The organism is Dyadobacter luteus (assembly GCF_003383615.1).
In the GTDB taxonomy this organism is placed as follows: Bacteria; Bacteroidota; Bacteroidia; order Cytophagales; family Spirosomataceae; genus Dyadobacter; species Dyadobacter luteus.
The window spans coordinates 1-52,181 of record NZ_QNUL01000036.1; the positions used below are offsets into that span (position 1 = coordinate 1).

At 42.7% G+C, this 52,181-nt stretch carries 43 protein-coding genes; 25 read left to right on the plus strand and 18 right to left on the minus strand.

Going from position 1 to position 52,181, the window contains the following annotated elements:
• Nucleotides 1-127 precede the first annotated feature (127 nt).
• The gene (locus tag DSL64_RS26155) at nucleotides 128-370 is read left to right on the plus strand and encodes a transcriptional regulator (RefSeq protein WP_115833919.1); all 243 of its coding nucleotides are present in this window, start codon (nucleotides 128-130) and stop codon (nucleotides 368-370) included.
• Between the two features lie 9 nt (nucleotides 371-379).
• Here DSL64_RS26155 and DSL64_RS26160 read toward each other — a convergent pair whose 3' ends face one another.
• The gene (locus tag DSL64_RS26160) at nucleotides 380-2,500 is read right to left on the minus strand and encodes a type IA DNA topoisomerase (RefSeq protein ID WP_115833920.1); all 2,121 of its coding nucleotides are present in this window, start codon (nucleotides 2,498-2,500) and stop codon (nucleotides 380-382) included.
• Nucleotides 2,501-3,069: 569 nt separating this feature from the next.
• Between DSL64_RS26160 and DSL64_RS26165 the strand changes: the two genes are divergently transcribed.
• Nucleotides 3,070-3,303: a hypothetical protein gene (locus DSL64_RS26165; protein ID WP_115833921.1), complete on the plus strand. Its 234-nt coding sequence runs from the start codon at nucleotides 3,070-3,072 to the stop codon at nucleotides 3,301-3,303.
• 79 nt (nucleotides 3,304-3,382) lie between these two features.
• On the opposite strand, the gene DSL64_RS26170 is transcribed toward DSL64_RS26165, so the two are convergent.
• Nucleotides 3,383-4,252, minus strand: coding sequence for a hypothetical protein (locus DSL64_RS26170; RefSeq protein ID WP_115833922.1), 870 nt, complete (start codon nucleotides 4,250-4,252; stop codon nucleotides 3,383-3,385).
• Between the two features lie 210 nt (nucleotides 4,253-4,462).
• On the opposite strand from DSL64_RS26170, the gene DSL64_RS26175 reads away from it, so the two are divergent.
• From DSL64_RS26175 to DSL64_RS26210, 8 genes are all read left to right on the plus strand, one after another.
• Complete coding sequence (locus tag DSL64_RS26175) at nucleotides 4,463-6,175, plus strand: tetratricopeptide repeat protein (protein WP_115833958.1); 1,713 nt, start codon at nucleotides 4,463-4,465, stop codon at nucleotides 6,173-6,175.
• Between the two features lie 37 nt (nucleotides 6,176-6,212).
• Complete coding sequence (locus DSL64_RS26180) at nucleotides 6,213-7,211, plus strand: YhdH/YhfP family quinone oxidoreductase (protein ID WP_115833923.1); 999 nt, start codon at nucleotides 6,213-6,215, stop codon at nucleotides 7,209-7,211.
• Nucleotides 7,212-7,414: 203 nt separating this feature from the next.
• The gene (locus DSL64_RS26185) at nucleotides 7,415-7,777 is read left to right on the plus strand and encodes a BlaI/MecI/CopY family transcriptional regulator (RefSeq protein ID WP_115833924.1); all 363 of its coding nucleotides are present in this window, start codon (nucleotides 7,415-7,417) and stop codon (nucleotides 7,775-7,777) included.
• 32 nt (nucleotides 7,778-7,809) lie between these two features.
• Nucleotides 7,810-9,807, plus strand: a complete 1,998-nt coding sequence (locus tag DSL64_RS26190; RefSeq protein ID WP_158547982.1) for a M56 family metallopeptidase — start codon at nucleotides 7,810-7,812, stop codon at nucleotides 9,805-9,807.
• A 173-nt stretch (nucleotides 9,808-9,980) separates the two neighbouring features.
• A complete protein-coding gene (locus DSL64_RS26195) occupies nucleotides 9,981-11,936 on the plus strand; it encodes a sialate O-acetylesterase (RefSeq protein ID WP_115833926.1) in 1,956 nt (651 codons plus the stop codon).
• A gap of 3 nt (nucleotides 11,937-11,939) precedes the next feature.
• Nucleotides 11,940-14,060, plus strand: coding sequence for an outer membrane protein assembly factor BamB family protein (locus tag DSL64_RS26200; protein WP_115833927.1), 2,121 nt, complete (start codon nucleotides 11,940-11,942; stop codon nucleotides 14,058-14,060).
• Between the two features lie 157 nt (nucleotides 14,061-14,217).
• Nucleotides 14,218-15,324: an AI-2E family transporter gene (locus tag DSL64_RS26205; RefSeq protein ID WP_115833928.1), complete on the plus strand. Its 1,107-nt coding sequence runs from the start codon at nucleotides 14,218-14,220 to the stop codon at nucleotides 15,322-15,324.
• 137 nt (nucleotides 15,325-15,461) lie between these two features.
• Nucleotides 15,462-15,767, plus strand: a complete 306-nt coding sequence (locus DSL64_RS26210; protein ID WP_115833929.1) for a hypothetical protein — start codon at nucleotides 15,462-15,464, stop codon at nucleotides 15,765-15,767.
• A 60-nt stretch (nucleotides 15,768-15,827) separates the two neighbouring features.
• Here the strand turns inward: DSL64_RS26210 and DSL64_RS26215 are convergent, their stop codons facing one another.
• Nucleotides 15,828-17,441: a L,D-transpeptidase family protein gene (locus DSL64_RS26215; protein WP_115833930.1), complete on the minus strand. Its 1,614-nt coding sequence runs from the start codon at nucleotides 17,439-17,441 to the stop codon at nucleotides 15,828-15,830.
• Nucleotides 17,442-17,601: 160 nt separating this feature from the next.
• On the opposite strand from DSL64_RS26215, the gene DSL64_RS26220 reads away from it, so the two are divergent.
• Nucleotides 17,602-17,916: a hypothetical protein gene (locus DSL64_RS26220; protein WP_115833931.1), complete on the plus strand. Its 315-nt coding sequence runs from the start codon at nucleotides 17,602-17,604 to the stop codon at nucleotides 17,914-17,916.
• 41 nt (nucleotides 17,917-17,957) lie between these two features.
• Here the strand turns inward: DSL64_RS26220 and DSL64_RS26225 are convergent, their stop codons facing one another.
• A complete protein-coding gene (locus DSL64_RS26225) occupies nucleotides 17,958-18,587 on the minus strand; it encodes a pyridoxamine 5'-phosphate oxidase family protein (protein ID WP_115833932.1) in 630 nt (209 codons plus the stop codon).
• A gap of 80 nt (nucleotides 18,588-18,667) precedes the next feature.
• On the opposite strand from DSL64_RS26225, the gene DSL64_RS26230 reads away from it, so the two are divergent.
• Entirely contained in the window at nucleotides 18,668-20,122 is a 1,455-nt protein-coding gene (locus DSL64_RS26230) for an aminotransferase-like domain-containing protein (RefSeq protein WP_115833933.1), read from the plus strand.
• Nucleotides 20,123-20,140: 18 nt separating this feature from the next.
• On the opposite strand, the gene DSL64_RS26235 is transcribed toward DSL64_RS26230, so the two are convergent.
• Nucleotides 20,141-20,413, minus strand: coding sequence for a hypothetical protein (locus DSL64_RS26235; protein ID WP_115833934.1), 273 nt, complete (start codon nucleotides 20,411-20,413; stop codon nucleotides 20,141-20,143).
• Between the two features lie 220 nt (nucleotides 20,414-20,633).
• On the opposite strand from DSL64_RS26235, the gene DSL64_RS26240 reads away from it, so the two are divergent.
• On the plus strand, nucleotides 20,634-21,962 hold the full coding sequence (locus DSL64_RS26240; protein WP_115833935.1) for an acetyl-CoA hydrolase/transferase family protein: 1,329 nt from the start codon (nucleotides 20,634-20,636) through the stop codon (nucleotides 21,960-21,962).
• A 54-nt stretch (nucleotides 21,963-22,016) separates the two neighbouring features.
• On the opposite strand, the gene DSL64_RS26245 is transcribed toward DSL64_RS26240, so the two are convergent.
• Together DSL64_RS26245 and DSL64_RS26250 are read right to left on the minus strand one after the other, a co-directional pair.
• The gene (locus tag DSL64_RS26245; RefSeq protein WP_229217235.1) at nucleotides 22,017-22,250 is read right to left on the minus strand and encodes a hypothetical protein; all 234 of its coding nucleotides are present in this window, start codon (nucleotides 22,248-22,250) and stop codon (nucleotides 22,017-22,019) included.
• A 96-nt stretch (nucleotides 22,251-22,346) separates the two neighbouring features.
• Nucleotides 22,347-22,775, minus strand: coding sequence for a hypothetical protein (locus tag DSL64_RS26250; protein ID WP_115833937.1), 429 nt, complete (start codon nucleotides 22,773-22,775; stop codon nucleotides 22,347-22,349).
• A gap of 292 nt (nucleotides 22,776-23,067) precedes the next feature.
• On the opposite strand from DSL64_RS26250, the gene DSL64_RS26255 reads away from it, so the two are divergent.
• Complete coding sequence (locus DSL64_RS26255; RefSeq protein WP_115833938.1) at nucleotides 23,068-24,282, plus strand: MFS transporter; 1,215 nt, start codon at nucleotides 23,068-23,070, stop codon at nucleotides 24,280-24,282.
• A 46-nt stretch (nucleotides 24,283-24,328) separates the two neighbouring features.
• On the opposite strand, the gene DSL64_RS26260 is transcribed toward DSL64_RS26255, so the two are convergent.
• Nucleotides 24,329-25,195: a CE1 family esterase gene (locus tag DSL64_RS26260; RefSeq protein WP_115833939.1), complete on the minus strand. Its 867-nt coding sequence runs from the start codon at nucleotides 25,193-25,195 to the stop codon at nucleotides 24,329-24,331.
• Between the two features lie 119 nt (nucleotides 25,196-25,314).
• On the opposite strand from DSL64_RS26260, the gene DSL64_RS26265 reads away from it, so the two are divergent.
• Nucleotides 25,315-25,605, plus strand: a complete 291-nt coding sequence (locus DSL64_RS26265; protein WP_115833940.1) for a GNAT family N-acetyltransferase — start codon at nucleotides 25,315-25,317, stop codon at nucleotides 25,603-25,605.
• A 14-nt stretch (nucleotides 25,606-25,619) separates the two neighbouring features.
• On the opposite strand, the gene DSL64_RS26270 is transcribed toward DSL64_RS26265, so the two are convergent.
• Nucleotides 25,620-28,013, minus strand: coding sequence for a PAS domain-containing protein (locus tag DSL64_RS26270; protein ID WP_115833941.1), 2,394 nt, complete (start codon nucleotides 28,011-28,013; stop codon nucleotides 25,620-25,622).
• A gap of 159 nt (nucleotides 28,014-28,172) precedes the next feature.
• Here DSL64_RS26270 and DSL64_RS26275 point away from each other — a divergent pair, with 159 nt between their 5' ends.
• Together DSL64_RS26275 and DSL64_RS26280 are read left to right on the plus strand one after the other, a co-directional pair.
• On the plus strand, nucleotides 28,173-28,847 hold the full coding sequence (locus DSL64_RS26275; RefSeq protein ID WP_229217236.1) for a 3-keto-disaccharide hydrolase: 675 nt from the start codon (nucleotides 28,173-28,175) through the stop codon (nucleotides 28,845-28,847).
• Between the two features lie 42 nt (nucleotides 28,848-28,889).
• On the plus strand, nucleotides 28,890-30,266 hold the full coding sequence (locus tag DSL64_RS26280) for a Gfo/Idh/MocA family protein (protein ID WP_115833942.1): 1,377 nt from the start codon (nucleotides 28,890-28,892) through the stop codon (nucleotides 30,264-30,266).
• Between the two features lie 45 nt (nucleotides 30,267-30,311).
• Here the strand turns inward: DSL64_RS26280 and DSL64_RS26285 are convergent, their stop codons facing one another.
• A complete protein-coding gene (locus DSL64_RS26285; protein ID WP_115833943.1) occupies nucleotides 30,312-30,686 on the minus strand; it encodes a hypothetical protein in 375 nt (124 codons plus the stop codon).
• A gap of 190 nt (nucleotides 30,687-30,876) precedes the next feature.
• Between DSL64_RS26285 and DSL64_RS26290 the strand changes: the two genes are divergently transcribed.
• A complete protein-coding gene (locus DSL64_RS26290) occupies nucleotides 30,877-31,191 on the plus strand; it encodes a hypothetical protein (RefSeq protein ID WP_147300423.1) in 315 nt (104 codons plus the stop codon).
• A gap of 184 nt (nucleotides 31,192-31,375) precedes the next feature.
• On the plus strand, nucleotides 31,376-31,690 hold the full coding sequence (locus DSL64_RS26295) for a hypothetical protein (RefSeq protein WP_115833960.1): 315 nt from the start codon (nucleotides 31,376-31,378) through the stop codon (nucleotides 31,688-31,690).
• A gap of 83 nt (nucleotides 31,691-31,773) precedes the next feature.
• On the opposite strand, the gene DSL64_RS26300 is transcribed toward DSL64_RS26295, so the two are convergent.
• Nucleotides 31,774-33,030, minus strand: a complete 1,257-nt coding sequence (locus tag DSL64_RS26300; RefSeq protein ID WP_115833945.1) for an Hsp70 family protein — start codon at nucleotides 33,028-33,030, stop codon at nucleotides 31,774-31,776.
• A 230-nt stretch (nucleotides 33,031-33,260) separates the two neighbouring features.
• Between DSL64_RS26300 and DSL64_RS26305 the strand changes: the two genes are divergently transcribed.
• The gene (locus tag DSL64_RS26305) at nucleotides 33,261-34,193 is read left to right on the plus strand and encodes a glycosyltransferase (protein WP_115833946.1); all 933 of its coding nucleotides are present in this window, start codon (nucleotides 33,261-33,263) and stop codon (nucleotides 34,191-34,193) included.
• Nucleotides 34,190-35,077, plus strand: coding sequence for a glycosyltransferase (locus DSL64_RS26310; protein WP_115833947.1), 888 nt, complete (start codon nucleotides 34,190-34,192; stop codon nucleotides 35,075-35,077). Before DSL64_RS26305 ends, DSL64_RS26310 begins: the two co-directional genes overlap by 4 nt.
• On the opposite strand, the gene DSL64_RS26315 is transcribed toward DSL64_RS26310, so the two are convergent.
• The 5 genes from DSL64_RS26315 to DSL64_RS26335 form a co-directional block, all read right to left on the minus strand.
• Nucleotides 35,072-36,046 carry a glycosyltransferase gene (locus tag DSL64_RS26315; RefSeq protein ID WP_115833948.1) on the minus strand — a complete coding sequence of 325 codons (975 nt, stop codon included), beginning with the start codon at nucleotides 36,044-36,046 and terminating at the stop codon, nucleotides 35,072-35,074. The two genes, DSL64_RS26310 and DSL64_RS26315, sit on opposite strands and share 6 nt — an antisense overlap.
• Before the next feature lie 10 nt (nucleotides 36,047-36,056).
• Nucleotides 36,057-36,881 carry a DUF5672 family protein gene (locus DSL64_RS26320; protein WP_115833949.1) on the minus strand — a complete coding sequence of 275 codons (825 nt, stop codon included), beginning with the start codon at nucleotides 36,879-36,881 and terminating at the stop codon, nucleotides 36,057-36,059.
• Nucleotides 36,882-36,884: 3 nt separating this feature from the next.
• Nucleotides 36,885-37,838: a hypothetical protein gene (locus DSL64_RS26325; RefSeq protein WP_115833950.1), complete on the minus strand. Its 954-nt coding sequence runs from the start codon at nucleotides 37,836-37,838 to the stop codon at nucleotides 36,885-36,887.
• A gap of 18 nt (nucleotides 37,839-37,856) precedes the next feature.
• Nucleotides 37,857-39,680, minus strand: a complete 1,824-nt coding sequence (locus DSL64_RS26330; protein WP_115833951.1) for an ABC transporter ATP-binding protein — start codon at nucleotides 39,678-39,680, stop codon at nucleotides 37,857-37,859.
• A gap of 114 nt (nucleotides 39,681-39,794) precedes the next feature.
• Nucleotides 39,795-40,778 (minus strand): glycosyltransferase family 2 protein, encoded by a 984-nt coding sequence (locus DSL64_RS26335; protein ID WP_115833952.1) that lies wholly within the window; start codon nucleotides 40,776-40,778, stop codon nucleotides 39,795-39,797.
• A gap of 740 nt (nucleotides 40,779-41,518) precedes the next feature.
• Here DSL64_RS26335 and DSL64_RS26340 point away from each other — a divergent pair.
• Complete coding sequence (locus tag DSL64_RS26340; protein ID WP_115833953.1) at nucleotides 41,519-42,697, plus strand: putative sensor domain DACNV-containing protein; 1,179 nt, start codon at nucleotides 41,519-41,521, stop codon at nucleotides 42,695-42,697.
• A 7-nt stretch (nucleotides 42,698-42,704) separates the two neighbouring features.
• Here the strand turns inward: DSL64_RS26340 and dinB are convergent, their stop codons facing one another.
• Entirely contained in the window at nucleotides 42,705-43,817 is a 1,113-nt protein-coding gene (dinB, locus tag DSL64_RS26345) for a DNA polymerase IV (protein WP_115833954.1), read from the minus strand.
• Between the two features lie 233 nt (nucleotides 43,818-44,050).
• Between dinB and DSL64_RS26350 the strand changes: the two genes are divergently transcribed.
• Nucleotides 44,051-46,210: a M43 family zinc metalloprotease gene (locus DSL64_RS26350; protein WP_229217238.1), complete on the plus strand. Its 2,160-nt coding sequence runs from the start codon at nucleotides 44,051-44,053 to the stop codon at nucleotides 46,208-46,210.
• Between the two features lie 48 nt (nucleotides 46,211-46,258).
• Here DSL64_RS26350 and DSL64_RS26355 read toward each other — a convergent pair whose 3' ends face one another.
• Complete coding sequence (locus DSL64_RS26355) at nucleotides 46,259-46,654, minus strand: hypothetical protein (protein WP_115833955.1); 396 nt, start codon at nucleotides 46,652-46,654, stop codon at nucleotides 46,259-46,261.
• Nucleotides 46,655-46,967: 313 nt separating this feature from the next.
• On the opposite strand from DSL64_RS26355, the gene DSL64_RS26360 reads away from it, so the two are divergent.
• The gene (locus DSL64_RS26360; RefSeq protein WP_115833956.1) at nucleotides 46,968-50,489 is read left to right on the plus strand and encodes a SusC/RagA family TonB-linked outer membrane protein; all 3,522 of its coding nucleotides are present in this window, start codon (nucleotides 46,968-46,970) and stop codon (nucleotides 50,487-50,489) included.
• Nucleotides 50,490-50,499: 10 nt separating this feature from the next.
• Nucleotides 50,500-52,083: a RagB/SusD family nutrient uptake outer membrane protein gene (locus DSL64_RS26365; RefSeq protein ID WP_115833957.1), complete on the plus strand. Its 1,584-nt coding sequence runs from the start codon at nucleotides 50,500-50,502 to the stop codon at nucleotides 52,081-52,083.
• The last annotated feature ends 98 nt before the right edge of the window (nucleotides 52,084-52,181 follow it).

The following is a 52,181-nucleotide window of genomic DNA, read 5'->3' on the forward strand; positions in this document are numbered from 1 at the left end:
TACGAGGCCCGTACGCACGGTGGTGTGAGAGGACGGAAAATGAAAGGAGGAAAACTTTCATTTTCCTCCTACTCGATTTTGTTGGCATGATTTTCTGTTCAACCGAATAAAACAAAAAGGAATACATATGGAAACGCAGGTATATCAGCAAAAGGCTCAAAAGCTTGTAGCTGACATGAAAGAAATAATAGATGTAAAAGGTATTGATCTGTCATCTGCCTTAAAAAATTCCGGAGTATCTGAGGCTGATGCTAAGAAGATCCTGGAAGGTAAAAAGCTGCCGGCATTGGAAGAGTTTTTAGCGCTTTGCGAGATATCGGGAATTACATTTAGCATTCCCTCAGTTGAAACTCCGCCAAATCCGATGTAATCGCGAAGACTATTCCACTTCAAAGTTGAAGTCTCCATTCATCACCAGCCGGGCACTCACAGGTTCAGGATTGCCCGGCATTTGTAATCCTTTTATTTTTGCCGTTTTACCTTTGCTTAGCAGTTCATACACGTGTTTATCTGTTAGCTTTTTACCCAGAAATTCAAACGGAATTTTAAAGCCGCATTCCTGAAAATTAGCACAGCCATAGGCGGTACGGCCTTTTTTCAGAAGATGCTGTTTACATTTCGGGCAGGTGAGTGTTTCTATGGAAATATCTCCCTTGGGCTCTTTGGGTTTAGCAATCCGTTTCGGTTTCTCTGCAGGCTCCTCTGGTTTGTCTTCTGTTATGGCTATAGATTTGCCGGTGTTCATTTTCACTTCCCTTGTCAGGTCGACCACCATTTGAATCAATTCCTGTTTGAAGGTTTCCATCTGGTATTCACCTTTCTCAATAAGTCTCAGCTTCCTTTCCCACACACCGGTAAGCTCCGCGCTTTTGAGTAATTCATTGCTGATGGTATCAATAAGATCCATTCCCGTTTGGGTAGCGAAAATGTTCTTTTTCTTCTTCTCTATATATTTCCTCTTGAAGAGTGTTTCAATAATATTGGCACGTGTTGAAGGTCTGCCAATACCATTGTCTTTCAGTAACTCTCTAACTTCTTCATCCTCTACCTGCTTTCCGGCCGTTTCCATTGCCCTGAGCAAAGTAGCTTCTGTATAAGGTTTGGGAGGCGACGTTTTTCCCTGATGTACCCACGGCTCATGCGGACCACTTTCCCCGACTTCAAAGTTGGGCATTACCTTTTCCTCGTCAGCACCTTCTTTCTTTTCAGTCTTATCATTGGCATATACGATACGCCAACCAGGATCCAGGATTTGTTTCCCTGTTGCTTTAAATTCCACCTTTCCTACCATTCCCAACACGGTTGTGTTTGAGACACGACATTCAGGATAAAATACAGCAAGAAATCTTCTGACAATCATATCATAGATCCGTTTTTCATCCTGACTTACATGAACCGGCAACACACCAGTAGGTATAATCGCATGGTGATCTGTTACTTTTTTGTCATCAAATACCGTCTTTAGTTTCGGTATCGGATTGGCAAGTAATACTTCTGTATACTCTTTATAATAGGTCAGGTCTCTCATGATACCTTCAATCTTGGGATGAAGATCCTCCGAAAGATAGGTGGTATCTACTCTGGGGTAGGTCACAAACTTCTTCTCATACAGGTTCTGAATATGCTTCAGCGTTTCTTCCGCAGAATATCCGTACTTTTTGTTGGATTCCACCTGCAACGATGTAAGGTCGAATAGCTTGGGATTTCCTTCTTTACCTTCCTTTTTCTCAAATGAGGTTACTTCAAACGGAAATTCCAGAAGATAAGCCAGGCCTTTATTTGCCTTCTCCTGAAGTTTGATTCTATCAATGGTTGCGGTAAATTCTGTTTCCCGGTAAAGGGTTTTAAGCTCAAAATATTCCTCGACAACGAAAGCATTAATCTCTTTCTGTCGCTGGACGATCAGTGCAAGGGTAGGGGTTTGCACGCGACCGATAGACAGTACAACTTTTCCCTGCCCGAATTTTTTGGTGAACAGCCGGGTTGCATTCATGCCCAGCAGCCAATCACCTATTGCTCGCGCGCTACCGGCAGCATATAAATTATCGTATTGCTCACTTTCGCGCAACTTGTTAAATCCTTCTTTGATTGCCTGTTCAGTAAGAGAAGAAATCCATAGTCTTTTGACGGGAGCCTTGTTTTTGGCTTTTAGCAAAACCCAACGCTGAATCAGTTCACCTTCCTGGCCGGCATCACCACAATTAATCACCTGCTCAGAGTCGCGCACCAGATTTTCAATTACACCGAATTGTTTGAGGGCGCCTGCATTGTCAATCAGCTTAATACCGAAGCTGGACGGAATCATGGGCAGATCTTCCAGTCGCCAGGACTTCCACCTGTCGGTATAGTCATGAGGCTCCTTCAGCGTACAAAAGTGCCCGAAGGTCCAGGTAACCTGGTACCCATTACCCTCGAAGTATCCGTCCTTCCTCTGGCTGGCTCCCAGCACGGCAGCTATATCTTTGGCTACACTGGGTTTTTCAGCTATACAAACTTTCATGTGCGTGAACTCAGGACTATCTGATGTCCTATTGGTAAAATGGGAAGCAAAGTTTAACAATTAAATTGATTTTCTCGCCTCGCACGATAGAGAGTATAGCCTTTTTAATCATAGAAATAAGATTCACAATCCTTGAAATACAGAGCTATGGTGAGGTTTTAGAAAAAAAATAAAAAATAATTTAAATTTTTTTTCGGCTGTAATAATGTCAGGCAACCAAATTCTGGAGAAATCTGCCATTGGTAAAATCCACTCCGAATAATATTTGGTTTTAGGCTGACTGTAGCACATTTTCAATATGCAGTTACATACGCTGAAATACAAGTAAAATCGTATTAGGCAAGGTTCAAAATAAGCTTAGGCTTAAAAGTACCGGAATTTTCAGATTTTAACTTTCTGATATTTGAATAGTTATATTTTTTAAAACACTCACATCTGGTATAATGATGTAAAGTTCAGAATATAATTCTGTTTCTTCCATTGTATTATGCTTTCATTCAAAATATTGTATTATCTTTGTATCACAATTAGAAAGAAAGACAACGAGATACACAACAATTATAGGAACGATGAAAAATACAAAAAATATATTCGCGGCTGCCCTAATGGCAATGACAGTAGTTACTTTTGCTAATGCTGCTGATGAAAAAGCAAAAACAGCTGTAGTAGTTAACACACTACCTGCAAACGTACCAGCTCTTGAAACACCTGCACCACAGGTTGCAAAAAATACAACTGAGATCAACAACAAATACAATGCAAATCAGAAAGCAGCTATCGTAGAGCTTACTTTCAAAAAGTAAGTTTGAGAAGCAAGAAATTAAACCCCAGGTTAGGCGGGGTTTTGGATTGAGAATGAGATTGGTTAAAGAGAGCGGATATTTATCTGCTCTCTTTTTTTGTACCCGTTTTTATAGAAGCCAGATTTCTGGTTTTTAATCTTTCATAAGTACTTATCAGGATATCGTAATCGTCTTTAACCCAATTGCCCGTAGCCTCACCTTTGTAAGTGGTTGTCATGAAGAAGTCTTCCAGAATTGTATGTGCAAGTAATGCATCTTCTTCGGAATGGAAGTAGCTTATCCATTCTCCGGGAACGGACTTCTGTTTTACCACACCTATTCCGCTCCGGTATATTTTCAGTATGCCTTTGGAGAATTCCCAGGAAATAATGGATTGCTTACGTGTATCGGCAGCTTTGAATAAATAAGCGCTGTGCAATAGATATCCCCGTAGCCGGCTCAGAACTTCCTGTTTGCATTCCGCTTTGGCAGGCCTGTTTCTCCAGGTGTTGTTTGCAGGGTAAAATGGATCTTCTTTGTATACATCCAGTTTCTTTCCAAAAGCTCCAAGCTCCAGCGAACTGTTATCTGGTTGGGTTAACATCAGTACTTTAACACCATCACCATCACGACCTGCCCACACATGATAAGTAAGGGTTATTTTTTCTTTTTTAATGGTCAGACTGCTATCGACCTTGTTATAGCTCCATGCGCCGGCTGCAAACTCCCCACTACTCTTTACTTCCGAAAAAGTACTGTCGGGGAAGAAAGAGTATAGCGTTGCAGCGCTTAATGGATTTTCTTCGGGTAATTCACCATTCATATCGCTGAGCCGCCAGGTACCTTCCGGATTTATCTCAGGAGCCTTATACACAACTTCCTTCTCTGGTAAAGGGGCAGGTCGCCTGATAATGCCGCAACGGTCGAGTAATGCAATGATCAGTACAAAAATGATCTTAATATAGGTCATGGGACTAGAGAATATTGATGAACGTAACAATAAAAAAAGAAAGAAAATTTGTAAGATTCAATTGATAGCAGATAACATAACAGTGATTTGATCCTACAGGCATTAAATAATGGCAAAATGGATGTGATATAACTGCACCATTTGTTAACTTGAAATCGGGTCATGCTCTGCGTTGCAAATGACTTAGGCACATTTGAAACTTTCAACTCTATGAAATACCTCTTACTAACTGCTTCTCTTAGCTTAACTGCTTCGGGATTTTATATTTTTTCAAACAAGATTGCCAAATCAAATGCTAATGATGTAGCAACGGCTATCACGATGTGCGGTCCTGCGGCAGCGGGAGAAGTGGTTCCTGCTTTTAATGGTAAATATATCGGCGTGCTGCCGGGATGGGGAAATTATGAGTATGCAGTTTCAACTCAGGTGGATAGCGCACAATACTATTTCAATCAGGGGCTGAGTATGTATTACAGCTACCATATGAAAGAGGCGACTGCTTCATTCAAAGAAGCTGCGCGGCTGGATCCGTCACTTGCAATGGCATACTGGGGAGAAGCGCTGACGCTCGGCCCTTACTACAATGCGGCGCATACCTACACCAAACCTGCTTCTATAGGTGAAGTTTTGGCACGCATGAATCAATACAGCACCGGCGCATCTGAAAAGGAAAAACATCTGATTGCGGCCATGAATATCAGATACAATCCTGAACTGGGCGGCGGAGAGTTGAAAACGTCAGAAGACGCTTACGCAAAAAAACTAAAAGAGCTGATTGAATTGTATCCGGGCGATCAGGACATACGAATTTTATATGTTGATGCAATTATGCTCATGCATGCCTGGGATTTTTGGGATCAATCCGGAAATGCCAAAGCCTGGACGCCGGAAGTCGTCGCCATTTGCGAACAGGTTTTGAAAGAGAACCCCGAACATCCTGCCGCCCTGCACTATCACATTCACCTCACTGAGGCATCGGATCATCCTCAGGTAGCACTACCCAATGCCGATGCGCTCGCGAAATTACTTCCAGGCGTGCCGCATATGGTTCATATGGCTAGTCATGAATACCAACGCAACGGTCTGTATACAAAGGGAGTAAGGGTCAATAACCTGGCGGATGATAATCTGTTGGTCTATAAGAACCTGGCCGAAAATCTGAATCTCAACAGGCATTCGTCACATTACTTTGCCGTACAAACCTACTGCGCGCTAAGTGGAGGCATGTATACGACTGCGATGAACAGCGCATTGAAGGCACGTCAGAGTGTTGCCCCATCTGCACAGGCTACGTATGACCAATATCTTTTTATGTTGCCCGTTCTTACAAATGTCCGCCTTGGAAAGTGGGATGAGATTTTGAATGATACTACTGTGATTGAGAAAGATTGGATCTATGCAGGACTGATTCAGAATTTTGCTAAAGGTATGGCTCATGTCAACAAAGGCAATTCTAGAGCAGCAAAGGAGCAATTAAGCCAATTGAGATCAAAAATGAACGATAAAAGTTTAATTAAAAGTCGCGTTCCATTTAACGCACCAGTTGATATAGTAGAAATACCGGAACAAATACTCAATTCAGCAATTTTGTTTAATGGTAAAAAATACTTTGAAAGTAACCTGGCTCTGGGAAAAGCCATTGTTACTGAAGATAAGCTGATCTACACCGAGCCAAACGACTGGCCTCTTCCAGTACGACAATATTTGGGTGCTCAGTTACTTAAATTAAAGGAGTATGAAACGGCTGAAGCAGTGTTTCGGCAGGATCTTGCCAAAAATCCGGGTAACGGATGGTCTAACCTGGGATTGTATAAGAGCCTGCAGGCACAAAAAAAGGAGGCCGACTCCTATAAACAGGAATATTTAAGAGCATTTTCTGATGCGGAATCAATTCCCTCTGGTTCTGTTGTTATGAATTGGTAAGTAAGATTTTGTGATTTTCAACAAACCGTGTCTGGCTATGAATAAAAGTTTCAATGCATTGTATGTGACAAACACAGATCAGGGTTTTAAATCAGAAATTAAAACTCTGTTTTTAAATAATCTACCTGAAAATGAGGTTCTGATCAGGGTTCAATATTCGTCGTTGAATTACAAGGATGCCTTGTCCGCATCCGGGAATAAAGGTGTGACACGGAAATTTCCCCATGTTCCTGGCATTGATGCTGCAGGAATCGTCGAGAGCTCAACAAATATATCCTTCAAAAACGGAGACAAGGTGCTGGTCACAGGCTACGACCTTGGCATGAATACCTGGGGTGGTTTTGGTGAATACATCAGCGTGCCTGCGTCATGGATAGTACCTTTGCCCGAAAACCTAACGCTGTTAGAAGCTATGAGTTTTGGCACTGCCGGATTTACCGCCGGTCTTTCTATAGAGAAGATTGTGAATGCAGGTATTCTGCCCGGGTCCGGAACGGTTGTGGTGAGTGGAGCTACCGGAGGTGTGGGGAGCACGGCCATTGCAATATTAAGTACAATCGGTTATCAGGTTGCGGCGGTTTCAGGCAAAACGTCAAATTCCTTTCTTACAGATGTGGCTGGCGCTACCCGAATCATTGACAGGAACCATTTTGTAGATCAATACGATACTAAACCGCTGTCAGGAGCGGATTTTTCCGCAGGTATAGACAATGTCGGAGGGGCGATCCTTTCCGGTATATTAAAGTCAGTAATGCCTGGTGGCGTAGTGACGAGCTGTGGCAATGTGGCATCGGCTTCATTAAATACTTCTGTTTTTCCATTCATTCTGAGAGGGATAACTCTTCATGGTATAGACTCGGCGGAGGTTGCCATGTCTTTACGGTTAAAGGTTTGGGAGCAATTGGCCAACAACTGGAAACCTCAACAACTCAGCGATCTTGTTAAAGTTATTCATCCTGAAGATTTGCAGGATAAATTGCAGGAGTTGCTGGACGGCAAAGCACAGGGGAGATATGTATTGAAACACAGGGATTAATTTAATTAAACAACTTTAACGAAACTGTTGCGTGGTGGATAAACCAGACATGCAGCAGTTTTTTTTGTTTATAATCAGTCGTTTACCAAAATGAGGTGTGGTTACTCAAAGATTATTTTAAATAATTTATACTAAAATAAATCCTAAATATTTGTTCGTACGAAATATTTCCTACCTTTGGATCGATATCAGAATACATACGTATGGAACCTACAAAATCAGAACTGGAAATATTACAGGTGCTTTGGCAAAACGGGCCGTCGACAGTCCGGTTTGTAAATGACAAATTGAACGAAGAAAAAAGGGCGGTGCAGTATTCGTCAACTTTGAAGCTGATGCAGATTATGGCCGAGAAGGGAATTGTTACAAGGGATGAAAGCAGCATGAAGCATGTGTATAGTCCTGCGGAAGCTGAGCAAAAGACCAAAACGAAATTACTGGAACGTTTCGTAGATTCGATGTACAACGGATCGGCGAGCAGTCTTGTGATGCAACTTTTTGGTAATAAGAAAACCAGCAGAGAAGAGCTGGATGAAATAAAGGAATTTCTGAATAAGCTGGATTGATTAAAGTACTTTAAGATCTATTAGCCATGATTATGAAAAATATCAATCTGTTTGCATGGAATTCTGACTTCATTCAGGCCTTCAGCTGGACGCTCATTCACTCGTTATGGCAAGGAATTATTCTGGCAGTTTTGGCTGGGATCTTACTGCTTTCTACACGAAATGTGAGGCCAGCCATTCGCTATAACATCCTTTCAGGGCTGATGCTTTGCTTTGTTCTCGCTAACTGTGTTACGTTTTTTATGCAGTACAACGGTGGAAAGGTAATCCATTCAAGTGCAACGATTTCAGCAGGCATCCCGCAACAAATTCGATTCCATCAGGTTGGTGTTGAGAATATCTCCACGGGTTTTCTGACAAAGGTCCTTGCCGTTGCTTCGGAAAATGCGACGATCATTGTGGGCATCTGGTTTTTGATTTTTCTGGGTAAAAGTTTAAAAACATGCACAGGTCTCGCTCGTATACATCGTCTGCGCACATCGCATTCAACACCGGTAGACAGACAATGGGAAAACAGGGTCGTACAGCTGGCTTCTTTGTTGAAATTCAAAGGAGCGGTGATGCTTCGGCAATCAGAGCGGATTGTAACTCCTATAGTTACGGGCGTACTGAAGCCCATGATTATTGTACCCGCCGGATTCTTCATTCAATTACCACAGGCTGAGATTGAAGCTATTCTGCTTCACGAGCTGGCACATGCCAGACGGCAGGATTTTCTGGTCAATCTGATCCAGAATTTTGCAGAAAGTATATATTTCTTCAATCCCGGTCTTTTGTGGGTTTCTTATCTGATCCGCCAGGAAAGGGAACACTGTTGTGACGACCTCGCCATATCAGCAGTTTCGGATAAGAAAGTTTTTGTCAATGCACTTGTAGTTTACCAGGAATACAAATTAAATGATTCTGTTCAGTTGGTTGCGTTTGCAGGCAAGCGTAATCATTTGCTGTCCCGAATCAAACGTATCATTCATAACTACAATAAACCTTTAGATGCCATGGAAAAATTATTTGTAACGGTTAGTCTTTTAAGCGGAGCTGCGCTTTTGGCAGCATTTCAAAAACAGGAAATTCCAGCTCCTCCTCCGCCGCCGCCTGTGAATGTAGTTGCTCCCATAGCTCCACCTGCGCCACCAACCCCACCGGCACCGTTTTCTGATACTTTACCAGTACCGCCAGCACCTGGTGTTGCTGGTTCTGGGGAAGATATATCCACTTATCATATTACAAGAGATAAAAAAAGGTATGAGATTACAGAAATTGATGGCGAAATCACCGGACTTACAATCAATGGAAAGGTCATTACGTCAGATCAAATCCCGTCGTATCAGGCTGAGCTTGAACCTGTATTGAAGGAGCTCAGGGAACAAGAAGAACAGGCACAGGAACTTAGAGAGCAATCTGACGAACTGAGACTGGAAGCTGAGCAACTAAGAAAAGAAGCTATTGAACTTAAAAAAGAGGCTGAATTAATGCGGGTCCATTCTTTGAATGCAAAGGAAATGGCTTACCTCGATAAAAACGAGATGAAGGCACTGGCGCGTGAAGCACAAATTATTGCTGCCGAAGCGAAAGAACTGGCAGGTATTCATGGTGAGACAACAAAAGCTCTTGTACGTGAATCACAAGTACTGGCGGCAGAAGCAAAAGAACTGGCCCGAATAGACACCGAGGAATTGCGGAAGAACAGCGAAGAGCTGAGAAAGCAGTCGCTTGTGTTAAAGAGGGAAGCAGAAGTGCTCAGAGCACATGCTGAGGTGGAACGCGTACGTTCAGAAGAACTCAGGACAAAGTTTGAAAAACTTCAGCAGGAGTTTATTTCAGAACTGAAAAAAGATGGAATCATCACTGGCAAGGACGGGCTTAGCTACAGACTTACCGATTCGGAATTTGAAGTTAACGGCGTTAAGCAATCTTCCTTTGTTCATTCGAAATACAGAAAGCGATTTTTACAGACCAAAGGTTCAGAAATGGTTTATAACTGGAAGGATGTATCCGGGCATACTATTACGGGTTCGATTCAGAGAAAATGATTTAAAACGGTATGGATTTGGAAATGCTCCGGTGACTTGTCGCCGGAGCATCTTTCTTTGTAGGGGTAGCTATTTTTTATGATCAGTTGTACCTTAAGTCACATAATTTGTCTGTTCGTATAGTAGAAACGTGCGTGTCATGTCTATATAAAGGAATACATAAAATATTCACGATGGTTCGTACTCTTCTCCTTCTATTTTTTTTTATTCCGGGTGCATCGTTTGCACAGGTCAGTCTGGCCCGTATTTTTTCTGATCATGTGGTTTTACAGAGAGAAAAACCCATTCCGGTGTGGGGCTGGGCCAAGCCTGGCGAAAAGGTAACAATTACACTGGCAGGCCAAAATCAGACTGTTAAAGCAGCTGGTGACGGGAAATGGGTAGTACGATTTAAACCGTTGAAAGCAGGTGGTCCACATACCATTTCGGTCAACGCAAAATCGGGAATTGCTAAGGTTCAGGATGTATTAATCGGTGAAGTATGGTTATGCTCAGGGCAGTCTAACATGGAATGGCCGGTTTCCAGAGCCGATAATTATGAGACTGAACGTAAAAACGCAGATTTTCCTCAAATAAGACATTTTAAGGTGGAGCACGTTGTGACTCTGGCAACCGAAAAGGACCTCAAATCAGGAAAATGGAAGCAGGCATCTTCTGAAACAGTTGGTGACTTTACAGCCGTGGGATTCTTTTTTGCCCGTGAATTATATCAAAAATTGAAGGTACCAATCGGGATACTACACTCTTCGTGGGGAGGATCTCAGATTGAGGGCTGGATCAGCAAAGAAGCGATGGCCGGAAGTGATGAATTCAGAGATTACGCACAAAACTTGCCTCAGACGTGGGAGCAGGCAGACCTGATTATGGACCGGAAGTTGCGAACGCAACTTTTCAAAAGTTCAGATTACACTCCTTTAGAATCAGATGAAAGCAAATACATCAGTGGATCTGCTGATTTCAGTAAATGGCAATCTGCTCCGGATCCCGTTGGACAATGGGACTGGAAAGGGCTCATGGGATTTCGTGGTGATGGATTCATGGCCAAAACAGTAGTATTACCGGATGAAATGAATGAAAAACCTACCACACTTTCGCTCGCCGAAAATGATAATAAGGTAGAAGTTTACATTAATGGCAGGTTAGTAAGCTCGGATGCTGTTAAAGGTTCCCGTAAAATAGCTCTGCCTGTAAATACCTGGAAAGTAGGAGATAATCAGCTTGTCATTAAAGTGGGTAAAGTTCTTAGCACGTCCTGGTTCGGTCCGGGACTTATGGGCAGCAATTCGGATATGTATGTAGAAGCGGGTCAACAAAAGGTGAGTCTCGCAAGCGATTGGAAACTTATGCCATCATTTGCAGGTAAGCATGAATATGCGCATCTGATGAATAATGTGGGCACTACCATTTACAACGCAATGATAGCACCGCTTGTGCCGTTTGCCATCCGGGGTACGCTATGGTACCAGGGTGAGAGCAATGCCGGAAGAGCTTATCAATACCGGAGAGCGTTCCCGTTGCTGATTGATAACTGGAGAAAGTTGTGGCAAGATCCGTTTTCCTTTTACTGGGTGCAGCTATCAAGTTTTGGCAGGGATGTCAACAGTAACGAAGGAAGTACATGGGCGGAACTGCGTGAAGCACAAAACATGACGTTAGCATTGCCGGGCACCGGAATGGTGGTTACCACGGATATAGGTAATCCAAAAGACATTCATCCGACTAATAAACAAGATGTTGGCAAACGGCTTGCAGCCAAGGCATTGAATAAGGATTATGGTATGCCCAACATGCCGGAATCTCCGGTCTTCGATAAAATGGAAACTGAAGGGAGTAAAGCCATTATTTCAGTGAAATATGCGGATGACGGTTTACAGGTGAAAAATCGTTATGGCTATGTGACCGGCTTTGAGATAGCTGGAGAAGACAAGGTTTTTCATTATGCACAAGCGCTGATCCATAATGGTAAAATCGAGATATCTAACACTAAGATCAATAAGCCTGTCGCAGTAAGATATAACTGGAGCGACGCTACCGAGGATGGGCAAATTTTTAATCTTGCAGGTTTCCCGCTGGCACCTTTCCGTACAGATTCATGGACCGGACTTACTGAAGAAAACAAGTTTAACTAATCGATGAAATTACGATTTGCTTTGATAGTTGCCGCAGCCGGAGTGTTTCTGATCGCTGCAAGGAAACTTACGATGTTGGCAGGTAATGCAGTACATGCGGACTGGACTGAATATCTGGGAGGCCCCGACCGTAATCATTATTCTGCATTGACCCAGATTAATCCTGACAATGTAACTAAACTCCAGCCAGTCTGGTCTTACAGTGCACCAGATTCGGGCCAGATGCAGATGAACCCGATCATTGTGAATGAGGTATTGTACGGAGTAACCGCTGGTGTGCGGGCATTTGCACTGGATGCCGCCACCGGTAAGGAAATCTGGACGTTTGGAAGTAAATCTACTGTTGGGTCAAACACAAGCAGGGGTGTTGCCTATTGGGAAAAGGGAAGTGATAAACGTATTCTTCATTCGATAGGATCTTACCTGTATGCCTTGAATGCTGAGAATGGTAAACCGATTGAAAGTTTCGGAGATAAAGGACGTATTGACCTTCACGACGGACTTCCGGAAACTGCCAGGGATAAATATCTTGTTTCCAATACACCGGGAACTATTTTCAACGATTTGATCATCATGCCGGTTCGTCTATCGGAAGACACCGACGCAGCACCGGGAGATATCAGAGCCTTTAATGTGCTTACAGGAAAAGTAGCCTGGACTTTTCATACCATTCCGTATCCTGGTGAATACGGCTATGAGACTTTCCCTAAAGATGCCTATAAAAACACCTATACCGGAGGAGGAAATAACTGGGCAGGTATGGCAATTGACCGTAAGCGGGGTATCATCTATATACCCACTGGCTCTGCAGGATATGATTTTTTTGGTGGATTGAGAAAGGGGAAAAATTTGTTTGCCAACTGTTTGCTTGCGTTGGATGCACGTACGGGTAAACGTATCTGGCACTTCCAGACAATGCATCACGATCTTTGGGACAGAGACTTACCTGCTCCTCCTAACCTCATCACTGTTACACATAACGGTCGCAGGGTAGATGCAGTAGCGCAAGTAAGCAAGCAGGGGTATGTTTTCATTTTTGATCGTACCAACGGTACTCCGCTCTTCCCGATTCATGAGGTAAGTGCCCCGACCAATACTTTATCCGGTGAGTTTCCTTGGCCTACACAGCCGGTGCCCCAAAAGCCTGAACCGTTTGCAAGAGAATCTTATAAACTCACAGAACAAGATATTAGTATTCATGCGCCGGACCGGGATACGCTGGTGGCACGCTTCAGAACTTACCGGAAGGATCGTTTCTCGACGCCTTCAAAAGAGGGGACGATTATTCTTCCGGGATTTGACGGAGGAGCCGAATGGGGCGGAGCGGCGGCGGACCCCACAAAAGGAATACTTTATGTGAATAGTAATGAAATGCCATGGATACTAACCATGAAGGAGACACCGAAGGAAAGTGAGATGTCGGCGATGAGCCAGGGAGAAAAGGTCTATACCACCTACTGTTCAGCCTGTCATGGGCAGAACAGGGCCGGCAATGCCAAGAGCGGATATCCATCACTAGTGAACATAGGAGTACGTCGTGATAAGGCTTTTGTGAGCACGATTATTACTTCCGGCAAAGGGATGATGCCCGGATTTACAATGATTAGTTCAGACGAGAAACAGGCTTTGGTTTCCTTCCTTTTTGGTGATGAGAAAAAGGAGGCGGGAGAAGTTGCGATATCGTCCAAAAAAGTAAGAGTACCTTTCCAGAGTACAGGCTACAACAAGTTTCTGGATGCAAACGGTCACCCTGCTATTCAGCCTCCATGGGGGACGTTAAATGCAATTGATATGAATACGGGGGAATATCTCTGGAAAATTCCTTTGGGCGAAGAACAATCTTTGAAAGCGAAGGGAGTTCACAATACCGGAATAGAAAATTACGGCGGACCCGTAGTAACAGCCAGCGGGCTTCTGTTTATAGCTGCTACAAAGGATGGGAAGTTCAGGGCATTTGATAAAGCTTCGGGAAAACTATTGTGGGAGACCACATTACCCGCTGCCGGATTTGCAACTCCATCAACCTATCAAATCAATGGAAAGCAATATATCGTTATAGCTTGCGGGGGTACAAAATTAGGAACCGCCAAGGGAAATCAGATCGTTGCATTTGCTCTTCCATAAATTACAAAGTGTTTCTAAAAGTATATACAGAATCGTAAAAGTTCACCGATTTTTCAGAAGGACAGATTTTTTCTGTCCTTCGCTATTTAAATTGAACATCTGGCACAATTTTATCGTATATAACCATATCTAAACAAATATTTCAGCGGGTTATCCCATGATTCGAGTAACACCATTTTATACCAGGCTTGCACACATTCTGATCAGCCTGATATGCCTTTGCTACATTGCCATCGTCGGGCGCACGCTGCTGGCTCCGCTTATCTTTGCATTATTATTTTCCATGCTACTATTGCCTTTTGCCGGCTACATGGAAAGGAAGTTCCGGTTTCCAAGATCGGTTTCGTCCATGATTGCGCTTCTTTCTCTTGTATTAGGAATTGTGGCGATCATTACTATTTTGGGTACACAAATAACCCAATTAGCTCAGGACTGGCCTGCTTTTAAGCAACAGGTAATTACTGCAACGGCGGATCTCCAAAAATGGATTGCACTCACCTTTCATGTGAATGCTGACGAACAGATTAACTATCTGAGTGATTCTGCAACGAAAGCATTGGATACCGGAACTTCTCTGATTGGACACACACTGTTATCCGTTTCGTCTGTATTGCTGTTTCTGCTTTTTATATTTCTGTATACATTTTTCATATTGCTTCATAGAAGGTTACTGCTACGATTTATCGTTTCCCTGTTCAGTGAGCAGCACGCAGTTATAGTTTATGATATTGTAGCTCAGGTTCAGTATATCGTTAAAAAATATATTGTTGGATTGTTTCTTCAAATGCTGATTGTAACGTTGTTATCCTGTATAGCCTTTTGGATTATCGGAGTAAAATACGCGTTTCTGTTAGGACTGATTACGGGGATTTTTAATCTCATTCCATACATCGGAATCGTAACGGCATTACTTTTAACTGTCCTGATTACCTTCGCAACAGCCTCCACAACTAAAATTCTGATGGTATTAATCGCGGTGATTGCGATACATCTCGTGGATAGTAATTACGTTATGCCGAAAATTGTAGGTTCCAAAGTGAAGATCAACACGTTGGTAGCTCTGCTCGGACTGGTGTTAGGTGAGATGATCTGGGGAATTACCGGTATGTTTCTTTCGATTCCGGTTATAGCTGTTATTAAAGTTATTTTTGATCGTGTGGATGGACTGAAGCCTTGGGGAATGGTGCTCGGCGACGACGACAGCAGCCCGGAAAGTAAAACAGCCGTTTCAGAAGTTTTAGAGGATCAGTCAAGATTAGAATAGTTATTCCTTATAGCTATATATCCCAACCGCACCAATCTGTGCGGTTTTTTTTGTCGTAGGTTAAACTGTAAATCAGTTGTTAACCAATAGAGTGAAGAATGACAAATTATGGGTGTGAGAGCCTTTTTTTGACAGCTATGGATGAAAAAAGGATTGTATGCTATGAGAACAGGGGGAGCAAGGATCATTACCATATCCATGCATACAGGCGAACGGGAGACAGCGTCAGATTCTTTTGCCTTGTTGAATCATTTTTTCGGTCACAGGATGATTCCAGATGGCTCGAAGGATCCATCAGGGCGTTTCATGAATTCAGTGAAGTATTGGGAGCAACCGCAGCATCGCTGGTATTGACAGACGAAAGTTTTGAGGTTGAAACAGATTACCGGCTACAATTGCCAATCCTGTCGGAAGCTGATGAGAAGTGGATTACGGTTGATTAAACCATGTTGTTATCTCGCAGTTTCAGTTGGTGTTAAACTGAAACTACGAGTTTTTATAAATTATTCTACGCTGGCCAGATCCTGTTCTCCAAATAACCGTCTCGCCATTTTTTTATCGTGTCCGTATACATCTTTACGGAAATTGAGCTTTCCTTCCGAATCAACCCATGCAGTGAAGTAACCGATGTACACGGGGATTTCATTTTCACCACGCAGACGCACATACTTTTCTTTTCCGGCATTCATCGCCTGACCAATCTTTTCGCTTGTCCATGTACTATCTCTTCTCAACAGGAATTCAGCCAGTTTTTTTGGCTCGGATAAACGAATACATCCATGGCTGAAAGCCCTTTGTGATTCCCCAAACAAACTTTTGGACGGAGTGTCGTGGAGGTAAATGTTATAGCTGTTTGGAAATAGAAACTTAACAAGTCCCAGTGAATTGGATTTACCCGGTTTTTGTCTCACTGAACCGCCGTTCCATTCCATATTATGTCTGGCCAGATAATTAGGGTTTCGTTTGATGCCTGGCAGAATTTCCTTCTTAAGAATACTTGCCGGTACATTCCAATAGGGACTAAAAACAACCTGATTGAGCGTTCCTGAGAATATGACAGTGCTATTCGCTTCAGAGCCGACAACCACATTCATCTCAAAAGACAGTTTTCCTTTTTCATAAACGTGAAGCATAAACTCGGGGATGTTCACAAGAAGGTAATCCGTTGTCGGGGAGGCTGGCATCCATCTGATCCGTTCCATGTTAATCAGCATCTGATGAATACGGTCAGTGGGGGATACACTCAATTCCCTGAAAAATGCCGGTCCTGTTTCTCCCGAAGGTTTTAAGCCGACACGACGCTGAAACTGCTTTACTGCAGTGGTTAAAGTAGAGTCAAATACATTTGTGCTGTCTGTTTCCTGCAAGTCGCCTAGTAAAACCAGACGTTCCTTCAAAAGTCCGACGAGCGTATCAGAACTTCCTTTTTTGAGTTTTTTCGAAGATTCAATCGCAGTCCACGGATAATCCTTCTGAATCTGATAATACTGCAGCAGGTATTTTTTAAGCAAATTATACTGACGATTTACTGGCTCGTAAGAAGCCAGATTCTGCCCCTTGTTCTTCACCAATGAGTCAAGAAATGATACAGCGTCCAGTTTGCGTCTCGGAATAAACCAATCCAGTTCCTGTGTATTCAATTTGCTGTCGCCGGAATAGGCCAGGTTAGAATAAAGAAGAAATTGTCTGGTCAACTGTAATTCAGTTTTAATAACCAGCGGGTCATTGGGATTAATCTTTTTCACCTTCGCGAGGGAATCAACCGCTGAGATAAGTGGAGCGTTATACAGCGAACTGTCGCCGGCGTAATGTATATAGTCGTTTTGTAAACTCAGGAAAGTGGGAACAAATTCTGCCATGCCATCAGGAAAAAACCAGGCAAACTGGAAGTTTCGCTGGTTATAGAAACTTCGCATGCGGTTGGCTGTACTGTCGTCGTGGGGAACCGTCTCCAGAAATTTCAGCAACGCAGAAGAATCAACAAACAATTCAGTAAAAGAATTTTCAACAGTTATGGTCGTGTCGCGTACAGCAATTTCTTTAGTTTTTTCTGTTTTGTCCCGGCAACTGAAGAAAGCTAAAGACAGGAGGAGAGCAATGCATATTTTGTGTGTCATAGATGTAGTTGAATTAGGTTATTGCTGCTAATATTACATCATTTTTGCTAAACATCATGAAACGGTTACAATAAGATTTATGCACCTATGATTCCCACTCTATACTTTTTTGGGATGGTATAGTATTTTTTCTAATGATACTGATCATCAGACTAAAGCCATGAAAAAGTACATCATATGCCATTACAAAAATGGATCTCTCATTTTCTCAACCATATCAGCCTATGAAAAGACATCGGCTGATCAGATTGTAGATATATTTCGAAAGTATAAGCTCACCACCGCTTCCAGACCGTTCCAAAATGATCAGTTTAAGGTAACAGGTCGCATCAATCTGCATTACGATCCTTTCAGCAGCAGCGAACTGCAATGGGATGAAGTTGTAAAGCAAATGACGCTCACGCTCAATGTGCTTGAAAGTGAACTCCAAAAGATGTTCCCTGTGAGTAACAATTTACCCACAGGTTCAGGTTAAATCAGTGTAATTAAGACCGTCATATAAATATTTCAAAATATCTAAGCCAAATGCGGCGGCAGGGGCAATTCCTTACTCGACTCGTCGGGAATGGGAGCCAGCCTTCCGCCGGGCAGCGGTATAAGTCCGGACCAAATTGGAAGCTCTTTGTCTTCCAATTCGTCATTGGGCATACCTGTGCGTATTTTAGCTGAAGCCTTATCAAGAGAAAAAGCAAGCGCCGTAGTCTTACGAACTTCTTTTTCTGTCATAGGTCTCAGGTAATCCCAACTATTCGGGACAATTTTTTCCGTAAGCCATTTGAATGCCTCATATTTGGTTTCATAATCTTCGATTTTCTCTGCTTCTGCAAAAATGACTACGGATCTGTAGTTGACAGAATGACTAAATGCAGATTTGGCCACTACAAGATCATCAACAAGCATGACGGTGATACAAACCGGAATACCTTTTTCAATTTCCCTGATAAAATGGCTCCCAACTGATCCGTGAATGTAAATTTTGTCGGCATAGCGGACGAACGAAGTCGGTATAGAAAATGGTTGGTTGTTGACCGAATAGCTGATCGTACAGAACAATGCTTCATCCAATATCGGATAAATTTCGTCTGGTTGGTAGTGAGCCCGCTTGGCCGCACGGCTGGGTGTGAGATGATCTTCTGGCTTTTTCATGATACTTGTTTTTTTAACAAATATCCCTTAAGATTGGATTGTGGTAACCGTCCAATTTTCAAAATTGCAATAGTCCAATTATGCTTTCCGTAACATCATTCATTACCGTTGACCGTACACACTCAGAAGCTATCTACATACAAATTGCCAATCAACTGGCACAGCTTATCCGAAAAGGGGTAATGTCGGCAGGTTTTCAGTTACCAAGTTCCAGGGTGATGGCCAAAGAGCTTGGCGTTCACCGGAAGACGGTAACCGAAGCATATGATGAGTTACTCTCACAGGGATGGCTGGAAGGCCGGCAGGGAAGCGGGACTTTTGTTGCGCAAAACATTCCCGTTATTAAGCCGGTTTCCATTGGCAGGGAAGAAGGATTAATCTCCCGAAAAGTGAGTGGCTTTACTTTGAAAGAACTAAACTACCCAAACAGACCTGTTACCAAATATCCCGAACCACTACACCTTGATGATGGATTTCCGGATGTCCGATTGGCACCACTGGGGGATTTGGCGAAAGCATATCGTAATCAGCTTATCAACGGAAACGGCTACAGCAGACTCGGCTATTCTGATCCGGAAGGGTCGCTCTGGTTACGGCAGGAGCTGGCTATATATCTGAATCAAACCCGCGGAATGGGTGTGTCTGTAGAGAACATCATGATCACTCGTGGCACAACAATGGGCTTACACCTGGCAGCATCTTCAATAATTTCAGACGGAGATATCGTAGTGACGGGCAATACTTGTTGGGCCGGCGCAAAGTATAACCTGCAACAGGCTGGCGGAAAAATTTTAACTGTCACAGTGGACGAGAACGGTATGGATACCGATGAACTGGAGCTACTTTGTGAAAAAATGCCTGTCAGGATGGTTTACGTTACTTCTCATCACCATTATCCCACCACGGTTACGCTTCGTGCAGACAGGCGGCTAAAACTACTGAATCTGGCAGAGCGATACGGATTCGCAATATTTGAAGACGATTATGATTACGATTTTCATTACATGAGCAAACCGCTTCTTCCGTTGGCTGCCAGTGATCCCAAAGGTATGGTGTTGTATTGCGGATCATTTACCAAGTCAATCGCACCGGCATTCAGGGTAGGCTATGTTATTGCCGCTGGGAATGTAATCGAAAGGCTGACACAATTACGAAGAATTATTGACAGGCAAGGCGATGTAGCCCTTGAAAATGCAATTGCTGATCTATTGCATAATGGTATTATTCAAAGGCATTTACGGAAATCATTACGGGAATACCGGCAACGGCGAGATGTTTTCTGTGAGTTGCTGACTACCGAACTTCCAGACAAAGTAAGTTTTGTAAAACCAGATGGAGGACTGGCAGTTTGGACCAGATTCGCCCCCACTTACAACATGACCCTCATTGCTCAACAGGCATCTAAAAGAGGGCTGTCTTTCTCCAATGGCCTGCTGCATGATTTACCAGGCGGAGGATTTACCCGGCTGGGTTTTGCATCCTCTACCACTGAAGAACTTGTTGGTACCATCGAAGTTTTGAAGGAAATTTTGTAGCGTTTAAAATTTAAAATATTAACCATTATCCTTGTTGAGTTTGTTCAATTTGTCGATCAGGTAAATCAGCTCCTGTTCTGATCTGCTCAATTCTTTCAATTCGGAAGATTCAATAACATTTCCTTCCGGGTCGTGAAAGTTCTTGAATTCCTCGCTGGCTTCGGGATCCTGTGTATTATCCGGGTCCGATAATTTGCTTTCCGTAATACTTTGCTTTTCGAATTCGACCTGTTGCCGTTTTGCCAGAATCTTTTCCTGAAGGTCTTTTTTCTGCTGTTCAATTTGATCCATAGTACTATGCTGTTTCAGGAATAAAACACAAAAATTAAGCCAATTGCGTCATGCTAACAGAATTTGTCAGGAAATGTAGTGTTGCTGACTTTCGTCATGAATTAACATTACTGATGTCATTTATTAGCTGCTCATCCCGAAGGATTTTTGTATTGAAAATTTCAGGATTGATATAGATCAATTTCTGAAAAATGATCTAACTTTCTATACAAATAAGTCTATGGATATCCCCAAATATACAACTGCTGAAGAGGCCGTTAAGCACGTTCAATCAGGCAACAGAGTCTTCATTCATGGTAGTGCCGCCACTCCGATTCACCTGGTGCAGGCATTACAAAAGAGACATTGGGAACTAAAGAATGTTGAATTTATCAGTATTACCACGTTGGGAGATGTGAATTTCAATGATCCTGTCCACCACAACAGTTTTTTCTTTAATTCTCTTTTTGTTTCTGCAAATACACGTTCAGTGGTAAACAGCGACTACGGAGATTATGTACCCATTTTTTTGAGCCAGATTCCGCAACTTGTCAAGAGCGACAAACTGCCTGTGGATGTGGCGATGATTCAGGTTTCCCCTCCGGATGCTCATGGTTTCTGTTCATTGGGTACATCAGTAGATATTGCCCGCGCTGTGGTTGACTCAGCTAAACATGTGATAGCCCAGGTGAATCCATCCATGCCAAGAACACACGGCGACGGGTTTGTACACATTGGCAAAATTGATTCACTCGTATGGCATCAGGCAGATCTTCCGGAAATCGATTATTCTTTAAATGCCAAACCGGCGATGGTACAAATCGGTGAGAATGTGGCTTCACTCATTGAGGATGGTGCTACCATTCAGGTTGGGATTGGTGCCATACCGGATCAGGTGCTGAGGAATCTGAAACATCACAAGAATCTTGGCCTGCATACCGAAATGCTGTCAGATGGTGTAATTCCCCTGATTGAAAGCGGAGTAATCAACAATAGTCTGAAAAAACTCAACCGTGGTAAGTCTGTGACCTCATTTATGGTGGGTACCAGAAAGCTTTACGATTTCGTGAACGACAATCCGGCGATTCGTGTGATGGATATCGCCTATGTGAATGACACAAGCATCATTCGCCAAAATCAAAAAGCGACAGCAATTAATTCCGCACTTGAACTCGATCTTACGGGCCAGGTTTGCGCAGATTCACTTGGCACTTATCAGTATTCTGGTATAGGAGGACAAATGGATTTCATCCGGGGGGCATCTTTGTCTGACGGAGGAATTCCAATTATTGCACTTCCATCTGTGACTTCCAGAGGTGAATCACGCATCGTGCCGTTTCTGAAAGAAGGAGCAGGAGTAGTGACGACCCGGGGACATATTCACTGGGTTGTAACCGAATATGGTATGGTTGATTTGTTTGGAAAAAGCTTAAAGCAGAGAGCCCGCGCATTGATCAGTATTGCGCATCCTAATCATAGAGAGGATCTGGAGAGGGCATTTTGTGAACGTTTTGGCAGTTATCAGCGACCGGCGGTAACGAGCCTCTCTGATAGGGTATTTTGTCCGTAAGCCACCTCATAAATTCTGCATGCGGCCGGGTGTAATAGCCCGGCCGTATTGTTTTCAGGTAATCACAACTAGATCCGGCTCAGTATGCTCACCTTTGGCTGAAGTAGAATAAGCAAGCTGGATTTTCCGCCCCTTTGCATATGCTTCTTCCAATTTTCTGAAAACTGTAGCTTCTCCTTCCAGCTTCATAGCTTCAAACAGCACATTCCCATAGCTGAATTCTGCAGAGCCGAATCCGTTGCGTAATGCTGCTGCCTGATAATGATCGAATAGCTCTTTGCCTGTCATGCAAGTCATTTTTTTCCGTGGCTAATATGAACCAAAGATGCTCAGTCGTTACTGAAAGTTGCATAAGGGCGATATTTATTTTGAGATTCGGTGACATCAGTTGATGACAACCTTTGTATCACCTTCTTTAATCAGGATGTGACAGCAATCATGTGCGACCAGATAATCCTTCGAAATAACCTCTTTTCCATCTTTCCACCCGGTGAAACGAAATAATTTTCCACATTTATCTGTCAAAGATTGGTGCCCGTCCCCGACAAAAAGATATTTACCAAGTGATTGGAGGATGGCTGTATACTCATCGGTTTTTATAATAATCTCCCGTCCATCTTCTGCTCTTGTGACTTTGTATTTGTCTAATAAATATGGTTTTCCATTTTTATCTGTAATTTCGATAGTGATGTTACGATATTCTAATGTACAATTGATGGAACCTGCACAGCCACAAGGATCGACCTCTTTACGCTTATCCTTGCAGGCTGATAATGTAAAAATCAAAATGAGAGAAAAAAATGTGTTTTTCATAGCGAAACAGGATCAGAATCTAAAAAGGGCTTATCATTTACAATGAGCAGGTTGAGCCTCTAATGGTTGGAAAGTAAGGTTGGAATATTTATCCGTCATAATTTCCACGGAACCCTTTATAAAATTTCTATAATTCCTGTACTTTTGCATCATGAATATGCAAATCGTCTATCGCTCCATTCGCAACTGGTCATCAAAGGATGTCTGGCGTGAGTAGCTATAAGATGGTTTCAATAAAACATTAGCGATCCGCCCGATATCATTTCAGGGCGGATTTTTTATTTTCAGACCTATGATAAAAAAAATTACACAAGGTTATCGTGAATCATACAGCAGTTTAAGCCGGGAGACCTGGCTGTTAAGTATGGTAGTGCTGATCAATCGTTGCGGCTACATGGCAGTGCCGTTTATGAGTATGTATATCACTCAGAATCTGCACCGCAGCATAGCAGATGCAGGGCTGATCATTACTCTTTTTGGTGCGGGTTCGGTACTCGGTGCTATTGCCGGAGGATATTTGTCGGACAAAGTGGGCTTTCGTTCTGTTCAGATCGTTAGCCTGCTGATTAGTGGGATACTTTTTATACTTTTCTCTCAGGTCAATACTTTTGATCATTTGTGCCTGCTGACAGTCATTCTAGGTTTTTTTGTAGAAGCATTCAAACCAGCCAATAATTCAGCAATTGCCTTTTATTCGACGCCGGAAAATCTGACGAGATCTTATGCACTCAACCGCTTGGCAACCAACCTCGGTTTTGGGTTTGGTACTTCCGTAGGAGGAATACTTGCGGCTATTAATTATGATTTACTCTTTTGGGTGGATGGCATTGTTTATACGCTTGCTGGTGCTTTGATACTGATACTATTGCCGGAAGGTAAGATCAACCCTGCATCAGAAGAGGAGGGGGAAACATTGGTAACTTCTAAATCTCCCTGGTCAGATCTGTTTTTTATAAGATTTATCGCAATGGTGACATTATATATGATTGCGTTTATTATGATCTTCAGGATCTTGCCGGTATTCTGGAAAGAGCAAATGCATATCGGAGAAGCAACAATAGGTATACTGATGGCGATGAACGGAATTGTAATCGCTGTGTTTGAAATGGTATTCATTCAGGTGCTGAGAAACAGACATTCGGACTATCACTACATTATTTCCGGTGTACTTTGTACTGTATTCGCATTCTTCGCTTTGCTGATTCCTGGTTTACCAGCGATCATTGCGGGTATACTGGCCGTTTTTTCATTCACGATCGGGGAAATGCTTACATTGCCGTACATCAGTACGATTGTCATTAACAGAGCAAGTGAGCAAAGCCGTGGGAAGTATTCCGCAGTATACTCATTATCATGGGCAGTTGCGCAGGTAGTGGGACCCGCGGCAGGAGGATTTATAGCAGCAGGATGGGGCTATGATGCATTGTGGGTCACTTTGATAGTGCTGTGCCTGTTGTCTGCTTTCGGTTTCCATCAACTTTACCGAAGCAGGTTGAGCCTGGTCTGATAAAAACGTCAACGTCTGCCAAATGAAGCAGACGTTGACGTTTTTATTAAATCTGTCTTTTGAAAAAATCCCAGGCAGCTGAAAAGAAATCCATATCGCTTTGAAACTCATGTTTCCCATTGTTAACTTTCAATAGAGTTACTTCCGGTTTACGCTTCTCTTTGAAAGTATATTTTTCGATGGTTATATTGTTTGTTTTATCCGGATCAGGCACCAGTTGCTTGTCAGGTTTGCCTTTATATCCTGCCAGCCTGGCCCAGTAGTTAAACGATTGATCAGTAGACTGTACGTTACCCAAAGTTAGTCCCGCCGATTTCATTTCTCCTCCTTCATAAGGATTCACCGGATCTGCAGTACCGTTTATAATCATGGTGGCTATCGGTTTTTTGCTTTCAATACAATCCATATTTTCTGCGGTTGGCATGTTCGCAACCATGGCACAGATTGCCTTAAAAGTTTCGGGCATGGTGATTCCCATTTTATACGCCATCTGTCCGCCACCTGAGAAGCCTGAGGCGAAAACATTCCTTTTGTTGATCGCATATTTATCACCGAAATAATTGATCATCCCCTGAAAAAATGCCTGTTCATCAATATCTATTTTATTAGCTTCTGCTTCGGAATGCTTCCTGCACTCATTCCAGAACGATTTATATCCCTGTGGGTACACAACAATGAAGTTTTCACTTTCGGCTCTCTTTTCCAATTGTTGCGCATTCTTCATAAAATTGGCTGCATTGCCTCCCGACCCGTGAATAGCAAACATAAGGCTGCCGTTCGTTCTGTTGGTCTGAGGTTTATTGAAGTAAAATACACGGTAATGATTTCCAACCAGGATAGAGTCTGCAACGGGCTGTGCTATGGAAGGTGCTGCAGTTAATAACAGACTGGCCAGACAAAGTTTTTTTAGCATGGGATTTAAAAGGAATAATAATTTAAACAGTATTGCAGTAAAACTAACAGAAATTGTCTTGTTTTGAGAAGCAGACAGGAATATTCTGTTAAAACAGATTGAAAATAAAAATTGAAATTATGGCAGAGGTTAAACTACAGTTGGCGGAAAGAGGCCGAGGCGCTTTCTATCTTTATGAAGAGGGTGAGAAAGCAGGTGAAATGGTGGTTGGCATATCCGGCACAACGCTGACGGTCTATCACACCGAGGTGGATCCCAGGTTTGAAGGACGCGGTCTTGCCAAACTCATGTTAGAGGAAATGGTGGCTTACGCCAGAACAAATAAGCTGACAGTAATGCCGTTGTGTCCGTATGTTCACGCACAGTTCAAACGACATCCGGAACTTTACAACGATATCTGGAAACAATAGTAATGCATTCCGAATTAGCCCGCCATCGGCAGATAAATCAGGAAAACAGCGCCTTTTCCTGGCTTGCTGTGGGCTGTGATGTAACCATTGTGATTTTGCACTACCTTTTTACATAGTGCCAGCCCGATTCCTGAACCGCTGTATTCTCCTTTTCCATGCAGTCGTTGAAACATCTGAAAAATGCGGTCAAGGTGCTTTTCGTCAAAACCAATACCATTGTCTGCGATGGATACCGCTACGTAACTGATGTCCTTAAACAGATAAGGGATACCAGCTATCTCATCAGGTTCAGCTATCCGTCCGGTGATGGTAATTTGCGGATGTTGATTCGGGATTTTATATTTTACTGCATTACTGATCAGGTTCTGCATGAGCTGTACCAGCTGAGACGGGTTGCCCAGAATAGGCGGAATTTTATCCACTTCTATCTCTGCTTGCTGTTCTTCTATGCCTATTTCAAGGTCTGAAATAATTTGGTTGATCACCTTATTCAAATCTACCGGCAGAAACTCTGTATTTTCGTTACTGCTAAGTCTTGAATACGCAAGGAGATCATCGATCATCAATGACATCCGGTGTGCGGCATCCTGCATTCTGTTGAGCATGTATATCCCGTTTTCATCCAGCTGTTTAGCATACGAGGATTGCAATCTTGAACTGAATGACTGGATTTTACGCAACGGTTCCTGCATGTCATGACTTGCCGCATAGGCAAATTGCTGGAGGTTATTATTAGAATTGACCAGTTCCTGATTCGCCAGCTTCAGTTCATCAGTTCGCTGCACAACGCGGGCTTCAAGCTCGTCGGCCAATTGACGATACCTCTCTTCACTTGCCTTCAACTCCTGTGCTGCTATAATTTGGGGTGTTACATCTACCGCCATATCTATGATCGCATACACAGCTCCGGTTTCATCCAATAATGGCTTGTATGTAAAATCAAAATACATTGTTTGTAACTCACCATTAATCATTAGTTGTGCCTCTGTGCCATATGCATGGTACGCAATGCCCGATTGATACACTTTATCAAGAAGGTCAAGAAAAGGCTGACCGACAAGTTCGGGAACTGCCTCACGCAATGGCTTCCCGATAACACTACTATTTTTCCCCCACATCTTCAGCATAGGTTCATTCGGGATCTCTACAACCATATCAGGTCCTACAAACAGAGCGGTAGCGACAGGCGCCTGCTCAATCAAACTTCTGAAATGGCTCTCACTTTCTCTTACCTTTTGCTCTGCTTCAACCCGCTCGGTGATATCCACCAATATTCCGGAAAGTGAAATCACCTTACCGGACTTGTCATACAAATAGCGGCCAATGGCCTTTGCCCAGTGTACTGAACCGTCCTTCCATATAAAACGAGCCTCGTAATCGAGCTCTCCCGTCTCCATTGCCTTTTTGTAGGCTTGATTTCTCAACCCAATATCATCGGGATGCAGATGCTCTACGAATATTTTTCTGGACAAAGAATCAGAAACTTCACCGGTAATGATCTTACAGAGGGTAGCAGAATACACGATTTCATTAGTCGCCATATCTACCAGAAAAGAACCGGCTCCTGTACCTTCTATGGTCATGGTAGCCTGCTGATCGGCGTAAAATGCCCTTTCCTGATTGTTAATAAGATCGGTTATATCCTGGGCTATACCGGAAAAACGATAGGCCTCGTCATTTTTAAAATAGGCTTGCCCTTTGCAATGCAGCCAGCGTAATGTAACTCCATCTGCCCCAATGGTGCGAAATTGAATGTTATAATATCCTCCCAATTCCTTTTGTAGCGACTGCGACACAGACTGTTCTACCCTGAATCTGTCTTCGGGATGAATTCTTTTAAGAATGCTGTCGTAGGCAATACTTTCCTGGCCGCGAACGCCGAACAACTCTCTGCATCTTTCATCCCATTCAACAAGATTCGTTTCGGGATTCAGATTCCAGGTTCCTAGCTGAGCGGATTGAAGCGCAAAATTCAGACGCTGTTCACTCTCTTCCAGAGCCCGCTGATGCTGTAGCTCCTGTGTTACGTCCTGCATGGCGCCAACCATCCTGACAGCACTGCCATTTTCGTGAATGGTATAACCCCGATCGTGGACATAGGCGTACGTACCATCAGCGCGCAGAAACCGGTAGTCATCAGTCCAGCGGGAGCCGCCTGCATCTATTATATCATGTATATGCTGAATGACTCTGTTTTTGTCGGCAGGATGGATTCTGTTGTACCAGGATTCCGGACCAGGTTCGAGCTCGGTATAGCCAAATAATTCCTGCATCCCTTCATTCCACCAAAGGGTATTACTCACCAAATCCCAATCCCAGATAATATCATGTGTCGCTTTTGCGACAAGCTCAAACCTTTCACTGTCGCGCCTTAGATGGTCATCGGAATGCATTTTACTATTGGTCATTGCTACTGCCGCTTGAAAGCCGGCTTTTGGTGGAATGTTTAATCTTGATCCGCTGTAAGTGATTTCGGTAAATCAATTGTACAGATAAAAAAAGTATAGTAAATATGATCATTTACCACTTATAATTAATAATTTTTAAGAAAAATACGCCTTAGCAATATGAAGAAGATTTCGAATAGAAGCGGACGTTTTCTGACGAAGGTGTTCCGGGTCACTGGTTTATGCGTAGGAATGGGGCTCTTCATTCATTGTATGTCTGCGCCTGAAGGAAAAGTAATCAGCCTGTTTAACGGAAAGGATTTTCAGGGATGGGAGGGAGACACAGTAAAAACATGGCATCTTGCAGGCGGAGCCATCGTGGGTGGGTCGCTTGATGAAGAAGTGCCTCACAATGAATTTCTAAGCACCAGAAAAAACTACAAAAACTTCACACTCAGATTGAAATTCAAGCTCACTGGTGCGGAAGGATTTATCAATTCAGGCGTACAATTTCATAGCAAGAGAATTGTAAAACCTGCGTATGAAATGATTGGATACCAGGCCGACCTGGGGGATAAATTTTGGGCGAGTCTTTATGACGAGTCAAGAAGGAATAAAACGCTCGCTGCGCCTACACCTGAATTGGTTGCTCAATTACTAAAACCAGGCGAGTGGAACGATTACCAGGTGCGCAGTGAAAATGGTCGCATACGGATTTATCTCAACAACAAACTTACTGTAGACTATAAAGAAACAGATAAGAGCATTCCGCAGTCAGGGTTAATCGCATTGCAAATACATGGAGGAGGGAAAGCGCGTGTGGCATTTATGGATATTTTTATTGAAGAATTATAAAAGGCATCAATTGTACATTTTCTTTAACCTGATATTCCTATTATGAATAGTAACAGAAGAGTTTTTCTTAGGAATCTTACGGCTGTGTCTGCGCTCGCCGCTACCGACAGCTTTGCCAAACCTTTTAACATCATCCGTGATCTGAAGAAGATTAGTCCGAACGATAAAATCCGCTTTGCGACAATCGGAATGGGTATTCAGGGACATCAGGACACCAAGGCTGCCTTACGATCCGGAGGAACGGAGTTTGTTGCTGCTGCGGATTTGTATGACGGACGGTTGCAGCGCGTCAAAGAAGTATATGGCAACGAGGTTTTCACAACCCGCGATTACAGAAATATTCTGGAAAGAAAAGATATAGATGCGGTTCTCGTGGTCACACCCGATCACTGGCATGACCATATCACCAAAGCATCTCTTGCAGCAGGAAAACATGTGTATTGTGAAAAACCAATGGTACATCATATCAATGAAGGCTTGTCTGTCATTGAGGCATGGAAGAAGTCAGGCAAAACGATGCAAATTGGTAGTCAGCGTATTAGTTCGGCGTCCTTCAGAGAGGCTAAAAGGCTGTTTCAGGCTGGTGATATCGGGGATATTAATTATGTTGAATCCAACAACGACCGATTCAATGCGATAGGAGCCTGGAACTACTCTATTCCTACAGATGCATCGGTTAGCACACTTGACTGGGATACATTTCTTGGTGATGCCCCCAAAACTGCCTTCGATTCCAAAAGGTTTTTCAGGTGGAGAAACTACAAAGATTATGGTACAGGAGTGGCAGGAGATTTGTTTGTTCACCTGATAACCGGTGTACATTTTGTTACCAATACGTTAGGTCCTGAAAGGATTTTTTCATCCGGACAGCTCAGTTATTGGAAAGATGGCCGTGATGTTCCTGATGTGATGGTTTCAATTCTGGAATATCCCAAAACAGATATACACAGTAATTTTCAAATGGTATTACGCGTCAATTTTGCCAATGCAGGTGCCATTGCAAACAATACCCGTATTATCGGAACGGAGGGGCAGATCGAGTTTACTGAGAATAATCTATTACTGACAAGAAAGAAACTCCCAAAAGCACCTGGCTATGGTGGATATGACAGTTACAATACTTTTTCAGAAAAAGAACAAGCCGAATTCAAAAAGCAATACGATGCACAATTTCCTGAAGATACTCGCAAAGCAGAACCTGTCAAAGAAGTGAAGTTTACTGCACCCAAAGAAGATGACGCACATATGGCTCATTTTAAGGACTTCTTTGATAATATCAGAAAAGGAAGCCTGGGAACGGTGGAAGATCCGGTATTCGGATTCAGGGCAGCAGCACCTGTACTTGCCTGCAACAGCAGCTACTTTGAGAACAAGGTGATCCACTGGGATCCGGTGAAGATGAAATTGAAAAAAGGATAAGAAGCATCATGGCGAACCGGGTGTTATCGGTTCGCCATTAATTTACTATTCTTCGTTTGTCACAACCTTTTTGATTGATTCTCCCAACTTCCTGATCATCTCATAGGAGTGAGCTGTATTGGCCGACTTGTCAAAAACGATTTCCAGATCGCCCGGCGAGGAATCCAGATGAAAGGTTGTCCCGTCTACAAGTTTGATTTCTTTATCAATATCATCTTCATGATCAACGAAAATCCTGTTTGGCTTGATCGCTCTATTGATCATCTGCTGGGTAGCAACTGTTCTTGACTTGTCATAATGAGCGGTGAACCTATACTCGTCATCAGAATCTTTCACCGCCACTTTAAGATCACCTGATGAAGAACAAGCAACGGCAATCAGTGGGAAGCATAAGCAAACATTCTTTATCCAACTTTTCATAGCTAATATATGTTTAACAAGGTACTGTGTTATATATAGTAGCAAATCTAGGATAAATTTAACAATGTTACCTCATAACCGCGCGATTATCTCGAATAGCGATTTGAGATAAATAGGATATTACTGTTACGCCTCGCACCCCGGCACATTTTTGGTTATGCTTATCTACATCATTCAAACTATTTTACTTATGAAAATCATGATCCCATATCTCCTTGCGCTACCGATTCTGGGGATATCAATTAATAGCTCTGGCGCAAACTCACCTTCTGTGAATGTAACCCAGCAGACAACGCAGGAACAACAGCGGGTACAGGTCGATATTGATGATCTTCCCGAGAAAGTGAAAGCTTCTGTAGGGCACAACACTGAACTTGCCTGGAAGATCTTGAAGGCATACCTGGTAACAAATCCTGATCAGACAACTTTTTATGACCTGTACGTTCAGAAACCTGATGGGGAAACATGGATGAAGGTGGATAAGGAGGGAAAAGTACTCAACTAACAATTATTGTTTCGAGGACTTTCACCACAAAGCGGGGAGCATACTGAACAAAAAAAGAAATAGAATAATTTTTTAAATACATGATTATCAGGATATTAATTGTTTTGGCAAAATTGTTTAGCTAATGTTTGTATCGGGTGGCAACCCAATTGAAGAACATTCTAAATCAAAAACTAAACGGATTATGAAAAAGCTAATAGTATCGGCTCTTGCCCTGACTCTTGTTTCATTTGCCTCAGTGCAGGCTGGTAACTTCACAACAACTAACGGTGGTGTAACTACCGAAATCACTGCTCAGGAAAAGGTAAGTGTCAAAGCCGAAAATTTACCTGACGGTGTTAAAAACACAATTAAAAGTGATGCATTTGAGGGTTGGAAAGTAGTTTCTGCCTTTCTGATCACTAATGCAGATAAAACTCAGTATTACGAGCTCAACGTAAAAAATGGCTCTGAGACCGCGAGGGTAAAACTAGATAAAGACGGTAACAACGTCGAATAATATAAGTCAGTGTTAGTACAAACAGCCTGCAGTAGTGCATCAAAATATGCAACTGCAGGCTGTTTTGCATTGTAGAATATGGCTTATCTGAACTTGTTCTGGCTGTCGTAGGCCAGCCCAAGTCCGACGCTGGATAACTTATTTTCATCTGCTATTGAGGCATTGGGGAACAGACTTCTGAATTCTGCCTGTACTGCAGGAACTTCAGTTGTTCCGCCGGTAAGGATTACCAGTTCGATTTGCTCAGCTTTCACGTGCGCGTCTGCCAGACATTGCCTCGCTGCAACCGCTACTTTCTCAATCTGTTGAGAAATAGCGATATCAAATTGTTCACGGGTTACCTGGGTTGACAAGCCCTCTTCGATAAATTCAAATGGGGTGTCATAGCTTGGAGAATCCGTAAGCGCGATTTTCGTTTCCTCAGTTACAGCCAGCAACGCATGACCTGTTTCCTGTTCCAGCACTTGCAGTAAACGCCCGTAGCGCACTTTGTCGTGTGATTCGAACAAAAGCTGACGGGTTTGAGAAATGATTTTCGGAGTATAAAGAAAGTTTACCTTACTCCATTCAGATAAATCGTAGTAATGGCGAAGAGGGACCTCAAGATTTTTGGTGCCGTAAGTTGTCTTAAAGCCAATCTCAGGCATGATTGCTGAAAGACTTAAATCTTTATCGAAATCGTTTCCGCCAATTCTCACACCTGTATTTGCCAGGATATCTTCGGTGCGATCCGGCTTGCCTATATTTTTGGCAGATAGCTTTATCACCGTAAAGTCAGATGTTCCACCGCCCAAGTCCGCTACCAGAGCCAGTTTTTCTCCGCTTACGTTCACCTCATGTGCGAAAGCCGCAGCAATGGGTTCATATTGGAAATCTATATTTTTGAACCCGAGCAAACGAGCCACCTTTGCTAATTCATCCTGAGCACGAAGATTGGCTTCCGGATCATTGTCGATAAAATTTACAGGGCGTCCCATCACAACATTTTCGATCTCTGTGCCTGCCTGAAAGTCAGCTTTCTCTTTTAAATTCTGAAGAAAGGTGGCAATGATCTGATCAAACTTCATATGCTCACCATTCACCATCGTTCCCTGCTTCATAATGGGAGTTCCCAGTACACGTTTGAGGCTTCGCATCAATCGGCCCGGTTGGCGGGTAAGAAATTGATGCATCGCTTCCCGTCCGTAGAACGGTACATTTCCTTTTCTTAGAAAGAACATCGCACTTGGTGTAGTAACGCTGGTTCCTTCTACCGGTACGAGGGATATATTTGAATTGTTAGCAACAGCTATACTAGAGTTAGAGGTACCGAAGTCAATGCCGCAGGATACTGATGTCATGGTGATTTTTAAATTTGGGCGCGCAAGTTCGGATTATTCGGTGTGAATAGCAATTAGTATCATTCGTTATCTAAGATTATTCAAAGTAAATAAGGGATTAATGCCTATCCAGTATATATTTATTGAAAATAAAACATGTATTACAACCATAATGGTTAACGTTGTATCTAGTAGTTATAGCGTGTGCAAGTCGCACCCTGGATAAAAACAAGGCGAAACGATTGCAATAGATGATCTCAGTAATTATATGCTCCGCAAATGCGGAAGACCTTAGCGATGTCAGTAACAGTATCGCTCTGACCATAGGTGTCGAATATGAAATTATTGCCATTGATAATTCTAATGGCGAAAAAGGGATAAGCGAGGTATATAACACCGGCGCGGGTGCCGCCAAATATCCTGTTTTATGCTTTATGCATGAAGACATTGAAATGAAATCGCCAGATTGGGGAAAGCTTGTAACGGCACTGTTTTCCCGCGACCCAAATATTGGGCTGGTTGGTGTTGCTGGTGGAGGTTACAAGTCTCTTACGCCTTCTGGTTGGTACAACTATACAATCGAAAGAAACGGAGGAGCCTATAGTAATGTACTCCAAGGTTATAAGCACGCTGGTAAAGAAGAAGGATACGACTACAACAATCCCAAGTATCAGCTTTACTCCAAAGTAGCATGTATTGATGGATGTTGGATGTGTATGCCAAAATCAGTTTGGGAAAAATATCCCTTCGACAGTAAAAACTTCAGAAAATTTCACGGTTACGATCTTGATATATCATTGTCCGTAAACCAAAGCTATGATGTGGTGGTAACATTCGATATACTACTCCGGCACTTCTCTGAAGGGAAGTTCGATCGTGTATGGTTTAAGGAAATGCTTAGGGTGCATCGGAAATGGAGTCATGTGCTACCTTTTGATGCAGACAAGCTAATTGGAGATGACCTTTTTCAAACGGAAAAGTGGGCATATCGGAGATTTCTTCAAGATGCAATTGATATTGGATTTTCAAAGTTCCTATTGCTTCGTACAGTTTGGAGTTCGCGAAAATCCTCTTTGTTTGGTTTTGGCGTGATGGTCAGCCTGGCTTTTGCACTTATGAAAATGAAGCGGAGAGAAGGAAATGAAAATTGGACTAACAGCACACTTTTACAAATTATTCAATGATATCAGTAATTATATGTTCTATAAACCCCCAGGATTTGGAAGCAGTCACAAAAAATATCACTGCTACAATTGGTGTAGAGCATGAAATAATTTCCTTTGATAATAGAAAAGAAAAGAAAGGAATCTGCAGCGTTTATAATGAAGGTATTAAGAAAGCGAAATATGGAATCATGTGTTTTATGCATGAAGACGTTACCATATTCACTGAGAAGTGGGGCATTCATGTTCTGTCCACATTTGACGGGGACAACAGGATTGGTGTAATAGGTGTAGCAGGTGGAGGATATAAGGCGCTGGCTCCTTCGGGATGGTATTGTCTTGAATTTCAAAACCCCCATATCTCCTTTCAGAATATTGTTCAGGGATACAAAAGGCATGATAAAGAGGATGTGCATGCGTTTCATAATCCTTACAAGGAAAAGATTAGTGAGGTCGTCTGCGTAGATGGAGTGTGGTTTTGTGCAAAGAAAGAAATTGCACAGCTACATGGATTCGATGAGAAGCTACTCTATGGGTTCCATGGCTATGATCTTGACTTTTGTCTGAGTATTTTCGGTAACCATAAAATTGTTGTAACCTATGACGTCCTTATGCGACATGAATCGGAGGGGAATTTTGATAAAACATGGCTCAGTCAGATACTTAAGATACATGAAAAGTGGAACAAAGTTCTGCCTTTAACCACAGCAAAACTAAGCAGACAGGAGATTTACTTCACTGAAAAACGGGCTATAAAAAAACAGATTGAGCAGATGTTGGAGTGGAATTATTCATTTGCAGAAATACACCGAATGCTCATTCAAAGTCTGGCTTCAAAATGGATGCCGATGCGGCTTTTTCTTAAAGCATATCTCCATTTTTTTAAACTAAAATGGAAGTCATGATTTTTTGGCAAATAGATCTGCCCATATAGTTTTCGCTTTGAGTCCCCACATTTGCCGGTAAATGAACCCAATCCTGCTCGATTTGTGCAATTTTTTATTATGGTAGAGAATATCAAAGTGTTTGCCAATCAGTATTGCGTACCGGAATGAGAACAAGGATGTGATTCGCTGTTCAAACAGTTTTACAAAGTGGTTTATGAAAGCTCGATCCTTATTTTTTTCGTAACTCAGGCAATGTTTTAACCATTTCAGTTCACGCTTCAGTTTGGTCACGTCACGATTCTCATGATACGTCTTATCAAGTTTTTTTCTGGTGTTGAGAATGTCTGTTGAAGTTGATGTGTGTTGGCGATAATTGACCAGGCATTGAGGAATGAAATCAATACTACCTCTATTAGTCGCAACATATGCGATCCAGTGGTCGTGAAAAAAGTCAGGGTGAAGAGGTAAAATTTCAGCAAGCAATTCCCTCCTGAACATAATACTATGTCCCGATACGCTATTTATTAACAGAAAAGCTTCTGGTTGATTGCCCTTATACAAATGGAGTACGTCGGACATCTTTCTATGCATATCCTGTCCCTGCTCATCAATAAATCTTGAATCATGGTAAATCAATTGATTGTCTGCCAAATGCGCGACCTGCAGATTTATTTTATTTAAGTCCCATAAGTCATCCTGATCACAAAGTGCGATCAGGTCTCCCGTACAGAGTTGCATCGCTTTTTCAAAATTCTTCACATAACCGAGATTCTGGTCATTCTTATAAATTTTAATTTGCTCAAATCTCTTACTGTAGTCTTCCAGTATCTTTACCGACGCATCCGTACTACAATCATCAACTGCAATAATTTCAATCTGGCTATAAGTTTGACCCACGAGCGAGTCTAACTGCTCCGTCAAAAAACGTTCACCATTGTAGACGCATAGAGCAATCGACACCAGAGGGTTGTTGTTTTCCTTAGACATGAGCTTAAAATTATCGTACTATTGATTGGTCAATGTAAAAATCGAATTTTTTAAAGTAAGCCTTCCAGAATTCTATATGCAAATCCCATGCATGGCAGCCGAAGGGTAGCTTGTTATCATTCAATTGAAGACACCTTTCCGGATAGTTTTCAAATGCGAACTGAACGGCAGTCCTGTAATCGGGAATACGAAGCCTGGTTTTTCGACGGTTCACCTCTATACTCCAGAATACATCTTCATGAAATTTAAACTCTGTTCGTTCTACATAAGGTCGCATTTTAGACTTGCAGCTGGTAGCAAGTTTATAAAATCTTTCCACGCGTCTTAGCGAAAATCCCCCGTTGCCTACCACATTATCAAATTGACGGTCACTGGGAACCCCGTACTTCGAAATGTTAAAAAAGGTATAAAACCACGTTTTAAAAGTCGCAGTAACTTCATTTAATCCATTTACCTCTATTCGTTTCAACCAGGGGGCTCCAACATAGTCCAAATCAGTATTGCACCAATCTGCAAGCTGGTCAGAGAATACAAAAGCATCCAGCTGATGAATAAGAATGAATTCATAATTGAGAAACCTTTCGTAAAAGTGCGGTGAAAGCATGAGTGCATTGTAATGTTGTACACTCTCGAAAAAGCTATCATCGAACCTCTCAATCGTCTCAAATCGCCCGTATTTCCATATATTTGAAAGGTCCAGTGATTGCGGGGCAATAGCTACTACTGGATATTTATGAAGCGTAAGAAAACACTGCTTTAGTGAGATATCTTCTAAAAGATTCAAGTCCGCTTTATAGATCGGAATAACAATTGCTACTTCTCGTTTTGCATTCATTCTCTATCTATCTTTTCCTCCGACAAGCCTTGAAATAATGGATTCCAGATGATCCTGAAAGAAGAAATCATGACCATTTTCTCCTTCCGGAACTACATTAATTATTTGAAAAGAAGTTTCCAATACACGGGTAACTTTCAACCCCTCAGCCACGGAAAATGGGAATGACTGATTGCCGATAAACAGTTTTGCACCTGCAATAATAGATGCCATTTGCAGAAAGTCGTTCACCTTAACCCATTTAACATGAGGAATTATCTTTTTAATATCGTCATATTCGGATTCTATTCCGATAAATACAATCTCAGGGTATTGCTTCAAAAAGGAATAGCTGATCCCATGATTCCTGTATCGCTCACTACGGCCCATTACAATGGTTTGGGTGTAATCCAAATCAGGATTCACCTCTATCCAAGGCTTCCAGAGCTGCGGGCTAACCCCCATTACATAACTACACCAACGGGCGATATTCCCGCTTTGTAGCGGAATGTTTCCAGAATGAAAATAATCAAGGTCAATATGTATATCTTCTGCGTCATGAACCTGACAGGACGCGATGTAGCTCTGACTGCTTATCAAAGGAATGAGCATATCCGCCATCTTCTGATTAATTTTTACATTACCCATCGGATGGTTTTTATATCCCGAAAGAATTAACGGTTTACCCAATCTTAGGTAAAAATGAATAGGCGCCCCGGTAATTTCGTAGATCCTTTTCAGACTTGGAAGCGAATAAATAATGTCACCTGCATTGCCGCTGTGGCAGACGGCAAGGAAGCCATGTTTCTCAACAAATTGCTGGATTTTGTCAAGAGAGGTTAGCCTTTCAGTGCCGGTAATGAATGAATTAAATTCTTGTTGCTTATAGTTCGCCAGCTCCCATTTATAGTCTTTGTATGCAGCTCTGTTGGAATGTTTGAGCCATAATTTCTGTAAAATATTGAGCTTTTTAAACATACTGGCTGATACTGGTAATTAAGATTCATTAAAAGTCTGCATATCAATTAGTCTGCGATAAAGACCGTTATGCGAGATGAGTTCCTGATGCGTTCCCTGTTCAATAATTTTTCCCTCTTCCAGAACCACGATGAGATCCGCATTTTGAATCGTGCTTAGTCTGTGGGCAATCACCAGAGACGTACGATTTTTCATCAGATTGTTAAGTGCTTCCTGAACCAGTTTTTCAGATTCTGTATCCAGTGCTGAAGTGGCTTCATCCAGCATCATCACAGGAGGATTTTTCAAAACGGCTCTGGCAATACAAATACGCTGTTTCTGTCCTCCGGATAACTTCATCCCACGATCACCGATATTGCTGTCATAACCGTTTTCTGTTTGCAGAATAAAATCATGTGCATTGGCAATGCGCGCAGCATGTTCTACCTGTTCAACAGTAGCATCAGGTACTCCGAACGCAATGTTATTAAAAATGGTGTCATTAAAAAGTAAAGATTCCTGATTCACTACACCAATAAGCGACCAAAGCGATTCCTGTGTAATCTTTTTTACGTCCAGTCCATCTACAGTGACACTTCCACTTTCCGCATCAATGAAACGTGGAATCAGGTCCATCAAAGTTGATTTGCCGCCCCCCGAAGGTCCTACCAATGCAATGGTTTTTCCTTTGGGGATTGTGAGATTAATGTTATTAAGAACCCTACGACCAGGATAGGAGAAGGAGAGGTCTTCCAGTTTAATTGCCTCATTGAAGCTGTTAACTGCAATTGCATCAGGGGCATCAGTAATTTCTGGCTTTTCATCGATCAATTCCAGTACACGCTCACCTGCCGCAATACCTGCATGAATAGTGCTGAAAGATTCCGTGATGGCTTTGGCAGGTCGCATTACCTGTGAAAAAATAGCAATGTAAGCTACAAAGTCAGCGCCAGAAAGATCAGATTGTCCATTCAGAATCAGCCAGCCACCATATAACACGATGGAACTGACCATTGCCACACCCAGGAATTCTGATACCGGAGATCCCAGCTGCTGCCTACGCGCCATTTTCCTTCCCAAATCCGAGAAACGCACGTTTTCAGCGTGAAACTTATCTTTGATAGCCTGAGTAGCGTTGAAAGACTTGATAATTTTGATACCGCCCAGAGCTTCGTCCAGATAGCTGATCATCAGGCCAAATAGATGCTGTGCCTCCGCTGCCTGTTCCTTAAGCCTCTTTACGATTTTAGAAATAAGAAATGCCGAAATTGGAATAACCAAAATAGCAAAGAAAGTCAGCTTGAAGGAAATGCTGAAGAGTACGAATACATAAGCTAACAATTGCAACGGCTCTTTGAAAACAACTTGTAGTGTTCCAGTTACTGAGAACTGGACTACGCCTACATCAGATGCGATTTTAGCAATAATATCACCCTTCCTTTGATTGCTAAAATAGCCTGTATGAAGGCTCATTACATTGTCAAATACAGCTTTACGGATATTCAACAGAGTATGAATCCTGAGATTCTCCATAATCCTTTGTGAGAAGTATTTAAAAAGGTTACCCAGGAACACGGACATCACTGTAATCCCGCAGACAAGTTTTAATGCCTCAAAAGGACCTTCTTCAATACTTACTTGTTGAGCATAATAATTGAGATAACCTGTAACGTTGATCCAAGTGTCTGGCTTTGTTAAAGGTACAGCAGAACTTCCCTTTACGAAAAGTGTATCCATCAATGGAGCAAGTAATACCAGCTGCATTGTGGTAAAAAATACACCTAACAAGGTAAGGAGAATGTAGGGAATTGCAAATTTCTCAATCGGTTTAGCGAAAGAGAGTAATCGAAAATAGATCTTCATTTTATAAAGTAATGGTCTGCGTGTACAGACCGTGAATCTTTGTAAATGCTGTAAAGCAAATACAAAGATTGCCTATTCATGGGGTTGAATATTAACAAGTGAGTTAAAAAAAACTTAAAGTTTAATTACCTGCTTGTATTTCAGCATGATGTGAATTTTTTGAATTACATCGAGGATGCCCATATCCGAGTCATATCGTTTCATCTGGCGGTTGAAAGAGTTTTTCTTTCTTCTCAATCCTTTCAGGTTTTTTAAAAAGTCCAGATAAGCTTCGGCTTTATAGAACTGGAGTGTAAGTATACCAAGCAGCACATCGCAAAGTAATATCTGAATATGCCAGAATAGCAAATCACTCCCGTACAAATGCAGAAAATGTACATAGTAACGGTTACGGAAGTGTATTCTTTTAATAGCTCTTTTATGGTTGTGCGTCTTGGTACTGGCGGATACTTCATGGCGGCACACGGCATTATGCTCATAATAGCATTTCCATCCCAGTCGCCACGCACGGATAGAAAGTTCCTGATCTTCTCCGTAGTAAGGATTAAACATTTCGTTAAATCCATTAATTGCCTTTAGTTTCTGAGTATCCATCAAAGCAATGGCTCCAGATAAATAGAACGTAGGTGTAAATGACTCCATATCATCAAGATGGAAGAAATCTCCTGACTTGATCTTGCGTCCCATGATTTTAGGAGAGCGGGCTGCTTCACGGATTAGGTCATCATCCATACCAATAATTCTTCCCATTACCCCGAATGTATCGTCGCGTTCGAAGTATTTATATAATTTCTCGAAGTAGCCTTTTTCAAGGGTCACATCAGTATTTAGTAGGAAGATCAGTTCATTGGTTGCCTCTTTGATACCCAGGTTACAAGTATTGGAAAACCCTGAATTTACCTCTTTCTCAATAAGTGTAATATGATTACCATAATGCTCCTTGAGATAGGCTACCGAGTCGTCCTTAGATGCGTCATCAATAACGATGATCTGCACACTGGTACCAAGTTCGCTCAGGATATTCAGGTTATGTTCGAAATATTTTTCGAACAAATGTTTTCCGTTATAGTTCGGAATCACCACAGAGATGCTTCTCATTAATTTGCCAGTTTATGTGTTATTGTAAAGTCCACACTACGGACTTTTCTACAATTTTTAAAGGTTCAAATATTTCTCATCCTTTAATCGTCGAAAGCCTTTTCTTCTGGCTGCCATGAGATCGTTTTGGCAAAAATTACACCAAGACACTCAATAACCCATAAGCTCATACGCATAAAGGTTGCGGGTTGTGACATAACAACCAATAATTCGATTCTTAATTTTTAAGGAAGAGTAGGGTGGGTTAAGGTCATGATTCCTGGTCGACATGCACCGAACTGATATATAACTCTCTTTGAGTAGTTATAATATAATTTTTTACCGGAATCTTTTTAATACTGTTCATTTTATTGTTGTGTCATGATAAATAATCGCAACTGACGTTACGGAATTGGTTTCAAGTTAATTGTAGAAATTAACATTTCCGCAAATCTTTACGCTTCTCTCGTCAATCGAGAGACTGGTATTAAGACTGAGAAACGATTAAAATGGTTGTAGAGGAGTTGAAAAAAACATAAATTAATTTCTTCGCGTCGGATTAGGGTATTGGTAATCAAGTGAGTGTAGATTGTAAAAAATGAACGTTTTATAGCCATAGTGTGTAAAAATATTCTCATTTTCGAAAATAAAGACAGTACTTGTGTTGGCAACATTAAGGTCAATCTCAACTTTTTCTCAACGTCAGTTGTTCTCAGAAAAGTGACGGTTCTGATCACAGAATTTTATTCCTGATATCCCAAATGAATATTGATAGAACACCTATAGATAGCTACTTTCCTGACATGCAGAGCGCGTACAAAGCTGCTCGTTCGGTGTCGCAAGCGGTAAGCGATCATTTTTACAAACATCACCGGGATGTATTTTTGCATCCTGAGCCATTATTAGCTTCACCTCCCTCACCACAGGTTATTGAGGCAATTATTGATACAACATTCTGGACAAGTCTGCGAAAGGAGGAGGGGAGATCTCCTAAAATATCGATCGCATATCTGTCGCCGGATCAGGCCGACAATCCGCTTGTATTCGGAGAAATGCTGCCATTTAATGCTAATTCGCTCACCAAGCTGGCTCCTGCAGTGGAACGTTCAGGGATTCATCTGGGGGTGTGGGCATATGACAATGAGCTTTATGTATGGGGTACAACCCGCCAAATTCCTGCATTGTGTTTCGTTCTGGAAGTAATTGAACCGGGTATGCTGGTGATTAAGCACCGGCGAATCGATGGATTCGGGAAGTTTGTAAACGTGGCCGTGCTTAAAGGAGATCAGGTAAAAATCATTGATGAAAACAGTGGACGGGTGCCGGCATGCCCGAACGTGGTCAATTCCATGATGGGTTTTAATTCGGCTACAATCTGGAATGATTCCCTGAATGTGCTGGTGCAGCTGGCGGTTTCTATGCGGGATCATGGGAGAGGGGGAATACTGCTTGTGGTACCTTCCGGCTCAGACTCCTGGCGTGAATCGATTATTCATCCTATTTCTTACGCAGTTGAGCCTGCCTATTCGGAACTTGCCGGATTACGGGATCAGGTTTCTAATAACACCAAAAGTGGTATCTGGCAGTCCAAATTAACCGCAGCTATTCACAATTTGGCGGGATTAACCGCAGTAGACGGCGCGACTATTATTAATGAGAATTACGAATTACTAGCATTCGGTGCCAAAATAGGACGGTCGGCCAAAGGTTCTCCGGTAGAGGAAATGCTTGTAACGGAGCCGATTATCGGAAACGAGGGCAAGATCATACATCCTGTTCAGAACGGCGGAACACGACATTTATCTGCGGCTCAATTCATTCATGATCAGCACGATGCAACTGCGCTGGTAGCCTCTCAGGATGGTAAGTTTACTATTTTCTCATGGACTCCCTACAAGCAAAAGGTTCAGGCACATAGGGTAGATGCGTTACTTTTGTAAGCAGGACTCACCTGTCAGTATCAAAGAGGTCAAGCTGGTCGGGGTCTTTGGGTTTGCGCCCTTTCGGTATTATTTCCCCGAAGTTGGAGAGAGAGATACCGAGTAACCTGACTGTCTTGTGCTCCAGGTCAGTCTTGTCCAGTAGCGTAATAGCAGTGTTATAAATGCTGTCATAGTCACTGACGGGATGCATGAAAGAATGGTTTCTGGTAATTTGTGTAAAATCACTGTACTTGATTTTCAGTGTAACCGTGCGGCCTGAAAGCTGCTTTCTTGCTAAACGATCAAACACAGTGACAGCTATTCTTTCAAGTTCCTTGTGCATTTCTTCTCTGGTTGCCAGGTCGTACATAAATGTGTCCTCAGCTCCGAGCGATTTTGTTTCCCGATGAGGTTGAACCTGCCTGTTATCAATCCCTCTGGCTATGTTATAGTAAAAATGGCCGCTCTTGCCAAAGTGTTTTACTAATTCTTCTTCCGATAACTGATAAAGATCCGCACCTGTAAAGAGATCCATACTATTCATCTTTTCGGCAGTTACCTTACCCACGCCGAAGAATTTTCCGACCGGAAGTTCATGTATAAATTTCCGGATTTTGGAAGGTCCAATAAAGGTGAGTCCATCAGGCTTGTTGATATCAGAAGCTATTTTAGCCACAAATTTGTTGGTGGATATGCCTGCGGAAGCAGTCAGATTTAATTCGTTAAAAATAGCCACCTTAATTTCCTTTGCAATTTCCAGCGCAGAGCCAATACCGGCTTTGTCGTTCGTAACATCCAAAAAAGCTTCATCCAGGGATAAGGGCTCTATGATGTCTGTATACCGCTCAAATATCTCCCTGATACTTCGTGAAACAGCCTTGTAGACATCAAAACGGGGATATACAAAAATGATGTGCGGGCATAATTGCATCGCCGTCCGGGAAGGCATAGCGGAGCGTACCCCAAATTTCCTCGCCTCATAGCTTGCCGTAGCTACAACGCCCCGTCCGGTTGGGGATCCACCCACTGCAATAGCTTTCCCACGCAGATCAGGATTGTCCCGCTGCTCCACAGATGCGTAGAATGCATCCATGTCCACATGGATTATCTTACGGATCGGGGAGGCAATTTCATTCATTTCTCTTTTAGCGGTTGAGCAAAGTTTGTGATAATATTTTTATTAAATATTTGGATAAACAGATACCTCAGTAGAATTCTTTCTAGTTTTAACTCTGATTCAAGACAACCCATTTATTTTTTAAAAGGTCGCATCAACAATCCTTTTTTTTTCGTAAATGTATGTAGAGACTTCCAAAGCAAAAAAGTCCTGATACGCTATAGTTTTAGTAAGATCCCATAATTTAAGTATAAATGAATTTAAGATTACGCATCACTGCCCTGATTGCTCACTTCATCACGCTGCTGCTATTGGTCTCAACTTCCGGATATGCTCAGGAAAGATGTGGAACCATGGAAGCGCTCCACAATCATTTCCTGAATAATCCCGCTCAAAAGATCAGTTTCGAGAACAGAGAGGTGGAGTTACAAAGGATCATCAATCAAAGAGTGGCTTCAGGAAAGACGATGAGAACAACAGGGACAGTTACGATACCAGTTGTTTTTCATATTGTAATGCGCAGACCAACCTCAGTCACTGACAGCCAAATTCTGGCTCAGTTGGATACTGTCAACAGAGATTATGCGGGGCTTAACCAGAGTAATGCAAGAATTTTGGCGGCTTTCAGGGATGTATATGGTTCTTCGGGAATTGAGTTTTGCCTTGCACAACGTACACCTGATGATCAGCCTACAACGGGAATTGTAAGATATACAACCACCCAGACGGGATTCACTGATGTCACCGGGATTCAGTCAGGAAGTGTTAAACACGCAAGCACAGGTGGGGCTGATTCATGGGATCCGACACGATATCTTAATATATGGGTTTGTGATTTTACCAACAACCTGCTTGGCTATGCTACTTTTCCGAATACCGGAAGAGCCGATGAACAGGGAGTGGTTATCAATCAGAGAAGTTTGCCGGGAGGATCCGCTGCCAGTTACAATTATGGAAAAACGCTTACCCACGAGTTAGGCCATTTTTTTAACCTCTATCATATATGGGGAGATGATAACGGTAGTTGTGCAGGTACCGATTACATTGATGACACGCCGAATCAGGGGAAGGAAACAGAAGGTCTTCCAACAGGAATAGTTACAGACTATTGCTCTCCTTCCGCTCCGGGAATCATGTATCAGAACTACATGGATTATACCTATGATGCCGGATTACTTATGTTTACCAAATTGCAGGTTGCACGGATGGAAGCGGCATTCAGCACGTACCGGTCTTCCCTGGGAGCTTCCAATGCCTGTGTTCCCATAACTATTAACCGTAATGACGCCCAGCTTAAATTCATTAACAGCCCTGATCAACGTTTGTGCGAAGCTTCGTTCACACCTCAAATCACAATTGAAAACCGGGGTAGCCAAACCCTGACCTCTCTGATTATTGAAGCTAAAATCGATGATGGAACCGTTGTAAGGTCAACATGGACAGGTTCTGTACCAACTTATCAGCAGGCACTCATCAGCCTGCCAGAGATGCAGACAGCTGAAGGGAATCATGCAATTACAATTACAATCTCCAGCCCTAATGGAGTAGCGGATGAAGATATTTCTACCGACGTACTAACCAAAGAGTTCATGTACTACGAGCCGGTGGAAGCTCCGGTGAGAGAAGGGTTTGAGAATTCCTTTCTGCCGGTAGCCTGGGATATTGTTAACGAGGATGCAGGCATTACGTGGGAACGAACCAACCGATCCGCTAAAACCGGCACCTATTCTGTCCGGATTAATAATATGGACAATGTGGAAACCGGACAAAAGGATTATCTCCGTAGCCCGACGGTGAATATTGCCAATGTGGATTCTGCATTCGTCTCATTTCAGGTAGCAGCTGCCAGCTATGCAAATTCATCAGCACAGACAACTATGTGGGATACATTACAGGTGCTTATTAGTACAGATTGCGGAAAAACGTACACTTCTGTATACAAAAAGTGGGGTGCTTCTCTGGTGACTCGTACGGGCGCTACACGCACCGAATTCGTTCCGGGAAGTTCAGAATGGCGCAGAGAAGAGATTAATCTCGGACGCTTCATCTCCAATGGAGAAGTACTTGTAGCCTTTCAGAATATTACCGGAAATGGAAATAATATCTATCTCGACGACATCAATATCAGAACTGTAACAGTAAATCCGAACCTCAAAGAAGAAGGTTTTCTGGTAACGCCTAATCCTACTGATGGAGCGATATCCGTTCAGTTTTACCCTCATCCAGCTACACTTAAGGCCATTCAGATTTACAATGTTTCCGGACAGCTCATGGTAGAAAGAGAAATTGTGAACGGTCAGGTTCCTGGTAATATTTACGATTTTATGCTTACAAACTGTAACGCCGGATTGTACGTGGTAAGGGCAGTATTTGAAGATAAGGTATTGACGAAAAAGTTTGTTAAAGTAAAATGAAATGAAAAAGTAAACGCCGGCAAATCTGCCGGCGTTTACTTTTTCATCTTAAAGAATTCGTTTCACTACAACTTTGCTATTTGTCTGAGATATAGCGTAGTCCTTGGCATGTTCATTATTAGGTAGCAGGAATATCTGCTTCTTTTTCTTCCCATCCGTCGAAACCCAATTTGCTGAATAAATCTCAGGAAGTGGACCTGCAAGTATGGGACGGTTATCAGAGTGGTAAAACACCTCTTCTTCCTCGTAGGCAAGTTCAAGATCACTGCCTTCAATGACATCACATATTATTTTAAGCTTACCGAAGTCGTCATCAGCTAATCCTCTTATTCTTGCTTTTCCGTAAAATGGATCCTCTTCAAAATCCCATTTGATATAATATTCGATTACATTTCCTATTTGAGAATCTATGTAGTCGGCCGTAAGCAGTTGTTCCTGACGCATGGTGATGTATTTTATTTACTAACTGGTATTTCTAAATGCGAACTTTCAACACTGAGGATAGGAGCATTTCGACAAATGTAATCGGTAAGTACTTTTTTCCAAAAATTAAAACTTCTCTTTATCATTTTTTCTGAAAAAAAATTCTTATTGCAATCCACTTCCGGCATAATATGCTCTGTTGCAAACCTCTGAGCGCGGGTCCAGCGGGGCGCCAATTTTTGTAACGACAGGCTACTAAGGTATGGTTTTTGTTTGGTGACGCCTTGAATATCACTATACGGAATAAAAATTCCATCACTTAGCCACAGCTCACATGAAAAAAGCTCAACGACCGAATGAGGTTGGTTGCGTTCCCTGGCAGAATAGGTTCAGGTTAACGCTAGCCGGTACTCTGATCATTTTAGGGGTCTGCACCAGAACAATTGCTCAACAAACACCAGTTGATACTATTCCCAAGCCCAAGGCTGACACACTTGCTAAACCCGCAGCCAAGCCCGATACAATTAGCAAGCCCAAAGCCGTCGGGGACTCGCTTGTCAGACCAACCCAGAAATTCGATCCGTTAGTAAAACCTCAGACAAGTTCAGATACCACAAAAAAGTCTGCAACGCCTGCTGGAACTCAAAACAATGAAGCACTTTCGGATAGTGCGGCCATGAGCCGGATTCCGGGCAACGTGAATAAGACTATTGCCAGTGACTCGACCCGGACCCCATCGGATACGACAGCTGCTGTTCCTACAGTAGCACAGGATAGTATTCCGGATCTTGGTGCCGGAGCCAGAGCTATTAAAGGGCTCGTTGTAGATGAAAACGGAACAGGACTTCCGGGCGTAAGTGTAATTGTTAAAAATACTAAAATACAAATTGTCACAACCCCCGAAGGAACTTTTGATATGAAGGTTCCATCCGAAAGAGCTGTATTGGTATTTTCCTACGTGGGATTTACGACGAAGGAAGTACCAGTGAGAAAGCAAACCACTTACAACGTACAACTTAATCCGGAAGCCAAGGCACTGAAAGAAGTAGTAGTGGTTGGATATGGAGCGCAAAGTAAGCGGGATCTGGCGAGTTCGACTGCGCGTGTATCGGGTACCGAATACAAATCCGCAGTCGTGAATACGGTGGATCAGGCATTACAGGGAAGAACAACCGGTGTGCAGGTTGTAGAAACGTCCGGTGAGCCAGGAGCTGCTGCAGTGGTCAGAATAAGAGGAAACAACTCATTGAGTGGAAATAACGAGCCCTTGTATGTTATAGATGGATTTCCAATGCCACCGTACCGGGAAGCAGGAGCCAACTTTGCCGGAGCTTACAGCCAAAATGGATTATACGGAATTAATCCGAATGACATAGAAAGCATGGAGGTTTTGAAAGATGCATCTGCCACGGCTATATATGGTTCCAGGGGTGCCAATGGTGTAATTTTGATTACTACCAAAGCGGGTAAACGAGGAACGGGTAGAGTAGAGCTGGTTAATAAAACCTCGTTCGGAACAATTTCGAACCCAATCAAAATGATGAATTCCCGCCAGTATGCTGAAATAATCAATGAAAGTTTCCGTCTCACGGACCGGGAAGAGCCTTTTGAAAATCCTAACAACGTTCCTGTTAATACGAACTGGGTCGATGAGATAACTCAGCCCAGTTTTCGTCAGGATGTAACCCTGAGCGTTTCCGGGGGTAGTGCAAAATCGTCCTACTATATTTCAGGTAATTATCTTTTTGATAAAGGAACGATTATAAATTCAGATAACTCACGGGGAAGTATCCGCGCCAACCTGAACAACGAAGTGAATGACTGGTATACACTGAAAGGGCAATTGGCCTACACCCGCCAAAAATCAAACAGAGCTGTTACAGCGTCCCGCGCCTGGCCGTTTTCGGGAGGTTTGATGGATGGATTGAGGGCAGCACCTACTTTGGAGCGCGACTACCTTGGCTTCAATAGTTTGGGTATTCCGGGTTACCAGGGCTACTATTTTGCAAATCCATACAACGAATTGATGGCAAAGTCTGATGTTACACAGAATGACTACTCGATCATTAATCTGGAGAATTACTTTAAGCTTGCTCCGGGACTTCAGTTTGTCGTATCGTTAGGAAGTAATCAGAACCTAACCAGAAGGAGCGTTTTCCTGCCACCAAGTACAGCCGAAGGGAACCAGTCACGCGGGCGCGGAAGTAATAACACCTCCAATACCTATTCTTACAATGTAAATGCGTTCCTTCAGTACGAAAATACAATTAATAAGAACCATTATCTGAACGTCACCGCTGGTGTAGAATATAACGACCAGGTTGTTGAATTCGTCAACACCAATTCTTCAGGTTTTGATATTCCCTATTTCGGTACAGATAATATTGGAAGTGCACAATCTCAGGCCATTGGCTCATTTAAAGAGAAGCGTATTCTCCAGTCGGCATTCGGCCGTATTAATTATTCCTTTAAAGGGAGATACGTACTGAATACCTCATTGAGGATGGATGGCGCATCTGCTTTTGCAGAGAATAATAAATATGGGCTGTTCCCTTCTGTAGCCTTAGCCTGGAATCTGGATCAGGAAGAGTTTATGAAAAATGTGAAATTCGTATCCAATACCAAATTCAGAGCATCTTATGGAGAAACGGGAAGTCAGGCGATCAGCCCTTATTCTTCATTGATGCAGTTCAGCAGTGGGTTCTATCAGCTTGGTGACGGAGAAGGAATCATTAATACCGGCATTTTTCCTACCACCCTTGCTAATCCTAACCTTACCTGGGAACGTACAAGACAATTTAATGCAGGGATTGACTTTAATACGGCCAGGGATCGGATCGTAATCAGCGCAGATTACTATAACAAAGTTACTTCCGACCTGCTGCAACAACGAGTACTGCCTACGCAATCAGGCGTTAATTCGATCCTTGATAATTACGGAACAATGCGCAACCGAGGTGTGGAGGTAAGTTTACTGGCCAATATTGTACAGCGCAAAAATGTAACACTCTCGTCCAGAATCAATTTCTCGAAAAATGTTACCACACTCGTAGATTTGGGTGAAAGGACGCAACCCGACTATGTTTCGATTAACGGAAATTTGCTGGGAGGCGTTTCGGGTATCCTGCAGCCGGGCCAGGAGGTAGGACGGTTTTTCGGGTACAGAGTAGCCGGTTTGACTCAGGTGTCTGATTTTGATGCAAATGGTAATCCTTTGTTCACCACATTTGAAGGGCCTCGTCCTCCGGGTTCAACAGGAACACCTGTTTACGGTTCCTGGATTTATGCGAATACCAATGGGGATGATATCATCGATGACAAAGACCGTGTAGTTCTGGGCAAGTCCAACCCGGATTTTACATTCGGCTGGAACACGGATTTCACCTGGAAGAACTTTTCGATGAATGCTTTATTCACAGGTTCAGTAGGCAACGATGTCCTAAATCTTACCAGTTTCTACGTGAACAATGGTGTGGTAGATTATGGAGGTGTAGGGTTTAACCAATCTGAAGAATGGTACAATCGCCGTTATACTGAAAATAATCAGCATAATGATCCGAAATATCCAGGCATCCAGCGTGGTATAGCTTCGGGAGATATCAACTCCACGATGGTGGAAGATGGTAGCTTTGTCAGATTAAAAATGCTGGCGTTGTCCTATACCTTCCCGAAACTCGGACCTATTCAAAGCCCTAAAATCTTTGTAACTGGTACCAACCTATGGACACTGACCAAATATACCGGTTACGATCCGGAGGTAAGTTCGTATGCACAATCATTACTTCAGCAAGGGATTGACTACGGCGCGTATCCTATGCAGCGTTCCTACACCATTGGTTTTTCATGTAATTTTTAATGTCACAGTCATGAAAGGATATAACATACTATTACCGGCTTTGCTATTGTTTGGAGCCGTCTCCTGTAAGGATAATCTCGATGAAAAACCGTTTTCTTCACTGAGTAAAGACGTGGTTTTTGAGAACGAGGAAGGGCTTAACCAGGCCACGATAGGAGTTTACCAAACTTACACCGCCCCTGATTTTAACGATATCAGTGCCCGATTTACCTTAACAGAAACGGGGCACCGCTACGCTACAGCAGGAATTGGAATTGGGGGAGACCCGTATTACCGCTTCGGTCATTTACCCAATTCCGGTGCTTTTTCAGCTGTTTGGGCAAGATTCTATAAAATTATTTTCAGAGCTAATATCGTAATTGCCAATGCAAAACTGGCAGTTCCGGGTGAGGAGGCAGAGGCTGATCCATACATTGCCGAAGCGCGGTTCCTACGCGGTTATGCTTACTTTAATCTTGTCAGGCTATTTGGGGATGTGCCGATTATCCTGGAACCCATCAATTCATTGAAAGATACTGATTTGATTTTTGGGGCTAAAAAAACAGCTGACGAGGTGTATCAGGTGGTGCTTGATGATTTTGCCTTTGCTGAAACTCATCTGCCCGATGCTCGTAGCGGAGCTGAACTGGGTCGTGTGACTGCCGGAACAGTTAAAGCAATGCTTGGCAAGGTGTATCTGACCATGGCCGGGAAACCATTAGCCAAAACAGAGAATTACCAGAAGGCTGTTGACAAACTAAAAGAGGTGACCGGAGCTGCTAATGAAGCAAAATATGGTTTTGAATTATTGGCCGACTTCCCATCTATCTTTTCTCTGACAAATGAACGAAATGCTGAAATCGTATTGTCTTTTGGCTACTTTATCAATTCGTCTAATCCTAACGGAAATATTCTTCCATTCAACCTCTTTCCTCCCGGACTTGTGAATGGTGATGAGCAAACCAACTACGGGCTGACATATGACTTCTTTAAGCTGTTTGAACCAACAGATGTACGCCGGGATTTTACGGTGGTCAGCAAATATGTTTTCAAAGGAACGGCGCGGGGTGAGGTGCAACCAGGCGACAGCATTGTGTATGATACTCTGAAGGCCAATTACATCAATCAGAGAACAAAAGCATCTGTAGGAACCGGAAATTACAGATACGGAATTTCATTTGGAAAACTGGCGCGTGTACCGCGTCCTGCCGGAGCTGCTGTCCAGGGCTATTCGTCTGATCTGATCGAATTGAGATTCTCGGACGTGCTGCTGTGCCTTGCAGAAGCATTGGTAGAAACAGGTAAACCCGCAGAAGCCTTGCCGCTATTGAACCGGGTTCGGGCGCGCGCCAAAGCGACTGCTTCCAAGGCTACAAGCGTGGCTGATCTGAGAGTTGCTATCCGAAAGGAGCGACGCCTGGAATTATCAGGCGAGTTCAATACGGTATTTGATATCCGAAGATGGGGGACGCTGAGCGAGGAAATCGCCGCCATGTCGCCCGATCAGATTGTAGATAACATTTTGCTTCCTTATACGGCCAAACTGGAACTTTATCCGATTCCTCAGTCTCAGATAGATGCTAATCCTAATCTGGTACAACATCCACTCTGGTAGCAGTGATTATAATAAGAGCTAAGAGGCTGTCTCAAAAGGGCAGCCTCTTTTTGCTTTTATTGGGTTGTTTATTTTTTCGAAATTGATTATCTTTAGAT

Coding starts and splice junctions, on each gene's coding strand:
- DSL64_RS26155 (WP_115833919.1), top strand. CDS start 128: ATGGAAACGCAGGTATATCAGCAAAAGGCTCAAAAGCTTGTAGCTGAC.
- DSL64_RS26160 (WP_115833920.1), bottom strand. CDS start 2,500: ATGAAAGTTTGTATAGCTGAAAAACCCAGTGTAGCCAAAGATATAGCT.
- DSL64_RS26165 (WP_115833921.1), top strand. CDS start 3,070: ATGAAAAATACAAAAAATATATTCGCGGCTGCCCTAATGGCAATGACA.
- DSL64_RS26170 (WP_115833922.1), bottom strand. CDS start 4,252: ATGACCTATATTAAGATCATTTTTGTACTGATCATTGCATTACTCGAC.
- DSL64_RS26175 (WP_115833958.1), top strand. CDS start 4,463: ATGAAATACCTCTTACTAACTGCTTCTCTTAGCTTAACTGCTTCGGGA.
- DSL64_RS26180 (WP_115833923.1), top strand. CDS start 6,213: ATGAATAAAAGTTTCAATGCATTGTATGTGACAAACACAGATCAGGGT.
- DSL64_RS26185 (WP_115833924.1), top strand. CDS start 7,415: ATGGAACCTACAAAATCAGAACTGGAAATATTACAGGTGCTTTGGCAA.
- DSL64_RS26190 (WP_158547982.1), top strand. CDS start 7,810: ATGAAAAATATCAATCTGTTTGCATGGAATTCTGACTTCATTCAGGCC.
- DSL64_RS26195 (WP_115833926.1), top strand. CDS start 9,981: ATGGTTCGTACTCTTCTCCTTCTATTTTTTTTTATTCCGGGTGCATCG.
- DSL64_RS26200 (WP_115833927.1), top strand. CDS start 11,940: ATGAAATTACGATTTGCTTTGATAGTTGCCGCAGCCGGAGTGTTTCTG.
- DSL64_RS26205 (WP_115833928.1), top strand. CDS start 14,218: ATGATTCGAGTAACACCATTTTATACCAGGCTTGCACACATTCTGATC.
- DSL64_RS26210 (WP_115833929.1), top strand. CDS start 15,462: ATGGATGAAAAAAGGATTGTATGCTATGAGAACAGGGGGAGCAAGGAT.
- DSL64_RS26215 (WP_115833930.1), bottom strand. CDS start 17,441: ATGACACACAAAATATGCATTGCTCTCCTCCTGTCTTTAGCTTTCTTC.
- DSL64_RS26220 (WP_115833931.1), top strand. CDS start 17,602: ATGAAAAAGTACATCATATGCCATTACAAAAATGGATCTCTCATTTTC.
- DSL64_RS26225 (WP_115833932.1), bottom strand. CDS start 18,587: ATGAAAAAGCCAGAAGATCATCTCACACCCAGCCGTGCGGCCAAGCGG.
- DSL64_RS26230 (WP_115833933.1), top strand. CDS start 18,668: ATGCTTTCCGTAACATCATTCATTACCGTTGACCGTACACACTCAGAA.
- DSL64_RS26235 (WP_115833934.1), bottom strand. CDS start 20,413: ATGGATCAAATTGAACAGCAGAAAAAAGACCTTCAGGAAAAGATTCTG.
- DSL64_RS26240 (WP_115833935.1), top strand. CDS start 20,634: ATGGATATCCCCAAATATACAACTGCTGAAGAGGCCGTTAAGCACGTT.
- DSL64_RS26245 (WP_229217235.1), bottom strand. CDS start 22,250: ATGACAGGCAAAGAGCTATTCGATCATTATCAGGCAGCAGCATTACGC.
- DSL64_RS26250 (WP_115833937.1), bottom strand. CDS start 22,775: ATGAAAAACACATTTTTTTCTCTCATTTTGATTTTTACATTATCAGCC.
- DSL64_RS26255 (WP_115833938.1), top strand. CDS start 23,068: ATGATAAAAAAAATTACACAAGGTTATCGTGAATCATACAGCAGTTTA.
- DSL64_RS26260 (WP_115833939.1), bottom strand. CDS start 25,195: ATGCTAAAAAAACTTTGTCTGGCCAGTCTGTTATTAACTGCAGCACCT.
- DSL64_RS26265 (WP_115833940.1), top strand. CDS start 25,315: ATGGCAGAGGTTAAACTACAGTTGGCGGAAAGAGGCCGAGGCGCTTTC.
- DSL64_RS26270 (WP_115833941.1), bottom strand. CDS start 28,013: ATGACCAATAGTAAAATGCATTCCGATGACCATCTAAGGCGCGACAGT.
- DSL64_RS26275 (WP_229217236.1), top strand. CDS start 28,173: ATGAAGAAGATTTCGAATAGAAGCGGACGTTTTCTGACGAAGGTGTTC.
- DSL64_RS26280 (WP_115833942.1), top strand. CDS start 28,890: ATGAATAGTAACAGAAGAGTTTTTCTTAGGAATCTTACGGCTGTGTCT.
- DSL64_RS26285 (WP_115833943.1), bottom strand. CDS start 30,686: ATGAAAAGTTGGATAAAGAATGTTTGCTTATGCTTCCCACTGATTGCC.
- DSL64_RS26290 (WP_147300423.1), top strand. CDS start 30,877: ATGAAAATCATGATCCCATATCTCCTTGCGCTACCGATTCTGGGGATA.
- DSL64_RS26295 (WP_115833960.1), top strand. CDS start 31,376: ATGAAAAAGCTAATAGTATCGGCTCTTGCCCTGACTCTTGTTTCATTT.
- DSL64_RS26300 (WP_115833945.1), bottom strand. CDS start 33,030: ATGACATCAGTATCCTGCGGCATTGACTTCGGTACCTCTAACTCTAGT.
- DSL64_RS26305 (WP_115833946.1), top strand. CDS start 33,261: ATGATCTCAGTAATTATATGCTCCGCAAATGCGGAAGACCTTAGCGAT.
- DSL64_RS26310 (WP_115833947.1), top strand. CDS start 34,190: ATGATATCAGTAATTATATGTTCTATAAACCCCCAGGATTTGGAAGCA.
- DSL64_RS26315 (WP_115833948.1), bottom strand. CDS start 36,046: ATGTCTAAGGAAAACAACAACCCTCTGGTGTCGATTGCTCTATGCGTC.
- DSL64_RS26320 (WP_115833949.1), bottom strand. CDS start 36,881: ATGAATGCAAAACGAGAAGTAGCAATTGTTATTCCGATCTATAAAGCG.
- DSL64_RS26325 (WP_115833950.1), bottom strand. CDS start 37,838: ATGTTTAAAAAGCTCAATATTTTACAGAAATTATGGCTCAAACATTCC.
- DSL64_RS26330 (WP_115833951.1), bottom strand. CDS start 39,680: ATGAAGATCTATTTTCGATTACTCTCTTTCGCTAAACCGATTGAGAAA.
- DSL64_RS26335 (WP_115833952.1), bottom strand. CDS start 40,778: ATGAGAAGCATCTCTGTGGTGATTCCGAACTATAACGGAAAACATTTG.
- DSL64_RS26340 (WP_115833953.1), top strand. CDS start 41,519: ATGAATATTGATAGAACACCTATAGATAGCTACTTTCCTGACATGCAG.
- dinB (WP_115833954.1), bottom strand. CDS start 43,817: ATGAATGAAATTGCCTCCCCGATCCGTAAGATAATCCATGTGGACATG.
- DSL64_RS26350 (WP_229217238.1), top strand. CDS start 44,051: ATGAATTTAAGATTACGCATCACTGCCCTGATTGCTCACTTCATCACG.
- DSL64_RS26355 (WP_115833955.1), bottom strand. CDS start 46,654: ATGCGTCAGGAACAACTGCTTACGGCCGACTACATAGATTCTCAAATA.
- DSL64_RS26360 (WP_115833956.1), top strand. CDS start 46,968: ATGAAAAAAGCTCAACGACCGAATGAGGTTGGTTGCGTTCCCTGGCAG.
- DSL64_RS26365 (WP_115833957.1), top strand. CDS start 50,500: ATGAAAGGATATAACATACTATTACCGGCTTTGCTATTGTTTGGAGCC.